The organism is Flavisolibacter tropicus (assembly GCF_001644645.1).
Classification (GTDB): domain Bacteria; phylum Bacteroidota; class Bacteroidia; order Chitinophagales; family Chitinophagaceae; genus Flavisolibacter; species Flavisolibacter tropicus.
Window position 1 is genome coordinate 115,343 of record NZ_CP011390.1, and the last position, 57,671, is coordinate 173,013.

Annotated in this window: 53 protein-coding genes (1 of these 53 cut by a window edge); 39 read left to right on the forward strand and 14 right to left on the reverse strand. The window is 40.2% G+C overall.

From position 1 onward, the window contains the following. Nucleotides 1–196: 196 nt before the first annotated feature. Together SY85_RS00395 and SY85_RS00400 are read left to right on the forward strand one after the other, a co-directional pair. Nucleotides 197–1,201, forward strand: coding sequence for a T9SS type A sorting domain-containing protein (locus SY85_RS00395; RefSeq protein WP_158512917.1), 1,005 nt, complete (start codon nucleotides 197–199; stop codon nucleotides 1,199–1,201). A gap of 24 nt (nucleotides 1,202–1,225) precedes the next feature. Beyond that, nucleotides 1,226–3,544: a tail fiber domain-containing protein gene (locus tag SY85_RS00400; RefSeq protein WP_158512918.1), complete on the forward strand. Its 2,319-nt coding sequence runs from the start codon at nucleotides 1,226–1,228 to the stop codon at nucleotides 3,542–3,544. Nucleotides 3,545–4,027: 483 nt separating this feature from the next. Here SY85_RS00400 and SY85_RS00405 read toward each other — a convergent pair whose 3' ends face one another. Beyond that, nucleotides 4,028–4,747: a hypothetical protein gene (locus tag SY85_RS00405; RefSeq protein ID WP_066401256.1), complete on the reverse strand. Its 720-nt coding sequence runs from the start codon at nucleotides 4,745–4,747 to the stop codon at nucleotides 4,028–4,030. A 315-nt stretch (nucleotides 4,748–5,062) separates the two neighbouring features. Here SY85_RS00405 and SY85_RS00410 point away from each other — a divergent pair, with 315 nt between their 5' ends. Then, nucleotides 5,063–6,544, forward strand: coding sequence for a pyridoxal phosphate-dependent decarboxylase family protein (locus SY85_RS00410; protein ID WP_066401258.1), 1,482 nt, complete (start codon nucleotides 5,063–5,065; stop codon nucleotides 6,542–6,544). A gap of 51 nt (nucleotides 6,545–6,595) precedes the next feature. Here SY85_RS00410 and SY85_RS00415 read toward each other — a convergent pair whose 3' ends face one another. Beyond that, on the reverse strand, nucleotides 6,596–7,897 hold the full coding sequence (locus SY85_RS00415; RefSeq protein WP_066401260.1) for an NCS2 family permease: 1,302 nt from the start codon (nucleotides 7,895–7,897) through the stop codon (nucleotides 6,596–6,598). 376 nt (nucleotides 7,898–8,273) lie between these two features. On the opposite strand from SY85_RS00415, the gene SY85_RS00420 reads away from it, so the two are divergent. The 5 genes from SY85_RS00420 (at nucleotide 8,274) to SY85_RS00445 (ending at nucleotide 15,460) form a co-directional block, all read left to right on the forward strand. Then, nucleotides 8,274–8,969, forward strand: coding sequence for a LytR/AlgR family response regulator transcription factor (locus tag SY85_RS00420; protein WP_066401262.1), 696 nt, complete (start codon nucleotides 8,274–8,276; stop codon nucleotides 8,967–8,969). A 452-nt stretch (nucleotides 8,970–9,421) separates the two neighbouring features. Beyond that, the gene (locus SY85_RS00430) at nucleotides 9,422–11,614 is read left to right on the forward strand and encodes an ATP-binding protein (RefSeq protein WP_066401266.1); all 2,193 of its coding nucleotides are present in this window, start codon (nucleotides 9,422–9,424) and stop codon (nucleotides 11,612–11,614) included. 183 nt (nucleotides 11,615–11,797) lie between these two features. Continuing rightward, on the forward strand, nucleotides 11,798–12,151 hold the full coding sequence (locus tag SY85_RS00435) for a hypothetical protein (RefSeq protein ID WP_066401267.1): 354 nt from the start codon (nucleotides 11,798–11,800) through the stop codon (nucleotides 12,149–12,151). 85 nt (nucleotides 12,152–12,236) lie between these two features. After that, nucleotides 12,237–14,825, forward strand: a complete 2,589-nt coding sequence (locus tag SY85_RS00440; protein ID WP_066401268.1) for a phosphatidylglycerol lysyltransferase domain-containing protein — start codon at nucleotides 12,237–12,239, stop codon at nucleotides 14,823–14,825. Then, entirely contained in the window at nucleotides 14,822–15,460 is a 639-nt protein-coding gene (locus SY85_RS00445) for an AcvB/VirJ family lysyl-phosphatidylglycerol hydrolase (RefSeq protein ID WP_082886241.1), read from the forward strand. The genes SY85_RS00440 and SY85_RS00445 overlap by 4 nt, the downstream gene beginning before the upstream one ends. Nucleotides 15,461–15,529: 69 nt before the next feature. On the opposite strand, the gene SY85_RS00450 is transcribed toward SY85_RS00445, so the two are convergent. From SY85_RS00450 to SY85_RS00470, 5 genes are all read right to left on the reverse strand, one after another. Next, on the reverse strand, nucleotides 15,530–15,877 hold the full coding sequence (locus SY85_RS00450; protein ID WP_066401269.1) for a hypothetical protein: 348 nt from the start codon (nucleotides 15,875–15,877) through the stop codon (nucleotides 15,530–15,532). Nucleotides 15,878–15,988: 111 nt separating this feature from the next. After that, nucleotides 15,989–16,870 (reverse strand): 4,5-DOPA-extradiol-dioxygenase, encoded by an 882-nt coding sequence (ygiD, locus tag SY85_RS00455; protein ID WP_226998957.1) that lies wholly within the window; start codon nucleotides 16,868–16,870, stop codon nucleotides 15,989–15,991. A 57-nt stretch (nucleotides 16,871–16,927) separates the two neighbouring features. Then, nucleotides 16,928–17,365 (reverse strand): DoxX family protein, encoded by a 438-nt coding sequence (locus SY85_RS00460; RefSeq protein WP_066401270.1) that lies wholly within the window; start codon nucleotides 17,363–17,365, stop codon nucleotides 16,928–16,930. A 120-nt stretch (nucleotides 17,366–17,485) separates the two neighbouring features. Next, the gene (locus tag SY85_RS00465; protein ID WP_226998958.1) at nucleotides 17,486–18,061 is read right to left on the reverse strand and encodes a YceI family protein; all 576 of its coding nucleotides are present in this window, start codon (nucleotides 18,059–18,061) and stop codon (nucleotides 17,486–17,488) included. A gap of 40 nt (nucleotides 18,062–18,101) precedes the next feature. Beyond that, entirely contained in the window at nucleotides 18,102–18,764 is a 663-nt protein-coding gene (locus tag SY85_RS00470) for an NADPH-dependent F420 reductase (RefSeq protein ID WP_066401272.1), read from the reverse strand. An 858-nt stretch (nucleotides 18,765–19,622) separates the two neighbouring features. On the opposite strand from SY85_RS00470, the gene SY85_RS00475 reads away from it, so the two are divergent. From SY85_RS00475 to SY85_RS00485, 3 genes are all read left to right on the forward strand, one after another. Further along, nucleotides 19,623–21,290 (forward strand): GNAT family N-acetyltransferase, encoded by a 1,668-nt coding sequence (locus tag SY85_RS00475; protein WP_066401273.1) that lies wholly within the window; start codon nucleotides 19,623–19,625, stop codon nucleotides 21,288–21,290. A 119-nt stretch (nucleotides 21,291–21,409) separates the two neighbouring features. Continuing rightward, nucleotides 21,410–22,339 carry a polysaccharide deacetylase family protein gene (locus SY85_RS00480; protein WP_066401274.1) on the forward strand — a complete coding sequence of 310 codons (930 nt, stop codon included), beginning with the start codon at nucleotides 21,410–21,412 and terminating at the stop codon, nucleotides 22,337–22,339. Between the two features lie 163 nt (nucleotides 22,340–22,502). Continuing rightward, nucleotides 22,503–24,200, forward strand: a complete 1,698-nt coding sequence (locus SY85_RS00485; RefSeq protein WP_066401275.1) for a GNAT family N-acetyltransferase — start codon at nucleotides 22,503–22,505, stop codon at nucleotides 24,198–24,200. 117 nt (nucleotides 24,201–24,317) lie between these two features. Here SY85_RS00485 and SY85_RS00490 read toward each other — a convergent pair whose 3' ends face one another. The 5 genes from SY85_RS00490 to SY85_RS00510 form a co-directional block, all read right to left on the reverse strand. Beyond that, the gene (locus tag SY85_RS00490) at nucleotides 24,318–24,842 is read right to left on the reverse strand and encodes an O-acetyl-ADP-ribose deacetylase (RefSeq protein WP_066401276.1); all 525 of its coding nucleotides are present in this window, start codon (nucleotides 24,840–24,842) and stop codon (nucleotides 24,318–24,320) included. 323 nt (nucleotides 24,843–25,165) lie between these two features. Then, complete coding sequence (locus tag SY85_RS26195; protein ID WP_099459411.1) at nucleotides 25,166–25,324, reverse strand: LytTR family transcriptional regulator DNA-binding domain-containing protein; 159 nt, start codon at nucleotides 25,322–25,324, stop codon at nucleotides 25,166–25,168. Nucleotides 25,325–25,745: 421 nt separating this feature from the next. Continuing rightward, nucleotides 25,746–26,342 (reverse strand): hypothetical protein, encoded by a 597-nt coding sequence (locus SY85_RS00500; protein WP_066401278.1) that lies wholly within the window; start codon nucleotides 26,340–26,342, stop codon nucleotides 25,746–25,748. Between the two features lie 11 nt (nucleotides 26,343–26,353). Next, on the reverse strand, nucleotides 26,354–26,998 hold the full coding sequence (locus SY85_RS00505; RefSeq protein WP_066401279.1) for a DUF4136 domain-containing protein: 645 nt from the start codon (nucleotides 26,996–26,998) through the stop codon (nucleotides 26,354–26,356). Nucleotides 26,999–27,368: 370 nt separating this feature from the next. After that, on the reverse strand, nucleotides 27,369–28,400 hold the full coding sequence (locus SY85_RS00510; RefSeq protein WP_066401280.1) for a DUF481 domain-containing protein: 1,032 nt from the start codon (nucleotides 28,398–28,400) through the stop codon (nucleotides 27,369–27,371). A 273-nt stretch (nucleotides 28,401–28,673) separates the two neighbouring features. Here SY85_RS00510 and SY85_RS00515 point away from each other — a divergent pair, with 273 nt between their 5' ends. The 27 genes from SY85_RS00515 to SY85_RS00645 all read left to right on the forward strand — a co-directional run bounded on the left by SY85_RS00515 (nucleotide 28,674) and on the right by SY85_RS00645 (nucleotide 55,213). After that, nucleotides 28,674–29,243 carry an RNA polymerase sigma factor gene (locus SY85_RS00515; protein WP_066401281.1) on the forward strand — a complete coding sequence of 190 codons (570 nt, stop codon included), beginning with the start codon at nucleotides 28,674–28,676 and terminating at the stop codon, nucleotides 29,241–29,243. Between the two features lie 177 nt (nucleotides 29,244–29,420). Continuing rightward, entirely contained in the window at nucleotides 29,421–29,972 is a 552-nt protein-coding gene (locus SY85_RS00520; RefSeq protein WP_066401282.1) for a DUF4136 domain-containing protein, read from the forward strand. Nucleotides 29,973–30,010: 38 nt separating this feature from the next. Next, nucleotides 30,011–30,328 carry a transposase gene (locus tag SY85_RS00525; RefSeq protein ID WP_066401283.1) on the forward strand — a complete coding sequence of 106 codons (318 nt, stop codon included), beginning with the start codon at nucleotides 30,011–30,013 and terminating at the stop codon, nucleotides 30,326–30,328. A gap of 28 nt (nucleotides 30,329–30,356) precedes the next feature. Beyond that, the gene (locus tag SY85_RS00530) at nucleotides 30,357–30,911 is read left to right on the forward strand and encodes a hypothetical protein (protein WP_066401284.1); all 555 of its coding nucleotides are present in this window, start codon (nucleotides 30,357–30,359) and stop codon (nucleotides 30,909–30,911) included. Between the two features lie 8 nt (nucleotides 30,912–30,919). Further along, nucleotides 30,920–32,014, forward strand: a complete 1,095-nt coding sequence (locus SY85_RS00535) for a hypothetical protein (RefSeq protein ID WP_066401285.1) — start codon at nucleotides 30,920–30,922, stop codon at nucleotides 32,012–32,014. 33 nt (nucleotides 32,015–32,047) lie between these two features. Continuing rightward, nucleotides 32,048–32,803 (forward strand): OmpA family protein, encoded by a 756-nt coding sequence (locus SY85_RS00540; protein ID WP_066401286.1) that lies wholly within the window; start codon nucleotides 32,048–32,050, stop codon nucleotides 32,801–32,803. Between the two features lie 364 nt (nucleotides 32,804–33,167). Further along, nucleotides 33,168–34,172 carry an HAD family hydrolase gene (locus SY85_RS00545; protein WP_082886242.1) on the forward strand — a complete coding sequence of 335 codons (1,005 nt, stop codon included), beginning with the start codon at nucleotides 33,168–33,170 and terminating at the stop codon, nucleotides 34,170–34,172. A 94-nt stretch (nucleotides 34,173–34,266) separates the two neighbouring features. Beyond that, a complete protein-coding gene (locus SY85_RS00550; protein ID WP_226998959.1) occupies nucleotides 34,267–35,097 on the forward strand; it encodes a hypothetical protein in 831 nt (276 codons plus the stop codon). A 180-nt stretch (nucleotides 35,098–35,277) separates the two neighbouring features. Further along, nucleotides 35,278–35,634: a hypothetical protein gene (locus SY85_RS00555; protein ID WP_148661089.1), complete on the forward strand. Its 357-nt coding sequence runs from the start codon at nucleotides 35,278–35,280 to the stop codon at nucleotides 35,632–35,634. 64 nt (nucleotides 35,635–35,698) lie between these two features. Further along, nucleotides 35,699–37,255: an arylsulfatase gene (locus SY85_RS00560; RefSeq protein ID WP_066401288.1), complete on the forward strand. Its 1,557-nt coding sequence runs from the start codon at nucleotides 35,699–35,701 to the stop codon at nucleotides 37,253–37,255. 69 nt (nucleotides 37,256–37,324) lie between these two features. Beyond that, a complete protein-coding gene (locus SY85_RS00565) occupies nucleotides 37,325–38,236 on the forward strand; it encodes an HAD family hydrolase (protein ID WP_066401289.1) in 912 nt (303 codons plus the stop codon). A gap of 16 nt (nucleotides 38,237–38,252) precedes the next feature. Continuing rightward, entirely contained in the window at nucleotides 38,253–39,242 is a 990-nt protein-coding gene (locus tag SY85_RS00570) for a formylglycine-generating enzyme family protein (RefSeq protein ID WP_066401290.1), read from the forward strand. Between the two features lie 71 nt (nucleotides 39,243–39,313). Beyond that, complete coding sequence (locus tag SY85_RS00575; protein WP_082886243.1) at nucleotides 39,314–40,864, forward strand: DUF1254 domain-containing protein; 1,551 nt, start codon at nucleotides 39,314–39,316, stop codon at nucleotides 40,862–40,864. A gap of 28 nt (nucleotides 40,865–40,892) precedes the next feature. Beyond that, nucleotides 40,893–42,158 (forward strand): DUF1214 domain-containing protein, encoded by a 1,266-nt coding sequence (locus tag SY85_RS00580; RefSeq protein WP_066401291.1) that lies wholly within the window; start codon nucleotides 40,893–40,895, stop codon nucleotides 42,156–42,158. 101 nt (nucleotides 42,159–42,259) lie between these two features. Beyond that, on the forward strand, nucleotides 42,260–44,626 hold the full coding sequence (locus tag SY85_RS00585; RefSeq protein ID WP_066401292.1) for an arylsulfatase: 2,367 nt from the start codon (nucleotides 42,260–42,262) through the stop codon (nucleotides 44,624–44,626). 219 nt (nucleotides 44,627–44,845) lie between these two features. Further along, complete coding sequence (locus SY85_RS00590) at nucleotides 44,846–45,322, forward strand: hypothetical protein (protein WP_066401293.1); 477 nt, start codon at nucleotides 44,846–44,848, stop codon at nucleotides 45,320–45,322. 317 nt (nucleotides 45,323–45,639) lie between these two features. After that, a complete protein-coding gene (locus tag SY85_RS00595; RefSeq protein WP_066401294.1) occupies nucleotides 45,640–46,824 on the forward strand; it encodes an MFS transporter in 1,185 nt (394 codons plus the stop codon). Continuing rightward, nucleotides 46,811–47,341 carry a carboxymuconolactone decarboxylase family protein gene (locus tag SY85_RS00600; RefSeq protein WP_066401295.1) on the forward strand — a complete coding sequence of 177 codons (531 nt, stop codon included), beginning with the start codon at nucleotides 46,811–46,813 and terminating at the stop codon, nucleotides 47,339–47,341. Before SY85_RS00595 ends, SY85_RS00600 begins: the two co-directional genes overlap by 14 nt. A 12-nt stretch (nucleotides 47,342–47,353) precedes the next feature. After that, complete coding sequence (locus tag SY85_RS00605) at nucleotides 47,354–47,905, forward strand: carboxymuconolactone decarboxylase family protein (RefSeq protein ID WP_066401296.1); 552 nt, start codon at nucleotides 47,354–47,356, stop codon at nucleotides 47,903–47,905. A gap of 713 nt (nucleotides 47,906–48,618) precedes the next feature. Further along, entirely contained in the window at nucleotides 48,619–49,023 is a 405-nt protein-coding gene (locus SY85_RS00610) for a YidH family protein (RefSeq protein ID WP_082886244.1), read from the forward strand. Nucleotides 49,024–49,164: 141 nt separating this feature from the next. Beyond that, the gene (locus SY85_RS00615) at nucleotides 49,165–50,166 is read left to right on the forward strand and encodes a DUF1254 domain-containing protein (RefSeq protein WP_066401298.1); all 1,002 of its coding nucleotides are present in this window, start codon (nucleotides 49,165–49,167) and stop codon (nucleotides 50,164–50,166) included. 127 nt (nucleotides 50,167–50,293) lie between these two features. Next, entirely contained in the window at nucleotides 50,294–50,680 is a 387-nt protein-coding gene (locus tag SY85_RS00620; RefSeq protein ID WP_066401299.1) for a DUF1622 domain-containing protein, read from the forward strand. Nucleotides 50,681–50,742: 62 nt separating this feature from the next. After that, nucleotides 50,743–51,627, forward strand: coding sequence for a pentapeptide repeat-containing protein (locus SY85_RS00625; RefSeq protein ID WP_066401300.1), 885 nt, complete (start codon nucleotides 50,743–50,745; stop codon nucleotides 51,625–51,627). Continuing rightward, nucleotides 51,620–52,228: a YidH family protein gene (locus SY85_RS00630; protein WP_066401301.1), complete on the forward strand. Its 609-nt coding sequence runs from the start codon at nucleotides 51,620–51,622 to the stop codon at nucleotides 52,226–52,228. Before SY85_RS00625 ends, SY85_RS00630 begins: the two co-directional genes overlap by 8 nt. Before the next feature lie 52 nt (nucleotides 52,229–52,280). Further along, nucleotides 52,281–53,204 (forward strand): DUF3575 domain-containing protein, encoded by a 924-nt coding sequence (locus tag SY85_RS00635; RefSeq protein WP_158512919.1) that lies wholly within the window; start codon nucleotides 52,281–52,283, stop codon nucleotides 53,202–53,204. Between the two features lie 233 nt (nucleotides 53,205–53,437). Continuing rightward, nucleotides 53,438–54,088, forward strand: coding sequence for an outer membrane beta-barrel protein (locus tag SY85_RS00640; RefSeq protein ID WP_066401303.1), 651 nt, complete (start codon nucleotides 53,438–53,440; stop codon nucleotides 54,086–54,088). A 387-nt stretch (nucleotides 54,089–54,475) separates the two neighbouring features. Then, nucleotides 54,476–55,213: a porin family protein gene (locus SY85_RS00645; protein WP_148661090.1), complete on the forward strand. Its 738-nt coding sequence runs from the start codon at nucleotides 54,476–54,478 to the stop codon at nucleotides 55,211–55,213. A gap of 92 nt (nucleotides 55,214–55,305) precedes the next feature. Here SY85_RS00645 and SY85_RS00650 read toward each other — a convergent pair whose 3' ends face one another. Both SY85_RS00650 and SY85_RS00655 read right to left on the reverse strand, forming a co-directional pair. Continuing rightward, complete coding sequence (locus SY85_RS00650) at nucleotides 55,306–55,734, reverse strand: helix-turn-helix domain-containing protein (protein ID WP_066401305.1); 429 nt, start codon at nucleotides 55,732–55,734, stop codon at nucleotides 55,306–55,308. Nucleotides 55,735–55,950: 216 nt separating this feature from the next. Beyond that, nucleotides 55,951–56,406, reverse strand: coding sequence for a helix-turn-helix domain-containing protein (locus tag SY85_RS00655; RefSeq protein ID WP_066401306.1), 456 nt, complete (start codon nucleotides 56,404–56,406; stop codon nucleotides 55,951–55,953). A 773-nt stretch (nucleotides 56,407–57,179) separates the two neighbouring features. On the opposite strand from SY85_RS00655, the gene SY85_RS00660 reads away from it, so the two are divergent. Further along, on the forward strand, nucleotides 57,180–57,671 hold the 5' end (the start) of the coding sequence (locus SY85_RS00660; RefSeq protein ID WP_066401307.1) for a helix-turn-helix domain-containing protein. It continues 672 nt past the right edge of the window; the window shows 492 of its 1,164 coding nt (coding positions 1–492); it begins with the start codon at nucleotides 57,180–57,182; the stop codon falls past the right edge of the window.

Here is a 57,671-nt window from a genome sequence, read left to right on the forward strand (position 1 = left end):
GTGTTTACCATGGCCTATTTCTACTAGGGCGTTTATAGTTTTGTCTCTTATGATATTAAGATATTATTAGGTGTTAATCACTACAACCTTACGACCTACCGTAGATACAATACATTACCCTAATTGAAGCATACTATTTAAATAATTACCAGTTCCATCAATTGGTAAAAGAAACTATATCTGTAATGCTATGAAAATGAAATGGCTGCTAATTGCTGCTTTTTGTATGACCTGTTGTATTCAGGTTGCTTTGGCCCAAGCCGGAATAAAGGTTGCGGCAGGTACGTCATTTTCGATCATTTCAAATACAACTGTTTCCATTGATGGTCTGGTGTTAGTGCCTTCAACTAATTATTCAATAGATGGAGATAATTATGATTTGAGGAAAGATGTTGAAACACATACTCCCGTACCTATGCAGCATATAAAGCGCTTTTTCCCTTGGACAGCCGATTTGGCTCCGTTCACGGGAACGGTTACTATTTATTACGACGACACAGAATTGAATGGACTTTCTGAAAACGAGTTGATTCTTTATACTCATGATAATATCTGGAACCCCTTCGCTACTGGAACAATTCGAGATGGGTTAGCGAATTATGTTACCACGCTAGGGTTAAGTAATATTATTTTCAATGAACTAACGCTAGGAAAGGTGATTGTTCCTTTGCCACTTCAGTGGGGGACGGTTACTGCTTACCGCAAGAATCAATTAGTGTTAGTAGAGTGGCAGACACGAGCTGAAACGAATACTTCGCATTTTATAGTAGAATCGAGCCTGAATACTTCCGACTGGAAACCAGTTGGGGAAAAGGTTAATGCTAAAGGAATAGCAGAATTAAATCATTACAGTCAGGTTGATCTGCACGCTTCTAATCAAAAAACATTTTACCGGATAATGCAGGTGGATATTAATGGAAAATATTCCTATTCAACTGTTGTAACAGTACTGCCAATAAATAGTAATAATGCTGTGCTACTTTACCCCAATCCGGCCAATAATACCCTTCACATCAGAGCGGGAGAGAGCATTCAATATCTTTTAGTGCGTGATGCTGCTGGTAAGCTGGTAATGCACAAACCACTTTCTCAGTTGTCTTCATACGAGCTGAATATTCAATCCCTACCAGCAGGTATGTATTATTTGGAGATCATTAAACAAAGCGGAAGCACATCCACTCATTCCTTTATTAAGAAATAACCCTGGTTAATCCACAATATGATTATGAAAACTACATTTTTATCCTTACTAACTGTTTTTTGTGTAATAGGTGGTTTCGCGCAGGTGGGTATTGGTGTTGCGGTACCTCACAGCAGCGCCCAGCTGGAAATTGTGTCTCCAAACAAAGGTTTGCTTATTCCTCGGGTGAGTTCAGTTAATCGTCCCACTCCTTCGCCAGCTGTTGCTGCCAAAGGCCTGTTGATCTATCAAACGGATGGTCAAGAGGGGTTTTATTATTGGGATGGCGCAGCGTGGCAGCCTTTGGGCAGCGGTTGGCGGTTGAACGGCAATGGAGGGACAACAAGCACTAACTTTCTAGGTACTTTAGATAATCAGCCCTTGCGTTTTAGAACATCAAATACACACTCAGGTTTTATTTCAAATACAAATATTGGCTTGGGTCTCGAATCTCTTAGCGAAGCAAGTTCGGGGGGCGGAAATACAGCTCTTGGTGCTTATGCCATGCAAAACAATACTACAGGAGGGTTTAATTCAGCCCTTGGAAACCAGGCCTTAGTAAAAAATACTACTGGAAATTTTAATACCGCAGTTGGTCTTGGGTCTTTAGGTAACAATCAAACAGGCAGCAGAAATGTATCCCTTGGAGGTTTACAACAGAATATAGATGGGAATGATAATACAGCTGTTGGCTTATCCGCTCTCAATGTTAATGCCTCCGGAAGCTTTAATACAGCACTAGGTAATGGTGCAGGTCCTGATATTGGCTTTAACGCATTATCTAAAACTACTGCTATTGGATATAATGCAAAGGTAACTAGGTCTAACAGTTTAATTTTGGGAGGAACAGGATTAGATGCTGTTCAAGTGGGTATAGGTGTCACCGCTCCCCACACCAATGCATTGGTGGATATGACATCTCTGGATAAGGGCTTGTTGATTCCGCGCGTGAGTGCTTTTATACGCCCTACACCTTCTCCAGCTGCACCTGCCGATGGACTTCTAATTTATCAAACCAATGGAGCCGAACGAGGCTTTAACTACTGGGACGGAAATACTGCTACTTGGAAACAACTGAGTGGTTGGGGCTTGGAAGGTAGTAGTGCTCCTGCCACCAGCTTTATTGGCACCACTAATGCGCAGGACCTGAATTTTAAAGTCAGCAACCAGGCGTCGGGTAAGATCGGTGCGAATGGAGATATAGGTTTGGGGTTAGGTTCCTTAGCCGCTAATACAGGCACTCAAGTAACAGCATTCGGTTATAATACTTTGTCAAAAAATTCAGCTTCGGCAAACACTGCTTTGGGCTATAGCGCATTAGCTAATAATACCAGCGCCAGTTCGAATACAGCCGTGGGATATTTAGCTTTAAATGCTAATAATGCTCCTTCAGCTTCTGGCAACACAGCAATTGGAACCTATAGTCTGTCAACTAATACTGCAGGCTCCAATAATACTGCTTTAGGGGGAGAGACATTACTGAACTCAAAAACTGGTAGCCGAAATACGGCGCTAGGATACAGGGCATTGAATGCAAGTGATAATGGTTCAGATAACACCGCCGTTGGTAACAATGCTTTATTAACAGCTGCGGCAACCTCATTCAATACAGCCCTTGGATCCAATGCACTGAGACTACATGCCACAGGTTCTAGTAATACGGCAGTAGGCTATAATGCAATGCGTAATTTTGACAACAATAACTTTAATACCGCTATAGGTTATAATGCAGATGTAAATCAAGCTGGTTTAACTAATGCTACAGCTATTGGAAATGGCGCCATCGTAACGGCATCCAACACGATCCAGTTGGGTAATTCCTCTGTAAGTCAGGTGGTCACAGCTGGGGATGTTGTATCTAAAGGAAGCACACTTATTTCCGACAGGCGCTTCAAAAGCCAAATTCGCACAGATGTAAAGGGCCTGAACTTTATCATGGCTCTTCAGCCGGTGACCTATTTGTTTGACAATCAAAAACTGGCCGACTATCGCGATGGCAAGATCAAGACCAGTGAATTAAACAGTTATGTATCGCAAACCAGTTACAAAGAGGAGGATTTGGAGAGAAGAACTGGTTTCATTGCCCAGCAGGTAGAGCAAGCTGCCAAACAAGTAGGTTACGCCTTTGATGGGGTTAGAGTACCTAAGAATGAAAACGACATCTATACCTTGAGTTACTCCACTTTTGTCGTACCGTTAGTAAAAGCAGTGCAGGAACAGCAAACCGAAATTGAATCACTGCAGGAAAAACTAAAGAAAAGCGAAGAGGATAAGAAGGAGCAATTACAAAAGATAACAGCGTTGCAAAATAACGAACAACAACTATTTGAACGCTTAAAGAAACTCGAAGCCAAAATAAGATGAACAGCAAGTAAAATCCATATCCAATAGAAAAAGGGAAAGAGCGATTCATTTCGCTCTTTTCTCATTTATTTTTAAACATAATTAAAGAGGCTTATCAATACTTGCCGGTGTTTAAATTATGAAAGGCTAAATTTAAAATCCAGGTTATTCTAAATTATAGTATTGTTATAATTGAGGAAATGAGAATAAGTGGTAACCTAATTAAAATAAGAAAGCCCTATAGAAATAGGGCTCGATACCAAAACTAACTGCTTAAAGTTAAGACTGCAAACATACATATTACCTTTCGTAAATTCGAAATCTCTTTTTCATTTATATGTCTAAAAGTCTATTTACTATATATAGTAAATAACCAAGCTTCATTGTTATTGTTAATATTTTGTGCTCTTCCTACTGGCATTAATAGGGAAAATTTAGTAGTACCTTAAATGTTGATATAATTAGTACTTAGCTTGTCTTTAACTGAAGAATTCAGCAGTATTATTATTTTGAACTTAGTTTGGCGTTATAGAATAGCATTTCAGACCAACTGTGATCGGTTATATTGGCAATGGTAGCCAAGTATTTTTCGTAAGAACCAGCGCCATTGATGGCTTCATAACGTTCCTTCATGGGTTTTCTAAAATCCCGCTCTCTTTCTTTCAATCCTTGTTTGTAGCGGGTAACAAATGCCATTTGGGGTTCGCCAGATGCGCTGGCTTCATAAACAGCAATTGTTTGATTGCTGGCGTCCCACACCTTTTTTAGCTGTTTGACAAGTTCTTCTACAGCTGGAAATTGGCCCGGTTTGGGGTATACGTGGTTGATCGTGATTTTATCAGAATAGTCAGTTATTCCAATAGAACTTAAATCTTCACGAAAAACGGAGTAGGAATTAGCTGATTTTTCAGTGGTTAGCGGCATTACATTTTTCAGCCAATCATTCATATGTTCTGCTCCCAGATCGCCCCTTTTATCAACTTCATCCCACGTTGTAGGGCCTTCTACAATATGATAGCCACCTGCATCGGGACCCGACTCAATGGTGTAAACTCTCCATTTCCAAAGACCTGTATGGTATTTCTGAGCATGGTTAGTGAGTGCTTTTTCAAACTCCATTACCTTGTCAGGTTTCGGAAATATACGATTGGTTGATACTACTGTTCTGTTCTGACATAATACCATAAGTGGCAGGAGTACGCCAATGAAAAGAAGCTTTTTCATGTTTCTGTGTTTTAATTGAAGGATGCCAGCTTAGATAAGGAGTAGTGGTAATGGTTAGTTGTAGGAGGAGGAAGAATTATAAAATTACAATTCTTTTAATGATAATGAAAGAGTCGTTTTCAATTGGTGAAAACTTCAAGGTTAACTATTGACAACTACTGGTAGTTTAAGGCAAAGAGGTATGCCCCCATGGTAATAATTCAACTTTTTAGTCCTGTTAAAACACAATAACTTTAAACTGATTCCACGCCAAAAGACTCTTATTTGTTGGCAGAGTTATCTATTCCCTTGTAAGCAACTAAAATATGTTTTAAGATGACAGATAGCCGAAGATCTCCCATAGAAATTGATGAAGTATTATTTAGAACAGTTGGGCATCAGCTGGTAGATACTATTGCTCAATTTTTTGATTCTATCAAGGAGAGACCAGTTACTTCCGGTGAACTTCCAAAACAATTACAGGAAATATTAGGGCATTCGCCACTACCAGAACATGGTATCCCTATAGAAAAATTGCTTACCAAGGTTTCTACAATATTATTAAACCACTCCTTATTCAATGGACATCCTAAGTTCCTTGGGTATATAACATCGTCACCGGCTCCTATAGGGGCTTTGGCTGATATGCTAGCTGCTACAGTGAATGCTAATGTTGGTGCACAGATTTTAAGTCCAATGGCTACTGAGATCGAGAAGCAAACCGTAAGCTGGCTGGCCGAATTTATAGGTGTTTCGCCTAACTATGGTGGTTTGTTGGTGAGTGGCGGTAATATGGCCAACTTTACCGGTTTCTTAGCTGGCCGCACTGCCAAAGCTCCCAAACGTATCAAAGAGGAAGGGCTTACTGGCCTTTCAGCCCCCTTGGTATTTTATTGTTCAAAAGCTACACATACCTGGGCTGAAAAAGCGGCTATTTTATTTGGATTGGGTGCAAATGCCATACATTGGATTGAAACCACTGCAGATCGGAAGATCAATACGCTTGTATTGGAGCAAACGATAAAAGCGGATAAGGAAAAAGGCTATCAGCCATTTCTGGTAGTTGGTAATGCCGGCGATGTAAGTACCGGCGTAGTAGATGATTTTAGAGCTATAGCCGACATTTGCAAAACATATAATCTGTGGTTTCATATAGATGGTGCCTATGGCATACCTGCTGCTGCTGTGCCCAGTCAGCAAGGCTTGTTTGCAGGTATTGAAGAAGCAGATTCTCTAGCACTTGATCCTCACAAATGGTTGTATAGTCCGTTAGAGGCAGGATGTACGTTAGTTAAAGATCCCAATCACCTGCTGGAGACATTCAGCTCTCATCCCGTATATTATAATTTCGATAATACAGAAGAGGAAATACCCTTTCAAAACTTTTATGAATATGGACTGCAAAACTCCCGAGGTTTTCGTGCTTTGAAAGTTTGGTTGGCCTTACAGCAAGTAGGAAAGAGCGGTTATGTGCAAATGATAGAAGAGGATATTAGCGTTTCAAATTATTTATTTGAATTGGCAAGCCGTCACCCTGAGCTGGAGGCTGTAACTCAAAATTTAAGCATAACTGCTTTACGCTACATTCCACAGGGTTATAATCCATCAGATGACTATTTAAACAATTTGAACGAGGCCTTGCTAAATGAATTACAAAAAGGGGGGCAAGTGTTCTTATCAAATGCTTTGATAAATGATCAATACTGTTTGCGGAGCTGTGTAGTGAACTTTAGGACATCCAAAAAAGATATGGAGGAAATCATTGATATAGTTGTAAACGAAGGGCGGCGGGTACATGCTGCACTCCGGCAAAAGTAATTAGAGGGGTATTTTTTTAGCCTTGTTATTATTCCAAACAACTACGTTTCATTACTCAATAATCAAGGCAAGAACACAAAAAGCATCTATTGCCAAGAGGGCTGGTGATAGTTCTTTCCACTTGCCAGAGGCTGCTTTGATGACAGTCCAGCTTAGAAAACCCCAAATGATTCCTTGTGAAATGGAGTAGGAGAAAGGAATAATCACCATTGCCAGGAAAGCTGGGATCGCGTCGTCAAGCTGCATCCAATTGATCTTTATTACTGGTCGCAGCATAAATGTACCAACAAGCACCAGTGCCGGAGCAGTAGCAATAGAAGGAACCATACTTAAAAGTGGAGCTAGAAAAAGAAAGGGTAAGAAGAGCAGGGCTGCTACAATGGCGGTTAGGCCGGTGCGCCCCCCTTCTTCAATTCCAACGGCAGATTCGATATAAGCCGTGCCGGGACTGCTACCTACCAGGCCTCCAACGGTAGTAGAGATGGCGTCTACAATTAAGGCTCGTTTAATGTTGCGCGGATCGCCATTTTCGTCAATCAAGTTAGCTGCTTCGGCTAGACCTACTAAGGTAGAGAGGCTATCAAAGAGGTCGGTAAATACAAAGGCAAATATTACAGGTAGTACAGCAAATTTTAAAGAACCGATCCAGTCTAGCTTTCCTAATAAGCTAAAATCAGGGGCAGCAAATACACCACTATATTTTACTAGTTGCGAGTCGCCTCCCCATCCTCTGCCAATAGTCAGTGCTAACAAGGTCGTAACAATAATTCCAAGAAGAATGGCTCCTTTCACATGACGTACAATCAGTATAGCTGTTAAAAACAAGCCTGCAATAAAAATGAGAAGTGTAGGATTTAAACGTGCATGACTAAGAATCGTTGCTGGACTTTTTACAACAAAGCCTGCATTGGCCAAACCTATGAGGGTAATGAATAAGCCAATGCCTGCTGCTATTGCATAACGCAAGGGCCTTGGTATGGCCTTTACAATATAGGTGCGAATATTAAAAACGGATAAGACCAGAAAGAAAATGCCTGACCAGAAAACAGCGCCTAAAGCTGTTTGCCAAGGTATTCCTAACCCTAACACAGCAGAATAAGTAAAAAAGGCGTTTAGTCCCATACCAGGTGCCACCACTATTGGGTTGTGTGCATATATGCCCATCATGAAGGAGCTTAAGAAACAAACAACAACAGTGGCCGTTAGTACGGCATTGAAGGGGAGACCAGCCTGACTTAAGATGCCAGGGTTAACAACAATAATATAGGAAGTAGCCAAGAAACTGGATATGCCTGCTATAACCTCAGTTTGCACTGAAGTATTGTTTTGCTTCAACTGGAAATAGGAGTGCATATGTAAAAGTAAACAGATACCTAAAGAAATGCTTGTATTAAACTGACAAAAAGAAAGCACCGGTATAACGAATGAAATCTTTACGTATTCATATAAAATTCAGGTTAACCTAGCCAACTAGCATATTAGAATCAAACGAAAAGGTGGGAGAGCTGCTGGTAATATTTCTGAAAGAGCTGAAGCGATCTCTGGTTTAGTTAGGATAGGAGAAAGGAGTTAAGCTTGTTTTTAGGCACAGCTGAGTGATGACAGTATTCGGTCAATTCCAACCATTTGTATTTGAAATCTTACTGTTTACTAAATTTTGGAGGGAACATTTGTATTCTATTTTAATAATTCCGTTCGTTTAGATCGGGTGGTTGTTTAATTTTAAGTTATGAACTGCCTTATTGTTGATGATAATAAAATAGCCCGAACTACTTTAAAGCAATTAGCTAGTCAGGTTAAAAATATTACCATTGTTGGGGAATGTGCGAATGCTATGGAGGCTTATAATATGTTGCAGGAGCAGCCTGTAGATGTCCTTTTGCTCGATATTGAAATGCCGGGCATGACAGGTTTAGAGTTAACAAGAAATCTGGGAAATAAGAGTCCCATTATTATTTTTACCACCTCCAAGAAAGATTATGCAGCAGAAGCATATGATTTAAACGTTGTGGATTATGTAGTTAAACCTATAACGCCAGCTCGCTTTGTACAGGCCATAGATAAGGCGCGGGAGGCCTTTCAAAGTTTAAGTGAGGAAGTAAAGATGAGCGATGATGCGTTTATTTTTATTAGAGATTCGAACATTGTAAAGCGCCTTAGCATTGATGAGATTTTGTATATCGAAGCAATGGGTGATTATGTAAAGATTTATACAGCTAAGCGTTTTTACGCTATTCATACCACTATGAAATTGGTGGAACAACGATTGCCCGCCATGCGTTTCCTTAGAGTACACCGTTCCTATATTGTAGCCATTGAAAAGATTGATACTATTCAGGAGGGAGCGTTGATTGTAGGCGGTAAACCCGTGCCTGTTGCCGATGCTTATCGTTCAGCTTTGAACAAGCGGATGAATATTCTCTAAAAACTACCGACTCATTTTTCTTATTTGGCGATTCATTTTCCTCAATGGTCTCTTTTCGTTATTTCTCCCTTTTAAGACCATTTAGCTTTATATCACAAGATTTTCGGAAACGAGTAACCCTTCAGAGAAGGGGGTTATTTAGATTCTCTTAGGTTTATTTCTTCTCATCTGCATTTGGTCTTGGTTTAAGCCCCGGTTGAGGCCGGGGCTTTATTTAACTTATGAAGCTGCTGTACACCATATTGTTTTTTCTTGATACACTGGCATTGATCTTATTCAGTTATCTTTTTTTGAAGCTGTCCGGAAGTGGTATGAGTGAGGTGACTTTTGCAGTATTGCTTCTTGCCATTGTTATTTGTATTATTTCTCTGATTTTTATACTGGTACATTATATAGAACTTCCCTCTTCGAATAGCCTTAAGTAACTTGGCAGTGTAAATGACTACTACCACATGATAGCCAAACGGTTTATCTATTTTATAATAGCTGCTTTTATAACCGGTAATCTTATTCTGATTTTTATTCAATACAATTCAGAAAAGAATATTAATAATCTTATTGAGGGTAACCAGAAATTACTAAACGAGTTTAAGATCAGCAATGAACTAAAGACCCTTGAAAGTGATGTGGTGTCTGTTGAAAATAAAATCCGCGGTACAGTTACCACAAATGACACCTCTTATATTGAAGGGATCAATACGCAGATGGCAAAAATTGAAGTCGATCTGGATAAGCTGCAGCGGATTTCTGATGATGATAGCTCTGAGATCTATATACTGCAGTTAAGTCAGCTCATTCAAAAGAAGTTGCAGTCAAGTAATGAGATCCTGGATGCCTTTACGGCCGGTGGTAAATCGGCAGCTGAAGAAGTTATTCTTACGCAACGTGGCAAACGTTTAACTGATTCCATTTTAGTTCTAACCCAAAAAACAATAAACGCCAGGCAAAACCTGTTGGCTCAGGTTACAGAAACTATTGATAATAGCGTTAAAAAGGTTCAACGATGGGGCTCCTTGTTAATCATTTTTATACTCATCAGTGCAGCGATATTGTTTTGGTATATTATTAATACTATACGGACACAAATACGGCTTATTCATCAAATTAGTTACTCTGAGAAGACCGCCCGTGATGCAGCGCGGGTGAAGGAAAACTTCCTGGCAAATATGAGCCATGAGATTCGAACGCCTATAAATGCCATTTTAGGATTTACCAATCTACTGCTAAGAAAGGATTTAGAGAATGACGCAAAGAAGCACGTACAAACGATTCAACGGTCAAGTGAAAGTTTACTGTCTATAGTAAACGATATCCTAGATCTTTCTAAAATTGAAGCCGGAATGATGCGCATAGAAAAAGCGCCGTTTAGCTTACGTGGACTTTTACATTCAGTAGAGGCCATGTTTAAGTCAAAGGCAAATGAAGAAGGATTGGAGCTGTTAGTGAAGGTTGAAGATGATGTACCTGATATATTAGAAGGTGATGCTACCCGTTTGACGCAGATACTGGTAAATCTATTGAGCAATGCCATAAAATTTACAGAACAGGGAAGTATTCAGGTAGCTGTGTCAGGGACTGTAGACTCAGCCCCATTGGTTCATATCCATTTCCTGGTAAAAGATACCGGTATTGGTATTGAACCGGAAAAGCTGCAAGCTGTATTTGATCGTTTCCAACAGGCAGATGAGGCTATTACGCGCCAGTTTGGTGGAACAGGTCTGGGCCTATCTATTGTTAAAGAATTAATTGCGCTACAAAATGGCGAGATCAACGTGCAAAGTGAACTAGGTAAAGGGACGTCTTTTCAATTTGTTATTCCATATAATAAATCAACTGAACTTATTGGTTCAACCTTAGTGCCGGGTGTAAGAGTTGAAGAAGCCACCTATTCAGGAAATGTCAGGATACTGATCGTAGAAGATAATGAGGTAAATCAGTCACTATTACAGCATTTGTTTTTGGAATGGCACATACTGTTCGAAATAGCAAACAATGGAGTAGAAGCATTGGAAAAATTGAAGAGGAGCCGGTATGACTTAATTCTAATGGATATACAAATGCCCTTTATGGATGGTTATCGGACAACGCAGGAAATTCGATCTTCATTAAAACTCACTACTCCCATAATTGCTATGACCGCCCATGCTATGGCTGGAGAGAAAGAGCGCTGTATGGGATATGGCATGGATGAATATATAGCAAAGCCTGTACGATCAAATGAATTGTATGCCCTCATTGGTCAGTTTGTCAAATTGCAATTGGACCAAGGTGAAAGTACTTTTATTCCTGCAGGCAACAATGCTTATGAATTTATAGACCTCACCTATATGAGAGAAGTTAGTGTAGGAAACGTTGAATATGAACGTTTGGTAACTTCTCAATTTCTTGAAGCGGTTCCAGAAGAAATGGCAGCGATGGAGAAAGCCTGGGTACAAGGGGATACTGAACAGTTGCGTAAGTTGGCTCATAACCTTAGAACAACGGTGTCGGTTATGGGGCTTAACGCCATACTCCAACCTTATCTGGATACTATTGAACATAACCCTTGGGACGCAACGGTGATGAAGGCAAGCTTAGAAGCTATAAAATCAATCTGTATTTCTGCCCAACAAGAAGCTGAAGCATTTTTAAAAACAATTGAATAGTAACTCTGCACTATAATCCTAAACAAGAGTTCACATTGGCGTAATCATATTCCTTTCCTGACGACCGCTTTTGCCTATTTAACGACAAGAAGTTGAAATGCGTTTTAAGCTATTGTAGGTTTATATCAGCAAAGAAAAATTGCTAAATAATCAAATAGTTTATCACTCTTAAAACAATGAACGATGAAAAAATTAATTTTATTAGCAGCAGTTATTATGGGCTTTAGTGTTGCTAGTTTCGCCCAATCAACTGCTGGCAATACGCATCATCCTAAAACAACTTCAACGACCTCCACACAAAAGGTAGAACATAAAAGTGGTCAGGCAGGTAGTATGAGTTCAACGAGCTCCAGTTCACAACATGCTGCAATGCCAAGTGGTCAAGCAGAAGTTAAAACTAAATCCAAGACCACTACTACAACAGCACCTGCTAAGAATGAAAGTGCTAATAAACCCAAGCACAAACATTCAGGTCACAAAAACACAAGCGGAAAACAAAAAACAGAAAAGCATACAACTACACCTACTAGTAAATAGTAGCGTTATTACAAGCCACATCTCTCCACAAAGCCCCGTACAGTTCTGGTCGGGGCTTAATTGTTGATACAATCATCATTATATAATGGGTTCCGCAACAACATTTATTAAATCATTCCCGGTGCAGCGTTACTGGAAGCAAATGTTGGCTATATTAATGCTGTTATTGGCTGTTATATTCTTCCGCAGCGAACGGAATGAGTTGTTAGCTATTGGCCCTCATATATTAAGAGCAGATCCTAAATGGTTAGCTATCGCCTTTGTAATTACACTGATCTTTTTCCTGTTTGAGGGAGGTATCTATAAACAAAGCTTTGCTTCCGTTGGGTTAAGGCTGCCATTAGTGGATGCTGTAAACCTATTCTTAAAACGAAATTTCATTAGTGTTTTTTTACCGGCCGGAGGCGTTAGTTCATTGGCCTATTCTCCTTCTCAAATACGAAAGGCGGGATTCACAAAAACACAAGTCCACCAGGCTAGTGGTTTATTTAGCTTTATTGGTTTGCTAACCGTAGTTTTAGTTGGTATTCCCATTATCATAACAGCGGCTTTTTATTCGAATACATTTTCGTATGCCTGGCTAGGTTTATTATTGTTGTTAAGCAGCCTGATGCTTCTATTTCTACTTGTCAAAACAATAAGGAATAGAGGAAGTCTATTCTCCTGGGTTAATAATAAGTGGCCTGCAATTTCTGCTGTTACCTATCAGTTATTTGATACCGAAATCAATAGATGGGCCTTCTGGAAAGCTGTCGTCTTTTCCGTAGGAGTAGAGTTGTGTGGTATTCTTCATATTTATATTGTTATGAAGGCCTTAGGGCTTTCCAATACCACTTTGCTAGAAGCATCAGTTGCTTATATCATGTCTGTATTAATGATGATCGTTTCACCCTTCCTCAGAGGCTTAGGTGCAGTAGAGCTATCAATGGTTTTAGTGCTGGAAAAGTTTGGTTGCACGCCTGCTCAAGCCTTGTCCATAACCATTTTGTATCGCGTTTTTGAATTTTGGTTACCCCTGTTATTCGGTTTGTTAGCCTTCGCCTGGAAAGGCAAGAATCTGTTTTTAAGAATTGCGCCCGTTATGCTAATCGTATCCTTAGGACTGGTGAATATTATCTCTGCTATTACACCTCCTATACATAGCCGCCTTCGTTTACTTCATGAATATTTGCCCTTAACAACCATACATGCTTCTAATTTATTGGTGTTGCTAGTTGGTGTTTCCTTGTTGCTAACGGCAGCTTTCTTATTAAAGGGATTACGATCGGCATGGATAATGGCATTAGGATTTACTCTTTTTTCTTTGGTTGGGCATTTAACCAAGGCTTTGGATTATGAAGAAACCATTCTAGCGGCCTTTACTGCATTGTCTCTATTGCTAACGACCTCTCAATATCGGGTACGTTCCAGTACACAATGGATGCGTAGGGGACTTACCATTGCGTTGATCAACTTTTTCACCATCAGTATCCTAACATTTGTTAGCTTTTATTTTATTGACAAAAGACATTTTGGTATTGATTTTACCTGGCAGCAGTCAATTGTACATACCATTAAATGTTTCCTTTTAGTAGAAGACCAAACCCTTCATCCGGTTACTAGATTTGGTCATGAGTTTATCTGGTTAATACGGGCACTCGGATTTTTAACCTGGAGCTTTTTCATTATTTCCCTTTTTTATACCAGTATTTCAAAAAAAGAATTATCCAAGGCGCAGAATAAACAAAAAGCTACGTTTCTATTAAACCAGTTTGGTCATTCTCCCATTGATTATTTTAAGTTATATAAGGATAAACTTTATTTTTTTTCTGATTTACATGACGCTTTCCTTGCTTATCGTATAGCCAGAGGGTTTGCTATTGTGTTAGAAGAACCTGTTTGCTCGGACGAGAACAAAGTGGATGTGTTACATGAGTTTGACCTGCATTGTCGAAAAATGGGTTTGAAGACAGCTTTTTATCGTGTTGATGAGGATAGTATTAGATGGTTTAAGCAATTGAATAAGCAAATGCTAATGATTGGACAGGAAGCTATATTGGATATCAACAACTTTACGTTAGAGGGGAGCGACAAAAAATCATTGCGGAATGGGTTAAATGGCTTACAGAAAAAGGGATATTCTACTCATATCTATCAAGCGCCTCATAGTTCAGCATTCATTAAAAAACTAAGAGAGGTGTCTGATGAATGGCTGAGTAAATTCCAAAAACAAGAGTTGGTTTTCTCACAAGGTATGTTTGATGAAAAAGAATTGCTCCAGCAGGATATACTAGCATTAGAAAATAATGAACATCAGCTAATTGCTTTTTTGAATGTTATTCCTGATTATGTAGAAGGCGAGTGTACATATGATCTGATAAGGAAAACAGGCGATGCCCCAGGCGCTGCAATGGACGCGTTGATCATAAAGCTAATTGAATATGCTAAGGCAAGGGACATGTCCTATTTGAATTTAGGTTTAGTGCCTTTAGCCGGTATTGCCCAGCCTCAAAATACGGCAGAGAGAATTATTAAATTAGCTGCTGATAAATTGAAAAGATACCAGCACTATAAAGGATTGCGTGAGTTTAAAGAAAAATATGCCAACCTTTGGGAAAACAAGTATCTGGTCTATGATAATGATTTTGATCTTTTGCAACTTCCTATTGCTATAAATGCTGTAATGAAACCATGATACAAAAGATTACTTCCGTTTTGTGTGCTTTGCCGTTATTATTGGCAGGTAATATTCAGGAAACAAAGTTGCCTGTTAAAGTATGGACCTCAACTAGCTATAGTACGGTAGTTCTATTTATCAGTGGCGATGGTGGGCTGGGTGGGTTCTCTTCCAGTTTATGCCAATCCTTAAATCAACAGGGGTATTATGTAACAGCATTGGATGCCAAAAAATATTTCTGGGAGAAAAAGACGCCTGATCAAACTACAAAGGATATCACCGGGTTACTTTCAGAAAAGGAAATCCTTTCTAAAGAACAACTTGTACTTGTTGGCTATTCTTTTGGGGCAGATATTGTTCCTTTTGTAGTAAATAAGTTGCCCTTGACTATAAAAAGAAAAATTAAGACTGTTGTTTTACTATCTCCATCAACAACCACTGACTTTGAGATACATGTTGCTGATTGGTTTGGCATTAAAGTCAACAGGAGTATGAATGTCGTTTCCGAGATCAATCGGATGAACGGACAGAAAGTGGTTACTGTTTTTGGTAGTAAAGAAAAAGACTTCCCTTTAAAAGATATCACGCTCAGGAATTTCAGCAATGAAGTATTGCCGGGGGACATCATTTTGATGATAATGTTGAAGCCGTAGCAAGAACATTGTCGGGCTATTTTTAAAAGGAAAATGATGCGTAGCCCTTGATTTATAATCCAGGAACAGTTACTCTTCCTCGTCTACATGGAGTTTATGTAAAAAGCGGTGTATGATCGGTGCAAAAAACACCGCAGAGATCGTTAAGAAAGCTATACCACTATACAGTGCATAGAATGACGAAAATAGTTTGGCTGCATTGTTATTCATATCAACAATGGGGCCCATTCCTGTAAGGATCATTGATGCCATATAAAAACTATCAATCCAGCCTAAATCAGCCAAATAATGATAGCCCGCAGTTCCAATGCCAACAGAAAATACAATTAAGATGAAGGCAAATAAGCTAAAACGGGTTAATCGAATTAAAAAAAAATGAAAGGGCAGCAAGTCTTGCTTGCGATTTTCAAATGGCATTCGGAAACTACTTTTATAATGTAGAAGTTTAAATGTATAAAACTGTGTGGAACCCAGCAAGTTTCGTATGAGGGACAAGACTTGAAATCTTGTTTGTAGATATAGAACGCTTTATCCGATTTTTACTGAGGTCATTGTAAGGGAACCCCCTACAGCTTTATCATTAAAAAACGAAATAGCATCTTTACCGCCCTTTAAACCCAGTGTGTATAGTAGGGGCCAGTAATGCTCGGGGGTGGGGATGGCCAGTAAAGCCTCTTTCCCCAGCGATTCGTAACGGATCAACGAGTCGTGGTGACCGTTGCCAATCAATTCTTTGAACTTATTATTTATTTGCAGTGCCCAGTCGTAACCATATTCCGATTCATTCAGCTTATCCCATGCTACCATACGGAGATTATGAACCATGTTTCCACTGCCTATAATGAGCACTCCTTTTTTTCTTAAGCTATATAGCTCCTTAGCCAAATCGTAGTGATATTGAGGGCCTTTTGTATAGTCAATGCTTAACTGTAATACTGGGATGTTTGCTTCAGGGTACATATGGCGAACAACGGTCCAGGCACCATGATCCAATCCCCAGTCATGATCCATTTCTACAAGAGCAGAAGTAAGTAATAGGCTGGTTTCTTTGGCCAGCGCGGGATTACCTGGTGCTTTGTACTGTACCTCATAAAGCTCTTTGGGAAAGCCGCCAAAATCATGGATGGTCTGTGGAAAATCCATGGCGGTGATGCGTGTGCCTTGGCTTAGCCAATGGGCAGATATTACAAGAACGGCGGCAGGAGTGGGGATCTGTTTTCCCATTGCTTTCCAGGTACGGCTAAACTCATTATCCTCAATGCCATTCATTGGAGAACCATGACCAACAAACAAAACAGGCATAAGGGTTTCCTGCTCTTTTAATTCAGATGTAAATTGATTAAACGCTGCTAAGGTTGTCATACTTGCTACTCCTGTTACTAATGTTCTTAAAAATGCTTTTCTTTCCATACCTTAAATATTGCCGATAGAATCATCTCCATTCAAATAAGTCGGGAAGGGCTTCAGTTAAATAAGAGAAGCCCTGATTGATAGTTTACGTTGAAGTAAATAATCAATTGAATACTTACCGCTACCTGCTATGAATAAAACAATATAGGCTACTAAGTAATGAAGCGCCATTTCTTTTTGTGCAAAGGCATCTGCTGAATGGATAACCAGTACGGCAACAAGCATCGTTATCATTAAGGGGATTGCTGCTAATCTGGTAGTAAAACCTACTAAAAGTAAAATAGAACAGATTACTTCAGCAAATACGGTAAGTCCTAATGAAACTTCTGGACTCATACCCATCACCGCTGGAAATTGAATAGGATCGCCAGAAAAAAGATGGACCATTTTAGGAAGGCCATGAGTTAACATCATAATGGCTATTGCTACACGGGCTAATAATAGGGCTACATCAATCTTGTTTGACGTTTGGCCAACGTTTATAATTCTTTTCATGGTTTTTTTAGTGTTTTAGGTGTCGTTTCAGGATACGTAAAATGAGGAAATTGAGTTAGGAAGAATACCAATTGCTATTAAGGCAATTGGTATTCTAATAAGATATGGTAATAATGATCCTTATTGAACAAACTCGCCATCTGCTTTTATTCTTACATCATCGCTGATCATAGGAGCAGGGAAGCCATTACCCAGGTTGAAGTCGGAACGCTTAATAACGCCTGTTACCTGGAAACCGGCCGTTTGTTTTTTGCTCATAGGGTTTTCTACAGTGCCTTTGTATTCAAGATCCATAGTTACAGGCTTGGTTATGCCATGTAAAGTAAGATTGCCCAAAAGCTTGTATTTATTTTTTCCTGCTTTTTTAAGCGATGTGCTCTTGAATGTCAAGGTCGGGTATTTAGCAGCATCAAAAAAATCAGCACTTTTTAAGTGGTTATTTCTTGCTTCTACTCTTGTATCAATAGAGTTTGTTTTTGCTGTCAGTTCAATTACAGCATCACTGAAATCGGATTTTGCAGAGTTTACAGTTACTTCAAAGTCATTAAATGTACCAGATACATCAGAAATACCCAGGTGCTTTACTGTGAAACCCAGTTGTGAATGGGGGGCATCGTTTTTCCAAACATTATTCAATACAGTAAATGCGGATAATAGAATAAATGCGGAAAGAACTACGGTTAACTTTTTCATCATGATTTGTTTGCTATTTACGATTGGTTACTAAAAAGGTTTATTAATTATGTAAGATTTTCCAGCCTGCCTGCCAGTTATAATTATATCTTTTAACTAGTTGAATTAAAAGGAGCTGCATATTCTCCAGTGTTCTGCTAACAGATAGATTACCAGCTATAATAGGGTTGAAGCCAATAGTGCTTATTAGTTCAGAAACTGTTCCTAAGGCTTCTTCATCGTCTCCAGCCAAGAAGGCATCTACTTGCTTTCCATTGATAACAGGAGTAAAGAAATCGGCAGCAAATGTTGTATTAAATGCTTTTACCACTTTGGCGTGGGGTAGCAGCATTTGCAGCTCTTCAGCTGCACTGGTTGAGGGAGGGGTTACTAGGCTATCATACGTCTCATTCAATGGATTGGCAATACTGATCACAATCTTTTGATTAGCGTAGTCTCTGATTTTTTCAGCCACTTCTTTTTCCGCCCGAAAGGGAATGGCTGCAATTATAATATCAGCTTCCCAACTGGCATCTTTGGGGCAAAGAGCCGCTTCTACATCGGCACCCGGTGTTTCCTCTTTTATTTGGTTAACTATTTCTACTAGCTTTTCCTGCTGATTGGCTTTTAAAAGCAAACGATAGTTTCCCTTTGCCAAGGTCCTTGCCAGTGAAGAACCCATATTGCCTGTAGCACCTATAATGGCTATGGTTTGTTTTGTTTGCATAATTTAATTGTTATGCAAAGCTACCATTACCCAAAGCCTCGCTCCATTGCGCTATCGCAAGAAATACCATTGACATTTGTCAATGAAATACATTGAGATAAGTCAATTGGCTTATTGGAATTCCAACTTTGAAACAATCATTAGCTATCAGATAAATGGGAATCTTTTTATGAAAAGGATACCAACCTTAAATATGATTTGCTACTAAAATCACAATGTCTGTAGAATGATAACAGTTTATTGCTCAGCTTAGCTACAAAAGAAAACAGGATTATTTATGAGTTTAAATAAAGAAAACTATTCTTTTTGTTGAAAAGGCAATAATTGATTGGCAAGCCAAAGTGCAACTAATTATTACAGCCATCTAAAAGATTGAATCATCAATTGTATGAATCTGTTTCGCTAATTAGGCTGGTTATAAGTAGTTTGGGTAGGTTTCCTTTGCATACAGGCTTATTCGTTATAATAACATTGAAAATGAGGTGGTTAGATAAGATGTTTAAATAGGGGATTTTGAGGCAATGAATTTTATAATTAGAAGCAACCATTTTTTTCAACAAGCAGTATTATACTACATGATAACATCGTAAAAATGATTGTTTATGTAATGCAATAGTCTTGCAACAAAGTCCCAATTAGGACAATATTTTGACTGGAGAACTCTTGCATATAACAATTATAGCTATTATTTTCACTAACGAATTTCTCCCTTTGAATGCCCCCAAGACTGCTTTTCTTAAGTTTCTACTCTAGTAATTAGCAGCAAAAAAAACAATCATTTTTCATTATTGTGACGATTGTAAACCATTAAGTCCTATACTCATTTCAACGGGCTGCATATGCCTGATTAGAAGATTTATGTTAACTATTTCAACTAGAGCCATAAATGTGCTAAACAAAAATGGAATTGAGCTCTTTGAAGGCAAAGCAGCATGGCTGCAACTTTCAAATGATTCATTTTTATCAGGTTGGGATAAGCTGTATGAAGACTGTCCTTGGGGCACCGTTTTTCAAAGTCGCGCGTTTATTACTACCTGGTATAGCAATTATCAAGAAACGTACATTCCACTTTTCATTGTAAGTTTTGAAGGTCGCAGGCTTACGGGTTTATTGTTATTAGCCAAAACAAAGGATGGCCTTATTATAGGCGCCGGTGATGCTCAGGCTGAATACCAGGTATGGCTGGCTACAGAGAATAATGGAAATGATTTTATTAGTAAAGCATTAAAAATCGTTGATAGTTACTTACCAAATACAAAAGTTCAACTAAAATATATTCCGGATAATGCTCCTATGCATTGGGTCAATGAGAGTACCTACTTTAAAGCGCGTTGTTTAGTAAAGGTTTACAAACAGCCGTTGTTGAAAATAAAAGAAGACCACTTTATAAATGAGCTACAGAAAAAGAACCGCCGGGAAAAGCTAAACCGCCTTAAACGGATTGGAAACCTGCAATTTGTACATATTACTTCTTATTCTGAATTTGAAGCTATACTTGATAAGCTGGCTCTGCAATTTGACTTTCGAAAGAAAGCCGTATTCAACACAGCCGTTTTTCTACAGGATCCAAAGCGTAAGAACTTCTTATTGTCCTTATTTAAACAGGGACTTTTACATACTACAGTACTAAAGGTAAATGAGGATATTATTGCCGCTAATGTTAGTGTTTTTGGAAAGGGTTGGGTGCATTTGCAAGGTGTTAATACCCATGCGCCATCTTTTGCTAAATATTCACCGGGCATTTTGCATTTGTTGATGCTGGGAAAACAATTGGCAAGCGAGGGTATTTCAGTATTTGACCTTACTCCTGGTGATGATCCATACAAGGGGCAGTTAGCAACTAACTATAAAGAGGCTTTTCATCTCATTGTAAGTAGCCCATATCAACTACAGGTAAGCAAACTCAAATTAGCATCTGCAGAAGGCTTTAAAAAGCTGCTATTACTTATTGGATATACACCAAGTAAGTTTAAATGGTATACATGGAAATTAAAAGATCAGTATAAACATGTTTTTAAAAAAGGCCTTCCATTTTCTATAAAGTATTTCGTTTCCAGAATCATTACTCCCAATAAAGAAAACGTTTATGTTTTTCAGCATGGTCAAATACTACCATCATTTAATGGAGTAACGATTAACATAAACTCGCTAAGTGACATGCTTTGTTTTGATCCAAAAGGATCATCTCTGAACTCGTGGGCATTTTTTGAAGATGCCATGCGTCGATTTGAAGATGGTGAAACGTGCTTTTCTTATTGTGAGAAAGGCCAATTGCAGGCTTGTGTATGGCTTGCAAGTGCAAAATCTTCAAAAACCGCTAATGAACCTAAGTTAACAGGTTTCTATTACCATTCAATACTGCATAATAAAAAGAATTTGTTGTTGTCGGTTATTAGTACTGTGGTAGCAATGGATCAAACGCACAATGTGATTTACGCCCATGTAAGAAAGGGTGACAAATTCATTTGTCAAACACTGAAGGATTTAGGGTTTAAGCGAGCCAACAGTGCTGATAGTGATAATTAAGAGTTTTGAAAATTTAGAGCGATAGCTTATGATGATCAGAGAAGAAATATTTCAAGACAAATGTTTAAGCTAAACTCCCTTTGTAGGGCGAGATTAAAACATTTTCTAAACTAACTTCTATGAATGTAAAAGCAAGAGTACTTGGCGGATGGCTTGTTGCTAGTATGTTGCTGTTATCGGGTGCTTTAAAAAGAAGAATGAAAAAGATTCTTAATGAGGAATGTATTTTATCCATTTTCTTTCATAACCCAAGTAGGGAGGAGTTTGAACAATGCATTCGATGGTTAAAGAAATATAATCTTAAGTTTTTAAGCGTTCAGGATATTGAACGTATCATTCAAAATAATCAGCATTTTCCCAAAGGTGGAGTATTAATAACAGTAGATGATGGTTGGCAGTCGAATGAGGCTAATGTTATTGAAGTGGCCAATAATTATCAAGTGCCTGTAACCATCTTTGTAGCCACCAACCCGGTTGAAGAAGGATCTTATTGGTGGGTACATGTAGCAAAAGCAAAGGAAAAAGGCATAGAATGTGTCCCCGTGCAAACCTTAAAGAATTGGAGTAATGAAGAGAGGCTGCTAAAGGTAGACGAGATTAAAAGAAGTTTCCCTATTGAACGATCAGCTTTAACTATTGATCAGGTGAAGAGAGCCGCCGATTCTAATTGTGTTACCATAGGCGCACATACAGATACGCATCCCATTTTAACAACTTGTAATGATCATCATGTAGTAGAAGAAATACAAGTTTCAAAACAAAAACTGGAAAACTGGACCGGCAAAGAGATGCGCTATTTTGCTTACCCAAATGGAACCTATGGTGCTCGTGAAATAGAGGTGCTAAAGAAATTGCGATACCGGTTGGCTTTCTCTACTCAACCTGACTACCTGCTACCAGGCTCTCTGAAAAATAAATATGAGTTACCAAGAATTATGTTTCTGGAGGGCATGTCTTTTGAAGAGAATATTTGTCGGATTGCTGGACTTTGGGCTCCCCTAGGGGCCAGGCTAAAAAAGATTTTTCCAATATTCAGAAAGTTTAACTGACAGATTTTTAACTGGGGTACAGTGCGTTTGACAATACTTTTCAAGTAATTGTGCTAATGCTCTTTGTCTCCAGCCAAAATAGTGTACTATCTACGAATAGTATTTATGAAAAACAATGTGTTATTGGCGTGAAGCCAAGATCGACGAACTAAAATGATTTGAAATGAAAACTCAAGCCACAAGTAAAATAGCGTTACAGTCGCTAAAGGGTAATAATATTGCTATTCATGTAGGTGAGGATGCCTGGCAGTTACTCTCCAATTCCACGTTTCTAGCAAATTGGGACAAGTTATTTGAAAGCTGTCCTTGGGCTACTATTTTCCAGCACCAATCATTTGCTCTTACATGGTATAAGATCTACCGCACTAAGTTTCTTCCAGTTTTAGTAATTGCTGAATGCGAAGATCAACTTAATGGCTTGCTTACATTAGCAGCACCTGTTTCTGGTAATAAAGGACAGATCGTTGGTGCGGGACATTACGATGCCGAATATCATACGTGGCTAACGGATGGTACTGATAATGGATCGTTTATTCAAGTAGCTTTCACAAAATTACTTCAGTTATTTCCTCAATACCCTATTTACTTACGCTATATTCCACCTCATACACCCATTCAATGGATGCGGGAGCCCAAATGGAAAAAACGCTGCGTATGGCTTGCCGGTAGCCGTCCATTAATGAACCTCAACGATCCAAACATAAATATGGTCTTTCGTAAAGATGATCTAAAACTAAAATTGAATCGACTGAAAAGACTAGGTGAAGTTAGTTTTGAGCGTATTACAGATAAGGGTCAATTTGCGGCTATTTTAAATGAACTAGCTACTCTATATGATTTTCGCCAGGGAGCGATGTTCAATAAAAATCAATTTCTTGATGACCTCTTTAAAAAAGATTTCATTCTGGCCTTGTTTGATCAAAACTTATTACATGTAACGGTACTCAAGGTAAGTGGAAAAATATTTGCCTCAATATCTGCTGTAACTGACCAGGAGTGGGTGTATTTAAGTGGTGGTTTCAATGTACATGCCCCATTTTATGCAAAGCGTATTTCGCCAGGGTATTTAAGTTTTATGCTACTGGGGCAACAATTAGTAAACGAAGGAAAAGCTGTTCTTGATCTTACACCGGGTGGTGATTTTTATAAAGAAAGAATGGCTACAAGCCATGAGCCTGTTTGTGAATTAATAGTTACAGATAGTGTTATTTATCGTGCAAAACGGCAAATACGCAGGAAAACATATGAATATTTGGCTAAAGCTGGTAAATGGCCCATGGGGGCTGAACTGGCCCTACGTAAACGGCTTTACCTTTTAAAAAATAGGGTTCGCCAGGTTAAACGGGAAGGTGTATTGAAAACAGCAGTTGAAAAACTCAAAAAAGTGGTGCAGCCACCTGCTGTAAAAGTGTATATATCACCTACAACTGTTATTGCATTTAATGATTCCATGGCTATTAATAAAAATGAACTTAGTGACCTTTTGTTATTTGTAGCAAATGGAACATTGCAAACCCGTTGGGAATTTTTAGAAGACGCTATGCGTCGATATGGGCATGGAGAGAGCTCCTATACTTACTGTAAAGATGGTCGTTTGTTATATTGTATATGGCGTACTAATAATGTTGAGCCGATAGCCGCTGGTAATAAGCTTGCTACTGAAAAGCGTAAAGAAGAAAACTTTCAGTTAGAAAATATGTATTGCCATTCTGAAGGAAGGGAAAAACAAAACGAATTTTTGAAAGCTGTCGCTCATGCTATTACAGAAGAGAACCAAAACGCAACTATTAGGGTTGTCACATCCACAAAAAATAAAAGCTTGTGCCAAACACTTTACTCAATGGGATTTACTATCTCTTAATAGGAGATTGGTGATAGATTTAATCTTATCTTCAACATGAAATCTGTTGATTTTGGGCCCTTTTAACTTTATTTGCTATTTTGCTATGCTTGTGAATTTATTTTAATAGACCTTGGTTTACGCAGAAAGAAGGTCTTTATATAATTGGTAATTCTCTTCGTCAAAACACACAAACAGTACACTTTTAATAGAATCTGTCCCTGCCAGGAATTGCTTTACAGTATTAGTGGCAATAGAGGCCGCCTCTTTTTTAGGAAAACGGTAAACACCCGTACTAATGTTAGGGAAAGCAATGGTATGGCAATTATGCTCTAATGCCAGTGCTAATGAATTTCTATAACAATTAGCCAATTTCTCCTGCTCTCCACTATTGCCGCCATTCCAAATAGGGCCCACTGTGTGTATCACATATTTCGCTGGTAAGTTGCCGGCAGTCGTAATAACAGCATCGCCAGTTTTACAACCTCCCTGGCGTGCTACAATCTTTCTGCAATCTTCCAATATGGCCGGGCCGCCAACCCTATGTATAGCGCCATCTACACCGCCACCGCCCATTAAAGAAGTATTGGCTGCATTTACTATAGCATCTACTACCATCTTGGTGATATCCCCCTTTATTACTTCTATTTTATCAGTAACCATATTCTAATTTAAAACTATAAATCGTATTGTTTTGTAAAAGCATTTCTTTTCCCTATCTATAGCAGTCCATTTCCAGTCTGTCTCTGTTCTTAGTGGCCATTTGTATCCAGCTGGTGTTGGACTCACGGCCGAGTCGTGAGCGGTTAGTTTACGGGTTGGTATCCGCTCATTCTTGCTCTATATTTTCAGCCGATCAATAATGGTTGGGCTACCAGGCATCTACAAGAAGGTGTAGCCAGGCTCTATGCTAAGTAATAAGTTGGCATTGGAAATAGGAATGCAATAGAATTCACCTGAAAGTGGAACCGCTTAAAGGATGTTAACTACCTTTTAGTCCAATCTTGTATTGCTGATATATAACTATCGCCAAAAGGTAGCTCAATATGGGTAAGCCGAACTTTACGATTCACAATCGCTTTTATCTTTTGTAACGGTATAATATAGCTTCTGTGAATGCGCTTAAACTGATCGGAGAAGTACATTTTTTCCCAATTGATATTTCGAACGTACGAATAAGGCTTCAGTTTCTTTCTTTTCAATGGTAGGCTTGTATTTGTAATAAAATTGAATGACTAACCTTGCTCTTTTAGCAATGAAAAAAATAAAAGCCATGTATAGACATACATGGCCTGCTTTCATCGCCATATGTGCATCTGCTAGTATTACCTGCAGTATGTTAAGTAATGTTGTGTTTCTTGTTGAAAACGTTGCTTAAACGCTGCTTTGAAAAATTACATCCTGCTATATGGCTATGTTTCAGATTAGGATTTAAAAAGCTTTGGTGGATTTATTAAGAAACACATTTACATTAATAATTGTTTAATTAAAAATGGTTTTGAATTTATATAATTTTTTTACGCCTTTATTAATTGTTAGCAATTGATAATATTTAGGCATGGTCTGCTACTTGTTGCCAAATATGAGCCCTAAGCTGACAGAAACGAAATTCTGTGCATCCAGGTCGTCCGTTTCAAATCCTGCATAATACTTTCCATTTAGTGTAATCGCTGACCCATTGCCTAGTCCATAAGCAATCCCCAATTCAGGCCGAAGACAAAATTGCCATGTGTCATTTACAATACGATATAATCCAAAGTCTGTGTATCGGTCTATATACAACGTACCCAAGCCAAATCCAATATAAGGTCTTAAATTCTTGTTGTCGGTTTGTTTGTAATATTTGGCGCCTGCCAATATAGGCACTGCATTCGTATACCGGTACTGAACACCTGAAATAGAAGCGGTCTTGTCTGTATACACTTTATCATCAACTCTTTCATAAAACACATTCCAGCCTGTTTCAATTCCTACATTCAAATAGGGCGTTCTAAAATGGTTGAATTCCATATTGATTCCCCTAAAGCTGGTTTTACTTATATAATCACTCATGTTGCCTACCGGAAAAGAAACTGGGTAAGCAATTGTAAAGTTAAAGCCTTGCTGCGCATGAACAACTGCTGCGCAGGTAATGGCAAATAGCAGGGTTATTATCGATTTCATGGTAGTTGACTTTAATTGATTTTTAGATAAGGAGATTGCGCAAAGGCCTTGTCTACACTAGTCTGTATGCGTGCAGTTATATCTGCTGTACCGCCTTCGGCCAAGCCGTTGATAATACAGTTCCATGCCACTGTCGCATTGTCTCCTGTTCGCAGCCCCTTCAATTGAGCCATTTGAATGAAGATCGACCCTGATCGATAACCTGTTACATAAGGAGGATAATACCATCCAGGATAGTACCAGCCATACCAGCCGCCATACCACCAGTCCCAATACCACCAATCATAGTAGTAATAAATATTAGTAGTGGTCATTGCTGAAACCAATAAAACCACATCTGGGTTGTTATTTTTGTTGACCAAGGTCCATCCATTGGCAGCCATATTTTCTTTTAACTTATTCAATACTGCAGCGCTGTAAGTTGGGTTGGCAAACTGGGGCTTCCCATCACCATCCGGGTCAGTGAAGGCGTCACCTGTAATTTTTACTACACTATCCGGAATCGCGAAGGTTTTTTGGCTCTTAAAGTCGAATTGATTGTAATAGTTGGTATAAACCAAGTCTAACTCTTCAGTATATTGAGCGCCTTCCGGGTAGCAGCCTGCCAGTAGCACTATTACAATTAAAGCCAGGCACTTGTAAAGTTTTGCAGTCATATGGAATGATTTTAGTCAGTATAAAGGTTTTTCAGAGCTGTAGTTTGGTAGTGGTGTTTAATAAGGTAGGAGTGGGTTAGAAATGGTGGAAGAGAAACTGTAACTATAACCGGATTTCGATCAGAAAGTGAAGGTACAATGCTGTATATAGATGTTATAATTATGTAAGTTACTTATTGCTAATATTTATAAATATTGGCACTGCTTAAAACAGTTTATTCTAAGGGCGTTTTTTGCTTTGTTGCAGTACTTTTTGTAACTGAATAGAAAAGTTCAAATTCTATTCATTTTCTGTAAAGAATGTAATGATTTATTTTTTTGGGTACATCTTGTTAAAGATTTGATAGCTTATTTTCATTTTGTGCAAAACCTAAAACTGGAAGGAAATACTAATGGCAGAACCATAGTCAAAATTACTGTCGCCTTCCGGTGGTTTACTGTCATAGTTAGCATAAGGGCTAAGGGTCAAATAGAAGCGCCTGGCCAGTTCCCACGAGAAATAGATATTGGCATCAAAGCGTACACGGTCTTTTTGACTTAAGCTAAAAAAAGCAGAATTGGTAGAACTAATCTGAATATTAGGTTGGTGATATTTGAAGTAGTTTAATTTAAGAATGACAGGTACTTCTAATAATAGGTCGTTTATGATACCTGTCGTACTTTTTTCCTGGTTAAAAGATATTCCACTTGTAAATAGCACCTGCATATCTGTTTTTGATACAAGTTTATTACCACCGCCAATTAGTTCCTGATACCTTCTGGCTAACGAAAGCTCCAGGTTACGTTGATAGACAAAACTACCAGCCAAATACCAGGATGGTGTTACACTATAAATCGAAAACAAACTGCCATCTTCCTTATCCCTAGAATATTTTGATGAGTCGATTGAACCAATAGTTGATAAAGACAGTTGGTGCCCAAAGCGTTTCATTGGGTAGTACAAATTGGTGCTAAAGTTTACTTGTCCTTCTTCATTGGCTTTTGTGAAGCTAAAGCCAGCCGAAAGGCTACCGTTCAGTCTCGTCAGGAACTTATTTTCTAAAGCTAGTATGACCCCCAAATCAGTAATCTTCATTTCTATGGTGTCTTTTTCATCACTTACAATTTTTACCCAATTTTCCTGTGAAGATGGTTTTAGATATCCATAATAAAAATGCTTGTCAAGTGTTTCTATTTTAAAACGGCGGGCAGTATTGATCCTTTTAATCTTGTACATCCTGATCTTTATGTACTTAAGATCCATTTCGTCAAATGTAAGGACTCCTAAATTTGCACCTTTAACATAACCAATAAAAATCTGTCCGTTAAATAAATAGAGCGTATCTCTTCTGGATTGAGCATGAATATCTACTTGCCAACTTAAAATAATTAATACAAAAATGACTTGCAATTGCCTGAACATATCTCTAGCTTTATCATCTCTTTTTTTAGTTAAGTTTATATAGAGGTATATAATAGACACGTGCCAATAGTTCAACCATGAATAAATGAGATGCGAACAAAAAAAAGTATTAGATAGCTTTCAAGTATCTCTCTTATATTTTGAATCAAAGTCTGAACTAATCTGAGCCTTGCGATTGATCTATTGCGCTTTTTTTATCATCACCAATCTGCATTTTGTTGCCGTAGCATTTGAAAACATAGCAAGCATTTATCTTTTACATAATGGGCTACTATGAAAAATGACGGTCATCCTACTTGTATAAATACTGATGTTGAGCTGCTTGATTTAATGATGAATCAGAATGCTATTGCGTTTGAGATCTTGTATAAAAGGTATTGGAATCCCTTATTGCATTTTGCTTCACAATTCCTTGACGATGAGGATAGTTGTGAAGAAATGGTCCAGGGCCTGTTTGTGCATTTGCATAACCGGCAACAAGCACTCAAAATAACTACCGCCATCCGGCCATATTTATACACTTCGTTGCGAAACAGAATCTTTAATTATGTGAGAAGCCGGTCGGTTTACAAAAGACATATAGCCCAAGCGTCGAGTGAGATAGTGTATGTTAATAACGATGTAGATCAATTCATAGACTTTGTTGAGTTGAAGCAAAGAGTAGCGCAATGCCTGAAAGGGATGCCCGCTAAAAATAGAGAAGTGTATCTGTTGCATTTTTACGAGCACTTTCCTCTAAAAAAAGTAGCCATTATTCTAAACAGGCCTGTTGATACGGTAGAAAAACAACTGCGTAGGGCCAAAGCAATACTGCGTAATTATTTAATTGCCAATAAAAAATAGCAGTGAGCATTCAAATTGAAAGGGATTCAATAAAAGATATCTCAATTTACTAAAGGTAAATGGCGGCTTATTTTCTTTGGTAGTGTCTATTCTATGTAAGAAGTTCTTCAGTCCCTCTGATGGCATTTTCGCTCTCCTGTTACCCTTTATCTGTTTTTAATTATAAAAAATAAGTACATGAAAAAGTTCTTGCTGCAGCTGTGTTGGTTACTCCCTTTAATTGTAACCTATTCTTGCAGCCCACCGTTGAAAGTAAATTCGGATTATGATAAAAACGTTGATTTTGCCAAGTACAAAACCTTTGCTCTTTTCAAGAGTGATAGTAGTCAAACAATTAGTCAGTTAAATCAAAGTCGCATTGCTGATGCTATACGTGGCGAAATGGTGAAGAAAGGCTTCCAGGAGGCTACATCTAATCCCGATGTGCTAATCAATTCGGTAGCCATATTTAAAGATAGAACATCGGTAAGCGCTACCAATTATGGCTATGGCGGCGTGTATAGGCCTTACTATTGGGGAGGAGGCGTTGGTTATACGAACTACGATGTGCAGCATTATAAAGATGGCTCCTTGATTATAGATATAATTGATGCAAATACACAAAAGCTTATTTGGCAAGGGATAGGGAATAAGGAGATTGATGGACCGATTAAGGATCCGGATACCAAAATCCCAAAAGCCATTTCTATGATTATGGAAGGATTTCCTCCAAAGGCTAAAAAATCATAAACAGGTTTTTAGCTTACTATTTAACTACAGCTTTTACAATGGCTATCCAAAGAAGAAAGTTTTCTGATGATCAGAAAATAAGCATATTAAAGGAGGCTGAAGCATCAGGTGTAACGGCTGTATTACGAACATATAATCTCTCTTATAGTGTATTTGCAAGATGGAAGCAAAAGTTTATGAAACCTGATACTCACATACAAGGACATGCATTGACTGGCAGAAGCAAGTCTGAAATTAAATTGCTGTTACAAGAAAATGCACGTCTGAAAAAGATCATTGCCGATATGGCTTTAGAGCTGGAGCGAAAAGATGAAGAACTAAGAAAGACACATGCTTTATTAGGAAAAAGAAATTAACCATTTAACCTCTTTTCAAACTTAAATTATGAAAAAGTACTTGTTCACTGCAATTCTGTTTGTGCTATCTCTTTCTTTCTTCGCAAATGCACAGGATGAAATGGTTATTAAAGGCTCTAAAAAGCTTGATAAGCAATACACCCCCCAGCAGGTTGTAGATTCATTAAATAAACGATTCCCTAATGCTAAATCCGTTCAATATTTTGAAACAAAGGCAGATGCTGCTAATAAAGGATGGGCCGTGTCTGAAGAAGACAATCTTTCTTCCGATGCTGATGTTAATTATTATACGATAAGCTTCAAAAATGAGGGTCTGAAGTATTATGGGCTGTATGATAAAGATGGTAAACTATTACAAAGTAAAGTAGAAGAAAAGATCACGAGCCTGCCAAATCCTGTAGTAATGGCGCTAAAAGATGTGGCCCATAAATATCCCGGATATAAGGTGGTTTCGAAAACCTACTTCAAAGATCAAAATTATTCCAAGAGCAAAGAATATTATGAAGTGGTAGCCAAAAAAGGTAATGATACAAAACGCCTTTATTATTCACCCGATGGTACACTCATAAAAACTAAAGGATAAAATTAGTTATGAAATGGAGTGCCCGATTGGTTTTTTTCTTCATGTTGATAATAACACAGGTAGTTGTAGTAAAAGCTCTTGCGCAGCAAGCCACGCAAAAGTATTACAATGCCAAAAATCAACATTATTATAGTAAAAAGCATCAGGCATACTATGATAGCCTGATGAAAATGAACTACGATCGGGTGTTTCCCATTCTCGGTGATAAGGTCTATAAAAAAGGTTTTGATATTCCTTTCCCCATTGGTGTAATGATCAACAATTTCTGGGGCAACCAGGATATGGCACTCTCTAATTTGAAGATAGGCGTGAGAACGCCTGACACAACCTTAGGGCCTGCCGATATGAGCGAAGTAATTGTATTTAGCAAGGTGAATGCTAAAGTATACAACATCAACACGCGTGTTGATGTTTGGGTGCTGCCTTTCTTAAATGTTTATGGTTTGCTGGCTTATTTGCCCTATGCCAGCACTGAAGTGAATTTAGCCGAACCCGTAGAGCTTTCTTCAAAGCCAGAGCAAAGTGGATGGACTTGGGGGCTTGGTTTAATGGGGGCCGGTGGTTTAGGGCCCGTATGGATTCAAGCTGATTACAATTTCACCTGGTCAGATATGCAGTTGCTTACCAACAAGGTCTTTACACAGATATTAGGTTTTCGGGTAGGCCATGTCATTAAATCAAAAGTAGATCCGCAAAAAAACTTTTCCATTTGGGTAGGTGCCATGGGTATTTTCTTAAACAACGAAACAAAGGGTGAAGTATCACTGAGTGAAGCCCTGCCAGATGTGCCACAGGAAAAGATAGATGAGATAAAGCAAAGCTATTCAAGCTGGTATGAAAAGCTAAGTCCTACAGGGAAAAAAGTGGCAGATGAAATTGTTCAGCGTTTACAAGATAGATTAGATGGCCGCCCTAAAGGGGAGACCTATATCCTTTATGAAATGGATAAAGCGCCAAAATCTAAATGGGCAGGGGTAATAGGTGCACAATACCAATTCAATAAACGTTGGCAGCTACGCGCAGAGTCCAATTGTATTGGCAAAGACCGCTTCTCGGTATTGCTTTCTATTAACTATCGTTTTCTTGGCTTTAAGAAAAGATAAAACCACTATTTCTAAAACTAAAAACAACATTCTATGTTACGAATAGCAATCTTACCTATTGCAGTTCTGGTAGTATCATTGACTTCTTCCTGCGGTAAGAAAAAGATAGAGGCTGCACAAAGCCAGGTCAGCCAATTACAGGCACGCAATAGTGAATTGGAAAGTAATGTTGCCACACTACAAAAACAGGCTACTGACTACCAGTCGCAATATAATTCCGTAAAAGATGAATATGATAAGTACAAGGCAAGCTGTCAGCAAAAGGAAGCGCAGTTAGAAGAGATACGTGCCGTTCTAACTGATGAAGCCAATAGCCTAATGAAACTGCAAGAACTTTTGGAGAATGCCTTAGCTGAATTTAAAGACAAAGGTGTGGATGTGTATTATCGGGAAGGATTGGTACATGTAAGTATGGCCGACCAGCTCCTGTATAAAAGTGGTAGTTCCGCCTTGGGTGAAGAGGGTAAAAGGGCATTGGGTACTTTAGCAAATGTATTGAACGAGTATCCCAAGTTGAAAGTAATTGTGCTGGGTAATACAGATAATGTGAAGTATAAAAAAGGTGGAGACAACTGGACATTAAGCACTGAGCGTGCTAATGGAGTAGTGCGCTTTTTGCGGGAGAAATATAATGTAGAGCCAACACGGTTAACGTCTGCTGGAAAGGCTATGTTTAATCCAATTGCCGATAATTCAACAGCTGAGGGCCGTGCCAAGAACCGACGCACCGATATTATTTTGAATCCGGATATTGATCGGTTGTGGGAAATGGCAAGGCAAAATAAGTAGTGATATCTGTTTTAAAAATTAGGCAAGAACCCTGTGTTTTAATAGTAATAAAAAAACAATTGGTTAAGAATTTGCTATGAGCATTTATTTCAAATAACTGAAAGAACAGTAAACCACTTACGCGTTGGTTTTAACCAGCATCCAGGCAATTGAGTGTAAAATCCTTTACCTGACGTGCTGGTTACTTTATAGTTGATACGTTTCTCTTACTTGACCTGCCTCATGCTGTGCTATAGCAAAGCCAATCATCAATTGATAGGCGCTTGGGTGAAAAGTAAAGTAAGAGGAAAAAAATGATCTGTAGACAGCGTGAAATACTAATGATCCGTAACTGATGATTGCTTACTAAAAAGAATGCGCCATCATGAGGAAAGTATACCTGTTACGCCTGATTATTTTGTTATACTGGGCCATGAGCCTTGGTAAGGCTAGCATGGCCCAGTACACGGCGGAAAGTTATACTGACAATGATCCACTTCCTGCTTGGAATAATGGCAAAATAAAACAAGCCATTATCAGTTATATACAGCAAATTACAGATAGTACAAGCACTCATTTTATCCCTGTTATCGATCGCATTGCCACTTTTGATAACGATGGTACGCTATGGGCTGAGCAGCCCCTGGTACAGGAACTCTTTATTCTATACCAGGTAAAAAAAATGGTCGAGAAAAAGCCGGCTTTGAAAAATCAACAACCGTTCAAGGCAATTATAGAAAATGACACAGCCTATTTTAAAAATGGTGGACAAAATGCAATACTTGAATTAGTAGCAGCCACGCATACAGGCATGACAGAAGATGAATTTGAAGCAGCCGTCAAAGATTTCTTTTCAATGGCCATATATCCTGGCCGAAATGTACCAGTAAAACAGATAACCTATCAACCACAAATCGAATTGCTTAATTACCTGCGTGCTAATGGCTTTAAGACATTTATTTGTTCAGGAGGTACGGTAGAATTTGTTAGGAGTATTTCAGAAGAGCTCTACGGTATACCTAAGTACCAGGTAATTGGTACCACTTTCAAATATAAGTTCAATGATAGTACGGTTACCATTATGCGCGAGCCTGCCTCAAAATTGAGCAATGATAAAGAAGGAAAGCCTGTAGGCATACAGATGCATATAGGCCAGCGACCGGTATTTGCTTGCGGCAACGAACGCAGCGGTGGCGATATTGCTATGCTAAAATATTCGCAAAGCAGCAAGTATCCCACATTCCAGTTGTTGATCAATCATGATGATGCAGCCAGAGAGTATGCCTACCAGGAAAAAGACAATGCTTCTTTAAAGGCAGCAGCAAAGTACAATTGGTATGTAGTGAGTATGAAAATGGATTGGAAAACGGTATTTGTAAAAGAACCATGATTTAGGGGGTAATGATTAATATGAAAAACATTTACAAGAATTGAACAGTGAAGTTGTATCAAAACAAGAATCATTAATAGTTAAAAAGGTTTGAATGATGTGTCTTGTCAAGTGGAAATGGTTTAAAAGGTATTTTGTAATAGGCTTTTTCCTTATAAGCTTTATGGATCTGTTATGGGCGCAGCAAAAAACAGCTGGCGATGCACAGGCCCTTGCTGATAAACTATCTAACCCTGTAGCCAGTTTGATCAGTGTGCCGTTTCAAAACAATGTGGATTATGGCATAGGCTCCTATAATGGGTCTAAGTATACTCTCAACTTTCAACCAGTTATTCCTATTTCCTTGACGCCCAATCTGAATCTCATTACACGTTATATTATTCCCATAGTTGATCAACGGGATATAAGCGGCTCTGGCAATAGTGAATTTGGTTTAAGCGATGCAACTGTTAGTGGCTTCTTTTCACCAGTGCATAGTGAGAATGGTATCCTGTGGGGTGCCGGCCCTGCTTTTTTGATCCCAATAGGCACGAGTGATTATCTAAGCACACGAAAATGGGGAGTAGGGCCCACTGCGCTTGTGTTGAGGCAAACACCCGGATTAACCTATGGTTTCCTGGTTAATCAGCTTTGGTCTTTTGCTGGTGATGAGGACCGAAGCGATGTGAACCAAATGTTCCTGCAACCCTTCTTTTCGCATAACTGGAAAAGCGGTGCGGGAGTCACTATCAATTCAGAAATAACTATCAACTGGAAGGATAATACTACAACTGCCTTTCTGAATCCTATTGCCACCGCTATAACACGAATGGGTAAACAAGCTGTTTCGCTGGGCGTAGGGCCACGCATACCAATTGGAGGTCCGACCTATAATAAACCAGATTTTGGATTGAGAGCGGTGTTGACGTTTGTGTTTCCGCAATAGTGAGAACTAGGATTGTCTGAACCGGGATTTGGGGAGATTAGTGGATTAGGAAGAGAATTAGCTGATTAGCTGATGTGAAGATTAGCAGATGGAGAGGGAATTAATAAGAAACAAACCTCTTTTAAAACAGCGCGGGAAAGTTAGAGTTGAAGTAATAACAAGATGAAAATAAAGAATGTAATGAAAGACGCTCAAATGATGATGAATCTTTTATTAAGTATGATAGGACTAACCCTCGTTAGTGCTATTGCCAATTTTGGCGTTGAAGATATCCTGTTTACGGAAAGAGTACGTGCTATTAAGCAAGGAGTTATTTCTTGTGGTTATGGTCAATCAACCTATAGACATACTGCTTATTATATGGTGAACAGGAATGAGTGTTCTCGTTTGGGTCGTTTAAGCCTTTCAATGTTGCCTGTAGAAGATCATTCAAAATCTAGTGGGAATGGTTGTTCTCATCAGCCAAATGTTGGCGCGATGCTATGTGGTAGTGTTGGAACCAACCGGAAACTACTAAAGATTTGTACCGTTTCATGAAAGCTAGTTAAATAAAGCCCGTATTCATTGTTAACACCATTTAGAAACCTTAAACAATGAAGCAATGGCAAAAGCAACCAGTCAGAAACAAAACGGCAAACCCAATATTCTTGTTATCTGGGGCGATGATATTGGTATTTCCAACCTCAGTTGTTATTCGCATGGGCTTATGGGTTACCAGACCCCCAATATTGACCGCATTGCCAAAGAAGGCATGATGTTCACCGATTCCTATGGCGAGCAAAGTTGCACGGCAGGTCGATCATCATTCATCACTGGGCAGAGTGTGCTGCGCACCGGTTTGTCAAAAGTAGGCTTTCCGGGAGCCCCAATTGGTATGACAGACAAAGCACTGACCATAGCAGGCGCACTTAAAAATCAGGGCTATGCCACCGGCCAGTTTGGTAAAAATCATCTCGGGGATCTCAACCACATGCTGCCAACCAATCATGGCTTTGATGAATTTTTCGGCAATTTGTATCACCTCAACGCAGAAGAAGAACCTGAAATGTATGATTACCCACCAGAAAAAGACTTCCCTGATTTCCGCAAAAAGCTCGGACCCCGTGGTGTCATTCATTCCTGGGCAACAGACAAAGATGATACAACGGATGAGCCACGCTGGGGAAAAGTAGGTAAACAAAAAATAGAAGATACAGGACCGCTTAATCGCAAAAGAATGGAATCCTGCGATGATGAATTTGTAGCAGCCGCTAAAAAATTCATTAAAACACAGCACGACGCCGGAACACCTTTTTTTGCCTGGGTGAATACAACGCACATGCACCTGTACACGCATACAAAAAAAGAAAGCCTCAAGCAATCAGGTCGCTGGCAATCGCCTTATCACGATACCATGATCGATCACGATAAGAATGTGGGAGAGCTGTTAGATTACCTCGATGAATTAGGCATTGCTGAAAATACGTTCGTAATGTATTCTACCGACAATGGTCCGCATCGGAATACCTGGCCCGATGGTGGTATGACACCATTCCGCAGCGAAAAGAACACCAACTGGGAAGGCGCTTTCCGCATACCGCTATTGGTACGTTGGCCGAATAAAATAAAAGCCGGTAGTATCTCCAATGAGATCGTACAACATCACGACTGGTTTCCCACCTTTATGGCAATGGCGGGTGAGACTGACATTGTAGAAAAAGCAAAGAAAGGCTACAAGGCTTGCGGTCGTACATATAAAAATCATATTGACGGCTTTAACCTGTTGCCATACCTCTCCGGAGATACGAAAGAAGGCCCGCGCAAACTCTTTGTTTATATCAGTGATGACGGAGACATACTTGCCATACGCTTCGACAACTGGAAGGTAGTATTTATGGAGCAGCGCAGTAAGGGAACACTGGGGGTGTGGGCAGAGCCTTTTACGCGGCTACGTGTGCCTAAACTCTATAATCTTCGCACCGATCCTTATGAGTTTGCCGATACCACGTCAAACACTTATTGGGAATGGTTCCTTCGCCGTGATTACATAGCGCTTACAGCCAACTTCGTTGTTGCCAAATGGGCTGAAACTTTCAAAGATTTCCCCCCAATACAGAAACCAAACACTTTTACCATTGGTGATGCTATTGGCAAAATGAGTGAAGCTTCAGGGGATTAATACCAGGCAAAACAACCGGCCGGGCATTTTACGGCCGGTTGTTCTAAAACATTCTAGAAACGTATTCATATGCTTCCCTCCTGGAACGATACCGAAAGTAAAAAAGCGATCATTGAATTTGTTGAACGAATAGCAACAGAAGATAGTACTGACTTTGTACCTGTTCCAGAGCGTATTGCCGTTTTTGATAACGATGGCACGCTTTGGGCCGAGCAGCCTACCATGGTAGAAGGGTTCTTTACTTTTGACCGGATACATGAAATGGTGGCTAATGATCCTGCCATGAAAGAGACTCAACCCTTCAAAGCCTTTTTAGAAAAAGATGTAGCAGCCATCCATGCTTTAGGAAAACGCGGCATCGTAGAGTTTGTAATGAAGGCACATGAAGCCGAAACACAAGAAGCGTTTAAAGAACTCGTTACTGATTGGTTTGCCAATGCCATACATCCTCATTTTAAACAACCTTATACCCAATGTATTTATCAGCCACAGCTAGAGCTTCTGGATTACCTGAGAGCCAATGGCTTTAAAACCTTTATTGTTACAGGTGGTGGTATCGAGTTTGTACGTACAGTAGCGGAATCTATTTATAGTATTCCACCTGAGCAGGTGGTAGGCTCAAGTACTAAAACACAGTTTGATCTAAAAGATAAAAAAGTGCAAGTGGCCAGGCTGGGTGAGTTAAGAAGTTTTGACGACCGCGAAGAGAAAGTAGTGAACATTAACCTGCACATTGGCAGAAGACCCTTGTTTGTTTTTGGTAACTCAGATGGCGACTTGCGTATGATGCAATATACACTAAGTAGCGATGGACCATGCATGGCTATGCTGCTTCATCATGATGATGCGCAAAGAGAAGTTGCTTACGACAAGGATTTCAAACTGAGTCCATTGAATGAAGCTTTATCCGTTGCCAAAGATTGGGGGATACATATTGTGAGTATGAAAAACGATTGGAACAAAGTATTTGCTTTTCAATAGTAAAAAATAATAAACAATGACTACAGGAACATTACTACATCAAAATACAGAAGCAAAATCGATAAACACAGCTAACATGGTATTTGTCCCTGGCGGAAAGTTCCTAATGGGCTCTGACAAATTCTACCCGGAAGAAAAGCCGGTGCATGAAGTAACAGTGGATGGTTTCTGGGTCGACAAGTATGAAGTGACCAATGAAGACTTCAAAAAGTTTGTAACCGAAACCGGTTATGTAACTGTGGCTGAACGCCCGCTTAAGCCAGAAGATTACCCCGGTGCCCAACCGGAGATGCTGGTGCCGGGTGCCTTGGTATTTCAAAAAGCCAATGGACCTGTAAATCTGAATAGCTATTTCAATTGGTGGGCCTGGACGCCGGGTGCCAACTGGAAGCATCCTAAAGGGCCAGGAAGTAAGCTGAAAGGTCTTGAAAAACACCCTGTAGTGCATGTGGCCTATGAAGACGCCGAGGCCTATGCGAAATGGGCTGGTAAAGAATTGCCGACCGAAGCGGAGTGGGAGTATGCCGCAAGGGGAGGGTTGGAAGGTAAAAGCTTCACCTGGGGTGATGAAGATGTACAGCATTCCAAACCTATGGCCAATACCTGGCAGGGCGCCTTTCCTTTTGAGAATCTGCTGGTTGATAAATATGAGGGTACAGCCCCTGTGGGGTCATTTGCCCCTAATGGTTATGGCCTATATGATATGGCCGGCAATGTATGGGAGTGGACCAGCGATTGGTATGTGGCGCATTTAGATGAAAGCGCTAACAAGGTAAAAACCTGTTGTACCAACCATGTAAACCCAAGAGTGGTTTCACCAGAGCAAAGCTTTGACCCTTGTCAGCCGCAAGTAAAGATTCCCCGGAAAGTTGTAAAAGGTGGCTCTCATCTCTGTGCACCCAACTATTGTTTACGCTACCGCCCTGCTGCTCGCCAGCCACAGATGATAGATACCGGCATGAGTCATATCGGGTTCCGTTGTATCATGAGAGCGAGTAATAAATAAATGCTTTAAAGAAGCTGCTGTTTTAAACAGGGTAGTATGTAATCCAATTTTTAACTGTCAAAATCAGTGACATGAAAAAAACAGTAAGTCCCTCTATTGCAGAACCAACGATAACAAAATCCTCAAAAAATAAGACCACTTCAGCAATGCCATACCCAGTACGGGCATTCAATCCAGCACACCCCCAACTCAAAAATGCAGCAGGCATTCCGGCAAGTTTAGCTAATGAATCGTATGTAGAAGCGCTCGGACATATTATTTACTACTGGGGCTATCCGGCAGTTGATGCATTCGGACGCACCAGTGGATGGGAATTGATGAAGAAGTCTGGTCCTGGCGCCACGATGGGGCTCTTTCCTGGAGCGCCGAAAAATAAAATGGGTTATCTCGACGACTACATGCCTTCAGGGCAGCGTAAAGTCGTTACGCCTAACAATGACACGATATATGGGGTCGGATTTGCAGATACCCGTGAAGAACCTGCTGTTATTCAAACGCCTTCGGTTGTTCCGCAGGGCCATTACTGGACGATCCAGATCTGCGATGCGTTTACCACAGTGATCCGACAGCTTGGATCCGCCTCGGGTACGCCCGGCGGCAAGTTTCTGCTTGTCGGTCCTGATTGGGACGGCGAACCTCCAAAAGGTTTTATTGAGGTGATCAAATCGCCGACGCATGTCGTCGGAGTATTTGGCCGCAGTTACACGGCGCATACACCGGAGTCAAAAGCACAGGCACGTGCCGTGCTTAACCAGATCGGCATGATTCCGCAGAGCGAAGATAAATCCGGGCCATTGACTTTCGACTGCGAAGCCAGTGCTCGCAACAAAGTGTATCCGCCGGGATTGACGGCGGATATTCTGGCGGCGGACCCTGACCTGCTTCGTATCCGTCCAGTGAATCCCGCAACGTTTTGGGACGATCTGAAAAAAGCGCTGGATGCGAATCCTATTGTCGGCCCCAATGATGCTGCTATGGCCGAACAGGCACGTACATTGATAGCCCTTCGTGAATCTGGAGATACCTGGCGTTCTCTTCTTGATCGTGTTGCTTTGGCCGCAGATGCCGAATTGCATGAGGGAGCGAAATATCACCAAACGGGTGTTGATGCGGGCAACGGTTGGCAGCGACAGGAGAATGGCGGTATTTGGGGCACCGACTGGTTCGGCAGGGCACAGGCTGCGATTATTTATATCTATGTAAACGATTTTCATGAAGCGATCTACTTTATTCGCGGCACTGACAGCAAAGACGAGTTTCTTCATGGACGCTATACGTACACAATTACATTTCCGGAAAACGCATTGCCTCCTGTTGATAGGCAAAAGGGTGGCTTTTGGTCGTTGACAATGTATGATAAAGACTATTATATGTTGCCCGATAGTCCCAACCGCCGCACTAATATAGGCACTGTAAATCTCGATGCCAATGAACTCATATTCGCCAAGGATGGATCACTGACTTTGACACTTTCAAGCAAGCAACCGGCCGATGGTGAAGCCCGGGTCAATTGGTTGCCTGCTCCTAATGACCAGTTCGCTTTGATCGTTCGTACATACGTTCCTACAACACCAATTCTCAATGGCACTTACCAATTGCCAAACGTTGAGAAAGCGAAATAGATAAAAACATCAACCCCAAAAAAGTATCATGAAAAAAATATTAAGTCCATCTGTTGAAGAGTCAAAATCTTCTGCATTAACCGACCAGGATATTACTGATGCATATGTTTATTTACTGGGCAGAGAATTGGTATTAAAGCAACAAAGGCTCGATTTTGAAAAAGAAGGTTTCAAATGGAACCAAATCATCCATCGTGAGCTTGGTGGCGTGGCATGGGCCAATCCTAATTTGGATGTAGCCTACAGTGAAGCATGGGTAGCTGTGGATGAAAACACCTGTGTGGTATTGGAAATACCCGAAATAAAAGGTCGCTATTACACCTGGCAAATGCTAAATGGCTGGGGCGAAACACTTCTTAACATCAATGAGAGAACTTTTCCGGATCATCCTTTTGGAAAGTTTGCATTGTGTCTTAAAGGAAGCAATCCAGAAATACCGCAAGGATGCCTGCGAGTTGATCTTCCGACAAAGACTTCCCGTGTGCTATGCCGTGTGGAACTGGGCAATGATACGAAGGAGGCAGTTCGCCTGCAGCATTTATTTAAACTCACTCCACAAGGAGAACCAAAAGTTGAAAAGCCTTTATCCGTTCCTTTATTTGAAGGAACGAATTTGCCCGGTGCGGAGATATTCCAAAATGCGTCTGGAAAAATACAAAGCGAACCGGATATCAATGAAGGCATGAATGCTTTACAGGAAAAAACAAAAGCAGCAGAAGCGTTGGTGAATTCCGGGGCAGAAGGAAAAGCAAGAGTTGACAACGTTGTAAAGAAAACGGGCATCCCAAAAGTTTTTGAAACAATACATAATCTGGGTGTAGCAAGAAATAGATGGACAAGGCCTAAATCAATAGGCAATTATAAAGATGACTATGTTGTCCGCACCGCTGTTAATTATGGTGGTATCTGGGCCAACAATATGGGAGAGGTGACCTATTTCACAATGGCTGGTAATGATGGCGGATCTACATATACACTGACTTTTCCTAAAGATGCATTGCCTGCAGGTAAGGCAAGCTATTTCTGGTCCATCATTGCGGTGGATGCAGAGAAATTCCAGGTATTGCCTAATCCACTGAATAGATTTTTGCTAAATAAGCAATCAGGATTAAAAAACAACCCGGATGGTTCCTTAACCTTGGTGTTCGGTCCGAAACCTTTGACTGAATATCCCGAATCGAATTGGCTGCCTACGATCGAAGGGCAAAAATATAACCTAACGTTTCGCATGTACGGACCAGCAAAAGAGGTGACAGATGGAACATACTTTCCACCAGCATTGGTCAAGAAGTAACAAATAGTGTATGAATAAAAGCTCATGATAAATAGTCTTTGGCATTACCAAAACAGTTCTTTTTAATAAACCTATTTGCCCCCCCCTTTAAATAATTTAATATGGCAAAATCAAACGGTCAACCAAAAGCAAGAAGTAATGGTACATCTAAAAAGTTTAGTGGCACTATAAAGCTTGATGTTCGGGATTCAAAAGCCGACTGGTCCGCCTTTTTAGATAACAAAGCTCCTGAAGGAGCACCCAATGTGCTGGTGATTCTGTATGATGATACCGGCTGCGCTGCCTGGTCGCCCTATGGCGGCCGTATTAACATGCCCACTATGGACCGGTTAGCTAAAGAAGGATTAACGTATACCCAATGGCACACTACGGCAGTTTGTTCACCAACAAGATCTTGTTTCTTGACTGGGCGTAATCATCACCAGAATGGATTTGGTTCTATAGCCGAAGCGGCCACTGGATTTCCCGGTTACAATGGCCATATACCAATGGAAAACGGTACCGTGGCTACCATTTTGCGCGATGCCGGATGGAGCACTTTCTGGATCGGTAAAAATCACAATGTACCCGTAGATGCGTTTGGAATGGGATCGTCAAAAAAACGCTGGCCATTGGGGTTAGGTTATGATCGCTTTTATGGTTTTATTGGAGGTGAAACCAACCAGTGGTATCCCGAACTGATCGAGGATAATCACTTTATTGATCAACCTTACCTGCCTGAAGAAGGCTATCATTTATCAAAAGACCTTGCCGACAAGGCTATCAGCTTTATCCGTAACTCCAAACAATCCGACCCACAAAAACCATGGTACATGTGGTATTGCCCTGGCGCCAACCATGCCCCCCACCATGCACCGCAAGAGTATATTGAAAAATACAAAGGCAAATTTGACGACGGTTACGAAGCTTATCGCGAATGGGTGCTGAAACGAATGATTGAGAAAGGCATTGTTCCGAAAGATACGCAGCTAACACCCCTCAATCCATTACCTGAAGGCATCCTGCCAGAAGGCGATAAAGTAAGGCCTTGGAATACCTTGTCGGCAGACGAAAAGAAATTATTCTGCCGCATGGCGGAAGTATATGCAGCTTTTTCTGAATACACTGATGTGCAAATAGGTCGCGTCATTGATTACCTTGAAGAATCAGGGCAGTTGGAGAACACCCTCATTTTTTATTGTGCCGACAACGGCGCTTCTGGGGAAGGTAGCCCAAACGGATCGGTTAACGAAAACCGTTTCTTCAACGGCTTTCCAGACGATATCAATCAAAACATGGCGATGATTGACAAACTAGGCAGCCCCGATACCTACAACCATTATCCTACCGGTTGGGCAGTGGCATTCTCTACGCCGTATAAAATGTTTAAACGCTACGGTTCATATGCTGGTGGTACCTGCGATCCCTTGGTGATCTATTGGCCGAAAGGTATAAGGGCAAAAGGCGAACTGCGGCACCAATATCATCATTGCACCGATATTGTTCCGACCATCCTGGAATGTTGCGGTGTACTTATGCCCGACACCATTGACGGCTTAAAGCAAACACCCCTGGCCGGCGTATCTATGCGCTACAGCTTTGATGATGCAGCAGCAGCTACCCAAAAAGAAACACAGTATTACGAAATGGCGGGCACACGTGGCATTTGGCATAAAGGCTGGAAAGCCGCTGCCATACATGGTCCTATGCCATCGGACCAAGGCAATTTTGATAAAGACCAATGGCAACTTTTTAATACGGATGAAGATCGCTCGGAGGCCAAAGACCTGGCGGAACAGTATCCCGAAAAGCTTCAAGAGCTGATCGACCTCTGGATGGAAGAAGCAAAGAAAAACAATGTACTGCCACTGAACGATTTGAATATTCACCAGCAACATGAAATGGAGTTTCACAAAGAACCACTTGCTGGTGGACAGTATACTTATTATCCTGGCACCACTGAAGTGCCGGAGGCAACAGCAGCCCGCACCTTAGGTGTATCCTTTAAAATACTTGCCGAAGTGGAGTTCACGGAAAAGTCAAAAGGTGTGATTGTTGCCCAAGGTTCGCGTTTTGGCGGTTATACGTTGTTTGTAAAAGACAGTAAGTTGGTATTTGTGTACAACTTCCTGGGAATTCCACCTGAACAGCGGCTTTTTACAGATGCGCCGAAATCAGGCAAACACATTGTGGGGATTGAGTTCAACAAAGAATTTGTTAGCGAAAACCTGGAGGCCTGGGGGCATATGAAGTTGTATGTAGATGATAGAGTAGTGGACGAAGGCAGATTCCGTACCGAGACAGGGCATTATGCCTTGTGTGGTGAAGGCATGTGCGTAGGCTATGATGGTGGTGATGCTGTAAGCAGTGAATATGGTTCAGGCTTTGCCTTTAGCGAAGGTAATGTGGTCAAGGTCGTTTTTGACGTTGCCGACGATGTTTATATGGATGTTGAGAAAAAGATGGCTGCAGTCTTTGCTAGAGATTAAGGAAGGATTGCGCACAGAGCCACAGAGGAAAGGAGAAGAATAACGAACAAGGAATGATGAATGAAGAAGTAGGGAAAAATCAATAATCAATTTTCAAGGTACAAGGAAGTAAGAATAATGAGGAATGAAAGAGAATTTGTGTCTAAGCGGGGTCTTTACTGTCTAGCCTTTGAGCGAGGCGAGACTTATCTACAATTAAAACTAAAATAGGAGGGTAAAATGAAGAAGATTTTGTTAGTTACAATCATTAGCCTCTTGGCAGCACCCTTATCAATGCTTCACGCACAGGATGATATTCAGAAAGTACAAGAAGCATGGGGGAAAGATAAGAAAGAACTGGTGCGAATTGGGATGGATCTATCAAGTGCCGATTCAGCAAAGTTTTGGCCGTTGTATGACAAATATGAAACGGAAAGGCGAAAGATCAGCAGGGAATGGATATTGGCCCTTGGCGATTACGCAGATAATTATACCAGCATGACAAATGCAAAAGCTGATGAATTGATAAATAAGCTTTTTAAAGTTGATGCAGGTATTTCAAAATTACTGCAGCAGTACTATGGCAAGGTCAAATCAGCACTCAATGCCATGCAGGCTGCCAAGTTTGTTCATATAGAAAGTTATATAAACACGACGATCCGGTCAAAGATGCAGGAGTCGCTGCCATTAATTGGGGAAAAGATGAAAACACTTTAAATATTTTGGTGTCTAAGCGGGGTCTTCTCTGTTAAGCCTTTGGGAAACTCCGCTTGTGCTTCTAATCTGCCCTGCCGAGGTATGTCAGATAGACATCTTTATTGCCTTCCCTATTTCCAACCTTTGCCTAACGCTATACCTTATACGCTATTGCCTACCTCAATAAATATAAAAGCGTTAGAATCGCATTCGCATTTCGATATTCCTATTTCGGATTTGTACTTTGGAATTTGTGCTTTGGAATTTGGATTTTGAAATTTGGCCCTTTAACTTTTACATTCCATTGTTGCATCCAAGAAGAGTATAATCGTTCATGCATGCGTAGTGCCTTACTTATTTTCATTATCAGTTTTTTCGCCGTGGCCCTGGGTGCCATGGATTCTGTAATGTCCGCAGCTTATTTGCCCGAAATTCTCCAATCAATGAATTACAGTGCCAGTAATCCTGAATCATCGATGGCGGCCTCCTGGATCAATTTTTCTTTTTTGGCGGGCGGAACTATTGGAGGTATCGTGATGGGATTTTTGGCAGACCGTATTGGGCGACGAATCACATTAACATTGGCATTGTTATTTTATGGAGCCGGCAGTGGGTTGGGAGTGCTGGTTACCGAGTGGCCAATGATGGCACTCACCCGCTTTTTGGTTGGCATTGGCGTTGGAACGGCACTGGTGTTGTCGGCCGTGGTCGTTTCTGAAACCTGGCCCTCGCGAACAAAGGCCGTAGCGCTTGGGATCCTTGCGGTAGCCTATCCTGTAGGTATCATCGCCTCGGGTGCTATCACTTCATCAATTGCTGATTGGCAAACCGCATTTCTTATTGGGGCTATTCCCGTCATCCTCGCCATTCCCGTTTTTATACTGGTAAAAGAAACATACAAAGCCCCGGAAAAGAGATCTTCTATTGATAAACGTGCGCGTCGGAATATTGCATTTGGTATTGTAGTATACGGTACGATGTTGATTGGTTTATGGTCCACTTTTCTTTGGTTACCAACGTGGGTACAAACGCTGATCGGAGACAACGCCCAGGCCGGCATAGCCAAACGCGGCATGGCAGTAGCCCTGTTAGGTATGGGCGGACTGATAGGCAGCATTATTTCGGGATGGATGGCAAACCGCTGGGGGCCGAAGACCATGCAAGGCATATGCTTCATTCTCTGCTTCATTTTATCGGTTGCCATGTTCCTTTTGATCAAAAAGTTCTCCGACTTGGTACTGGTTGGTAGTGCTTTGTTAGGGTTGCTGTTCGGCATCAGCCAGGGTGTATTGAATTCTTTTATACCTCAGTTATTCACTGAGAATATACGGTCAGGCGCTACGGGACTTTGTTTTCATGTCGGCCGCGGCTTTACGGCAATCGCCGTATTTTTTGTAGGAGTGCTGGCTATGAAGTTAGGAGGTTATGGTCGTGCCATTTCTATTTTTTCAGTAGTTTACATTATCGGCTTCATCGCATTAAGCCTGATGAAAAAGACAGGAGGAAAATATGCCTCACATTAATCTTCGCACAGACCTATTTGGCATCACAAGTTTGCTCGACTATCGAAAGGAGGTAGCTAAGCCGCTTTGCGAATTGACGCAACTATTGTTGAGAGGCGAGTCTACGTTGTCTGAAGCCGAAAGGGAAATGATCGCCGCTCATGTATCCTACCTGAATGAATGTAAATTCTGCAGCTCGGCACATCATGCAGCCGCATGTGTTTTGCCGGGAGGTGACAAACCTGCCACCGGAAAGATGAAGAGCTTACTGGCAATAGCTGAAAAAGTTCAGCTTGGCGGTAATCATGTTCACCAGGAGCAGGTGGATGAAGCCAGGCAACAGGGGGCTACCGATAGAGAGATCCACGACACGGTTTTGATTGCGGCCCTTTTCTGTTTGTATAACCGGTATGTTGATGGTTTAGCAACCGTGGCGCCGGCCGATCCCAATTTTTACGCTGCATTGGCAAAACGGATCACTACAAGAGGCTATCGAATGCCCGAAGATGGATATCATGCTTTAACGGTCAATAAATAATAATGATAGATTATGCCATACATAACTACTCCTGATGATGTTCCCGGCATCCGGGGATTAATGAATTTCAGGCCCGATGCCGCACTGGCCTTGAATCAGCTGGTTCAGGCATTATTGGTTGATGATGCTTCAATGACAAGAGGCGAACGCGAACTGATCGCCACTTTTGTATCAAGCAGGAACGAATGTACATTCTGTATGCGTTCACACGGCGCCATAGCGGCACACTTACCAGGTTGTAATGAACAAACGGTGAAAGCTGTTTGGGCCGACTATAACACGGCCCCCGTAAGCGACAAAATGAAGGCCTTGTTAAGGGTTGCCGACAAAGTGCGCATCAATGGCAACCAGGTTACATTGGATGACATCAACAATGCACGCGCTCAAGGAGCCAATGATATGGATATTCATGATACGGTGCTGATTGCTGGTGCTTTCTGTATGTTCAACCGCTATGTGGATGGACTTGGTGCTACTACTCCTGATGATCCGGCCTTTTACAATCTTGTGGCGGAGCAAAGAGCGAAGGAAGGCTATCTAACCAAATCGGTATTGATGAAGTAATGTCACAGGCGACTTCGTTGTCCGGGCAAGCCTTTGAGAGCAGTGAGGCCTCGCTTAGACCTAAAAGAATATCGAACAAGGAACAAGGAATAATGAATGAAGAAGGAAAAGAGGATTAGCTGAAGGAAACTAAGAGAATGAAAGAGGAGAAGGAGGAAAGGAGAATATTGAACAAGGAACAAGGGAGGAAAGGCTGCGAGCAAGGAAAGGGAATCAGGAGGTATTGGAATAGATGTTTAAACGCGATAAGGCCTGACAAGGTAGACCGCGCTTAAAACTAGTCTTTGCCTAACGCTGAACTTTATACGCAGATGCCTGATTTAATAAGTAAAGTTGGATTAGGATCTCATTCTTATTTCCTTATTCGCATTTCCATTTTCCTATTTCAGATTTGTACTTTGTATTTTGGAATTTGTTTTTCCTTTTCGTATTTCCAATCATTCCACTGCCAACACCTTTGACGCTACAGCTTTAGGCGTAGGTTCAATCTCTCCTGTAAAACCCAGTTTTCCGTACTCTACTGTCTCAGAAAGTAACAGACCGTATGGAGCTAGAGAGAGCTCTTCCTTTTCCGGTTTTCTGCTTTATGCAGGAATGCTCGTTTTTATGACCATAAGGAGAAAATACGGCTTCAGAAGTGTCTTTCTATATGAAGTATTTAGTAAGCTGAACACTTATTCCGCATCATTCTGGCCTACAGGGAACATGATAAAATGAACCGGGTAATGATTGAAGAAAGAGATACAGCTCCTGTAACCTTAAGTAATACTGACCTTGCTTTTGAGCGAACGGTAATGGCAGAGAACCGCACCTTAATGGCCTGGATCCGGACAGCTATCTCAATGATCTCATTTGGATTTACCATTTATAAGTTTTTCCATGAGATCAGTCAATCGGCAGTTATAACAAACCGACTCTTTACGCCAAGAAAAGTAGGGATGATCATGATTGCGCTTGGCCTTCTGGCGCTATTGTGGGGATTATTAGAACACAGAGCAACGATCAGTAAACTGAAGAAAAGTTACCCGGGTATCGAACGATCCAGAACAGGCTGGCTGGCCATTTTGGTTTTATTATTTGGCTTTGCCTTGTTTTTGGGTGCTTTTTTCAGGCAGTAGGCATGGTGAGTGGTGAGAATGAGTAATGAGTGATGAGTGATGAGTGATGAGTGGTGAGTAATGAGTATAGGGTGATGAGTAATGAGAGATGAGTGATGAGTACAAATGAAAACTGAATGTCTACTAACAAACAATAAAAACATGGAGACACCAACAAAATCCATAATAAAACCTGGTTTATCAAAAGACTCGATTCGGGTTACGCCAGATAATTTTATAAGGGCTGAATCGGATATGTATTTTGCTACTTCGGCTATCAATGAAAATGCTCTTGGTAAGTTTAACCATCGCCGTGAGTTGTTTTCAGTCGATAATCAAACTGTTGTTCGTGGCAATCGGGATACACTGTATTCTTCTGGCGTATTTGATCTGGATGCAGGGCCTGTAACTATTACACTGCCAGATGCTGGCAAACGATTTATGTCGTTAATGGTGCTCAATGAAGATCACTATGTGATTGATGTAAAATATGGCGCAGGTAGTTACACCTTCTCAAAGGAACAGGCTGGTACCCGATATATATTAATTGCAGTCCGCACATTGGTAGATCCAAACAATGCTTCTGATATCAAAGAAGTGTATGGCTTACAGGATGCGATCAAGGTCAGTCAGCCCGGAGGACCGGGAAAGTTTGAAGTGCCTACGTGGGACATGGAAAGCCAGAAGGAAGTAAGGGATGCATTAACAAAGTTGGGTGAGACGATGCCTGACTTTACAAAGGCATTTGGCAAAAAAGAGGAGGTGGACCCGGTTAAGCACCTGATAGGTACAGCAACAGGGTGGGGTGGTAATCCCGACAAAGACGCCCGGTATTTAAACGTGACACCAGATGCAAATGATGGAAAAACCATTTACAAACTCACTGTTAAGGATGTTCCTGTAGATGCCTTCTGGTCTGTTACTGTTTACAATGCCCAAGGTTATTTTGAAAAGAATAAGCAGAACGCTTATTCTATAAACAATATCACGGCAAAAAAAGAGACCGACGGGTCTGTGATCATTCAATTTGGCGGTTGCGATGGAAGAGTGGCTAATTGTTTACCCATTACACCCGGTTGGAATTATACGGTGCGTTTGTACAGGCCACGCAAGGAGATATTGGAAGGAAAATGGACGTTTCCAGAACCTCAGATCCTGACCTAAAGATGATGAACTGCTGGGTAAATGGAATGTTATGTTATCCAATAAGACTTTGTTGAACAACCAGGAAGAAAGTCGAATATACATAGGGAGTTAAATAAACTTAACCTGGAGAAATTGACCATGCAAGATGAATGAAATGATTGAACAATTCAGAGCAGGCCTGGACCTGTGGGGCGAATTAATTGAAGTGTTGCTTAATGCCATTTCATTGTTCTGTATTGTTGCCGGTGTTGTCATTGCATTGGTAAGAAGTATCCAGGAAAGACTGCGTTCGCCAGGTTTGCACCCTATGCATACCAACTTCAGGATGTTATTTGGCGGATGGTTGGTTGTAGCTTTGGAGTTTCAATTGGCTGCCGATATCGTAGGGACTATTATTTCGCCAACTACACAGCACTTGGTTGAGCTTGGGGCCATTGCTTTAATTCGAACCTTTTTAAATTATTTCCTGAATAAAGAACTTTTGGAAGAAAGAGAATTGTCTAGAAGCCGTATGGAGAAGAAGCTTGTTTAAGGTTTCCCATTTATTGTCGTACCCTGAATTATTGAGAATGCGTAACTGACAATAAATTGATTATGCCTAGAGATTATTCCTATAAAAATCTGCAAAAGGCAATCTTCAAAAATGAGGACTTATCAAATGCGCGCTTCATTGATAGCGACTTGCGAGGTGCTGATTTCAATGGTGCCGACCTTACCGGAGCCAATTTTACCCATGTGAAAACCGGTATTACGCCTGTCAATAAAACCATCATTTTCTTTAGTGCCTTAATCATTTCGCTGCTCTCGGGATATGTTGCCATGCTAGCTGGGCATACCATTCAGGTCATGTTGGCTTCTACTGACAACAAAATCAGAATTGCTGGAATTTTTACTACGGTTTTAATCCTTCTCTTTATCGGTTTTTCTTTATGGAAGGGGGTAGGACGTGCTATTAGGCAATTGGTAGTTCCAGTTATAGTAGTGGCCTTTGTGATAGGCATAATCGCTTATGTATCTGGTTTAGGAACAGGCAAAGGTATGCTGTACCTAATCCTTTCGCTTTTGCTGGTAGTTGTCATGTTTATTGTCGGTACCATTGCACGGGCAACTGCAGGAACGTTATCTTCTACTATTCTTTTCATCATTGTTGCAATGGGGGGTGCCACGTTTGGTAAGAGTGTAGGCGGTGGTATAGGTACTGTGATCATGGCATTGAGTTGCGTACAAATTAGCAAGCGGGCACTTAGCGGTGCAGCCGGTTTTGAATCATTAAGAAAAGTAGCTCATTTTATTACTACCCGTTATGGTACCTCTTTCCAGAATGCTCGCTTGAGAGAAGCTCTTTTCTCAAGATCCGTTCTGCATAATGCTGATTTTTCAAATGCTGATGTTTCACTGGTAGACTGGGGTGATTCCAAAACTCAAAACTGTTTCTTAGGAGACAACTTGTTTAACATAAAAACACAAAGGCATGGTTGAAGAAGAAAATAGTAATACACTTTCTAACGGGAAGAACCTGGAAAATGAGAAAACAACTGATGTTCAAAAGAAGATAGAAGATAAGGTTGCTGGTGATGAACGCAGTTTGAAGGGAGAGGTGCTGTCTGGGGAGCTTTCCAAAGACCGTACGCATATGTCGGAACACCGCACTCGTATGTCTGAGCACAGAACAGGCCTTTCAGAGCATCGTACACAATTGTCAGAGAGAAGGACAGGAATGTCGACTACAAGAACGGGAATGTCTTATCAGCGAACAGCCTTATCCTATGAACGAACTCTTATGTCTTGGGTGCGTACAGCTACATCGATGATCACATTTGGCTTTACCATTTATAAGTTCTTTGAAGAAGTGCAAAAAGAAAGTACTGAACCCAGGTTCTTTACACCCCGGTTAGTGGGCTTGCTGATGATCTCGTTTGGAATGTTGAGCTTGTTATTAGCCCAGGTACAACACCAGATCGCCTATAAAAAACTGAAGAAAGATTATCCGCAGATCCAGCGTTCACTTAGTTCCTTATTGGGCGCATTGATCCTTTTGTTTGGGTTGCTTTTATTTTTTGTAGCCCTGTTTCGACAATGATCTATGAACTGCAATTACTGACTACTAAAACGATTAATAAATGGAGGTGGTTATGAAAAAAACAAATAATGATAACAAGCCTGACCCATCGTTTGTATGGGGGCATGCAGCTTCAACCCGTCAAAATTTTAATCTGTGCTACAAACAAACCGTTTCTATCATTCCTAAACCAGTGCGTAGCTATTTGCAAGCGTCTTTCTGGATGCCCAAACATGCGGTACACATTTTAGCCACCTTGCTATTGCTACTTGTTGCTGGCTATGGAATGGCGCAACAAGTGTCATCAACGGATAGTACAAATGAAGAACGTGTTCGTAAAAACATTGTTCGCTACAACCTTTCCGGTGCTATTCTTTTTGGATTTGATAAGTATATTATTTTGGGTTATGAGCGTGTCATTGCCCCCAATCGAAGTATATCGATAAACTTAGGTCAGGCTTCCTTGCCCAAGCTCGTGTCAATATCTACTGATAGTTTTGATACGGAAAGAAGCCGGGAAAGAAAAGGCTATAATGTATCCATCGATTATCGCTTCTACTTAAAAAAGGAAAATAAGTACCAGGCACCCCGCGGTGTATATATCGGACCCTATTATTCCTTTAATAAGTTTACCAACAAAACAGAATGGAAATATAAAAACAGGACCGCCAATAGCTTTGTCAATACAAACAGTGATTTTAAAATACATACGGTTGGATTTGAACTTGGCTACCAGTTCATTTTATGGAAAAGATTTGCTCTTGACTTGGTAATGATTGGGCCCGGTTTAGGTTTTTATGATTATAAAGCCACTTTTGAAGGCAATATCGATGCGGCTACAAAAGAACAATTGTTGCAAGGACTGGAAGACTTGCTGACACAGAAGTTTCCAGGTATGAATTACGTGTTTAGTGATGAAAAAATTGATGGGAACGGTGTTATGCGAACTAACACTATTGGTTATCGCTATCTTATACATATAGGGTATAACTTCTGATGAGCTAACCCTATAGCCGGTAATATGCTCTATTTTGAAAATTGATGCATCCTATGCAAAAGGAATGCTGCCTAATAAATACATCTGCTGTACGTTAGCCACTGGCTTTTCCGCTATTGTGCTATTTCTTCTTACCCTTTTTAACTAAAAGTCTAGGTGAGCACTTGCTACCTATCCCTAAAGGAAACGTGGTGAACCTTATCTATTCATTTAAAACAAATAAATACAATAAGATGAAAAAGATCCTATTTATTGTAGTACTTGTGATTACAGGAGCTACTGCTTTAGCACAACATAAAGTAAGGCTAAATTTATACAGCGCCTATGTGTTTGATGACAGCTTTGATGAGTTTTACGATGCTAATACCTACTTCAGTGGCAAAATCAAAGGTGGTTACCAATGGGGTGGCGGCTTTGAGTTCCTGCCGCATCCTTACACCAGCGTAGAGATCATGTATCTGCATAAAAGCTCCGATGGCCCAATATCCTACCGGGGAGGAGCAACGCAGCCAAAACATGATGTGACGCTGGATATAAAACATGATTACATATTGTTGGCTGGCAATGGTATTAAGCCCACTGAATCAAAAAAAGTTGAACCATATGGTGGTTTAATGGCCGGTATTGTAATTACCAACGTTGATAATAAGGAAACCGGTGCCAGTGATTCGAATACCAACTTTGCCTGGGGCGGCCGCTTAGGTACCAATATTTGGTTTTCTGATAAGGTTGGCTTGAAACTGCAAGCTCAAATATTAGCCGCTTCAAGAGCTACTGGCGGCGATACCTATTATGGATACTGGGGCCCTGTTTATTATACTTCTTATACTACGCTATGGCAATTTGGACTAGGTGGCGGTTTGACTTTCAAGCTCGGACATTAATATAGGTTATCGTGCATTTTCGGCAATGATTCAATGCGAAGGCGAATATGCTGAATGATAGTTCATCATTAACCTATGCAAATGAAATAAGGTTACACAAAGTGGTAATGATATGCGGTTGTATAGACACCAGTAGGAGAGATGGTTGCTTCCTACTGTCTTTTAATCAGCCTATAGTTGTGCGCCGTTTTTTTCAAATAATTGCTATGGCAACAATGCCTATTATGAAAAAAGGGAAATGGTGGCATAGGATAGCATATGTTGCATAGCTATACTATGCCACCAGCTTGGAGGGAAAATAGGAGAAACCTTTTTTTGGTCTGTGCTTATTGATTGATGACAATGCAAAAATGAAGTTGTACAGTAGAACCGGAAGAAAACTAGTATTTGAAAAAAGGAATAATCATACTCTTTTTATGCTGTTTGCACTCGGCTGCAACGGCACAAGTAATTATTGCTTTATTATTTGGCGATAAGTTAAATACTGGCAAGACGGATTTTGGGATAGTGGTTAGTCCTGCATTGACGAATATTTCCCATTTGGATAGTAAATCGAAATCCGGATTAAACCTTAGCTTGTTTTTAGATTTCCGACCTGATAGGCCTTTTTATCTTCATATTGAAGGTATTGCCAAAGGAAGCTTTGGTGCAAAAGATATTCGGCCTTATTCTACTGAAAACGATTCGCTGGACCACTTGTTTGCAAACGGCTCTGTTGAGCGCAAAATCAAAACCTTTGGCTTGCCTGTTTTGGTCCGGTACAAGATCTCTAGTTTGTTTTCTGCGGAAGCTGGCATACAAGCCAATATGCGGTTGAAGGCGCAAGACATTTTTAAAACAGAGGTACAAGGAAATGACCTGGAATATACAGTAACGGTTACTAAGGAGCTCACTTGGCTGGACTTTGGTGTGGCTGGTGGTTTATATTACAAGTTTAGTAAAAAGAAAAGCAGTATGGGAGTGGGCGTGCGGTATTTTCAAGGCTTAACGGATACCTATAAAACGATGACTGGTAACCAGGTCAATACAGCTTGGCAGTTAAATATTACCATACCCATTGGAGCAGGAAAGAATGCAAATGCCAATCAGGCTAAAGGTTCAAATACAGAAAATTCGAAAAAATAAAATACTGAAATCCGAATGTGATGAGTAAAATCACAAATTCCAAAATCCAAATGCGATAATTGTTCTGCAGTTCACGCTAATGGAGACAGGTATTACATGTGCTTTACATAATCCGAAAAAGTATGTCCTGTAAACTTTTTAAATGCGGTTGTAAAGGTATTTCTGTTCCTAAAGCCGCACCGGTTGATCAATTCTTTTACATGAGGCTTATCCAATGCTTTGTTTCTAAGCAAATCTATACAATGGGCTATTCGGTATTGATTGAGTAATTCAGTAAAATGAATATGCATTACCTGGTTTAGAAAAGCGGAGAGCTGATATTCATGTATATAAAGCTCTGCAGCCATATCCTTCAGTCGATAACCTTGTTGCAGAAAAGGTTTCTTTTGTTCCAGAAGGTTAATAAGTCTATAGTGAAGCTCTTCAATGGTTTCTTCATCAATCGTTAGCTGCCATTTTTTTTTCGGCTTTCTCCCCCACAGAATAGAACGTATGTAACCTATTAGGCCATGCTTCTTCATATAGAACACTTTCTGAAAGCTCAGTTAGGAGTGTTACATATATGGCAAAAAGGGTTGGGAAAAGTGAAGGTGCTTTCCTTATATACCTCCATTAGGATAGGCCGGTATAACAAAAAAAGGAAGCCACTTTAAAATTACTATAATAATATAAAGCGGCAATGCCTCTTTCGTTTTTTTGGCCTATTTCAGCAACTCAAACAGTTATAAGTTAGATGCTTAAGCTACTTCGTTTAACTGGCTGCTTTTATGCAGTTTGCTGTAAATAGAGGGTGTGTAGCCCGTGTGTTTTTTAAAGGCAGCTGTAAAGCTGTTTCGATTGTTAAAACCACATTTCTGGGCCAGCCCCTTGAGGTTTAGATTAATAATATCTCCTCTATGTATCAACTCTTTACCATATTCAACACGATACTTATTGAGATAGTTATTGAAGTTTTTGCCCATGTGCTGATTTAAAATGCCAGAGAGCTGATAAGAGTGAATGTGAAGGTCGTCAGCTAAATTCTTAATACTATAACCTGAGTTTAAGAAAGGTTGCTGATGCCCCATGATCGAATCCATTTCATGGATGAGGAGGTTGATCTTGTCTGAGCTTAAATGAATACCGCTGTTTTTAGATGCGTTTACTTTAGAAAAGCCTAAATGGCGGAATAAGGTAGTGATAGGCAGTTTCATACAAGTTAGCGTTTAGGTGTGTAATAAAAGATTTACTAGGTGTGTAAAAAAACCAAAAGGTGAAATTGGTTTTTAATAAATCACGTAACTAAATTAGTTTTTAAGAAATCTGCTGTCAATAAAATGAAAGTACAGTTTGTTGAATCTTATAATACTATTCGAAGTGAAGACATTGTTTGATTTTATTATTTAAAGCAGGCTTCGAATATTTTTTAAAGGGCATGTAAACACCTCGTTTTTTAAAAATTGGTTTTACTTGATTTTAAGAGGAAAGATTATTGGTTTTACATGTTTGATTTTAAAAACAGGGCGTTTTTATTTAGAATTTGGTGCAATTGAAAGAATTATAAATGTTGGCATAGCAAACATTTATTTACTTACCTGATTACGCCTTTAAATCATTTTTTGTTGGGCCAAATTTTTAAATAGGCCAACAAAGTTTTTAATTGATGAAATGCAATGAATAAGGGTAATAGGTGAGTATGAACGGTAGAGGAACTAGATGGCGTTCATTAAAAATTAATACTAAAAAGTTTGGTTTTGTAAAATTGGGCGCATAATTTGTAATATTATTCGTTGTGAAAATTACACTCCCTTTTAACCATCAACCATTTTCATAATCTGTCTCCTATAATTCTTGCCTATTTAACTATTCCTACTCCCTACGTATTACTTCATAATTGCAAATGGTAAAATCCAAATTAGCATTTTAGCGCATTGGTTATAAAGTGCCAAGGGAATTGATTTGTCAGACCAAAACTGGTTATCTAAAGATGAATGTACTGTTTAGCTTTACAGCCTTTGTTTTAGGGGTATTATTAATTATTATCATTCTGTATAATAATCGGCAGCCTACTGCAAAGCTATTAGCGTTTTTTATTTTTACAATTGCTTACAATAGTCTACTAAATTTTCTATGGGCAAGTGATACTATTCGATTTGTTCCTTTTCTTCTAAGTACAGGGCCATTGGTGGCTTATTTGAGAGCACCTTGTTTATTCTTTTACGTACTTTTTTTATTTAATGATAAACAAAAAATCCAATTCAGGGATGCCTGGCAACTTATTCCTGCATCCATCTATATCATTAGTTACTTACCGCTTTTCTTTAGCGACACCTCTTACAAGCTAAATGTCATAGATGAGTTGTATCAAAACAACAAGCAAATGCTATTGTATGTAGAAGGATGGGTTTCGCTTTCTCGAGTGCATATCATTCTCAAATCTATTGTTACGGTACTTTACATTATTTTATTGTTCCGCTTA

What these genes read in the sequence shown, in the direction of transcription:
- SY85_RS00610 (WP_082886244.1), top strand. Translation starts at nt 48,619, where the DNA reads ATGAACCGGGTAATGATTGAAGAAAGAGATACAGCTCCTGTAACCTTA.
- SY85_RS00630 (WP_066401301.1), top strand. Translation starts at nt 51,620, where the DNA reads ATGGTTGAAGAAGAAAATAGTAATACACTTTCTAACGGGAAGAACCTG.
- SY85_RS00420 (WP_066401262.1), top strand. Translation starts at nt 8,274, where the DNA reads ATGAACTGCCTTATTGTTGATGATAATAAAATAGCCCGAACTACTTTA.
- SY85_RS00555 (WP_148661089.1), top strand. Translation starts at nt 35,278, where the DNA reads ATGAAAGACGCTCAAATGATGATGAATCTTTTATTAAGTATGATAGGA.
- SY85_RS00560 (WP_066401288.1), top strand. Translation starts at nt 35,699, where the DNA reads ATGGCAAAAGCAACCAGTCAGAAACAAAACGGCAAACCCAATATTCTT.
- SY85_RS00470 (WP_066401272.1), bottom strand. Translation starts at nt 18,764, where the DNA reads ATGCAAACAAAACAAACCATAGCCATTATAGGTGCTACAGGCAATATG.
- SY85_RS00580 (WP_066401291.1), top strand. Translation starts at nt 40,893, where the DNA reads ATGAAAAAAATATTAAGTCCATCTGTTGAAGAGTCAAAATCTTCTGCA.
- SY85_RS00525 (WP_066401283.1), top strand. Translation starts at nt 30,011, where the DNA reads ATGGCTATCCAAAGAAGAAAGTTTTCTGATGATCAGAAAATAAGCATA.
- SY85_RS26195 (WP_099459411.1), bottom strand. Translation starts at nt 25,324, where the DNA reads ATGTACTTCTCCGATCAGTTTAAGCGCATTCACAGAAGCTATATTATA.
- SY85_RS00405 (WP_066401256.1), bottom strand. Translation starts at nt 4,747, where the DNA reads ATGAAAAAGCTTCTTTTCATTGGCGTACTCCTGCCACTTATGGTATTA.
- SY85_RS00520 (WP_066401282.1), top strand. Translation starts at nt 29,421, where the DNA reads ATGAAAAAGTTCTTGCTGCAGCTGTGTTGGTTACTCCCTTTAATTGTA.
- SY85_RS00395 (WP_158512917.1), top strand. Translation starts at nt 197, where the DNA reads ATGAAATGGCTGCTAATTGCTGCTTTTTGTATGACCTGTTGTATTCAG.
- SY85_RS00450 (WP_066401269.1), bottom strand. Translation starts at nt 15,877, where the DNA reads ATGCCATTTGAAAATCGCAAGCAAGACTTGCTGCCCTTTCATTTTTTT.
- SY85_RS00625 (WP_066401300.1), top strand. Translation starts at nt 50,743, where the DNA reads ATGCCTAGAGATTATTCCTATAAAAATCTGCAAAAGGCAATCTTCAAA.
- SY85_RS00590 (WP_066401293.1), top strand. Translation starts at nt 44,846, where the DNA reads ATGAAGAAGATTTTGTTAGTTACAATCATTAGCCTCTTGGCAGCACCC.
- SY85_RS00460 (WP_066401270.1), bottom strand. Translation starts at nt 17,365, where the DNA reads ATGAAAAGAATTATAAACGTTGGCCAAACGTCAAACAAGATTGATGTA.
- SY85_RS00550 (WP_226998959.1), top strand. Translation starts at nt 34,267, where the DNA reads ATGATGTGTCTTGTCAAGTGGAAATGGTTTAAAAGGTATTTTGTAATA.
- SY85_RS00480 (WP_066401274.1), top strand. Translation starts at nt 21,410, where the DNA reads ATGAATGTAAAAGCAAGAGTACTTGGCGGATGGCTTGTTGCTAGTATG.
- SY85_RS00515 (WP_066401281.1), top strand. Translation starts at nt 28,674, where the DNA reads ATGAAAAATGACGGTCATCCTACTTGTATAAATACTGATGTTGAGCTG.
- SY85_RS00570 (WP_066401290.1), top strand. Translation starts at nt 38,253, where the DNA reads ATGACTACAGGAACATTACTACATCAAAATACAGAAGCAAAATCGATA.
- SY85_RS00585 (WP_066401292.1), top strand. Translation starts at nt 42,260, where the DNA reads ATGGCAAAATCAAACGGTCAACCAAAAGCAAGAAGTAATGGTACATCT.
- SY85_RS00485 (WP_066401275.1), top strand. Translation starts at nt 22,503, where the DNA reads ATGAAAACTCAAGCCACAAGTAAAATAGCGTTACAGTCGCTAAAGGGT.
- SY85_RS00655 (WP_066401306.1), bottom strand. Translation starts at nt 56,406, where the DNA reads ATGAAACTGCCTATCACTACCTTATTCCGCCATTTAGGCTTTTCTAAA.
- SY85_RS00540 (WP_066401286.1), top strand. Translation starts at nt 32,048, where the DNA reads ATGTTACGAATAGCAATCTTACCTATTGCAGTTCTGGTAGTATCATTG.
- SY85_RS00465 (WP_226998958.1), bottom strand. Translation starts at nt 18,061, where the DNA reads ATGATGAAAAAGTTAACCGTAGTTCTTTCCGCATTTATTCTATTATCC.
- SY85_RS00530 (WP_066401284.1), top strand. Translation starts at nt 30,357, where the DNA reads ATGAAAAAGTACTTGTTCACTGCAATTCTGTTTGTGCTATCTCTTTCT.
- SY85_RS00435 (WP_066401267.1), top strand. Translation starts at nt 11,798, where the DNA reads ATGAAAAAATTAATTTTATTAGCAGCAGTTATTATGGGCTTTAGTGTT.
- SY85_RS00510 (WP_066401280.1), bottom strand. Translation starts at nt 28,400, where the DNA reads ATGTTCAGGCAATTGCAAGTCATTTTTGTATTAATTATTTTAAGTTGG.
- SY85_RS00505 (WP_066401279.1), bottom strand. Translation starts at nt 26,998, where the DNA reads ATGACTGCAAAACTTTACAAGTGCCTGGCTTTAATTGTAATAGTGCTA.
- SY85_RS00605 (WP_066401296.1), top strand. Translation starts at nt 47,354, where the DNA reads ATGCCATACATAACTACTCCTGATGATGTTCCCGGCATCCGGGGATTA.
- SY85_RS00600 (WP_066401295.1), top strand. Translation starts at nt 46,811, where the DNA reads ATGCCTCACATTAATCTTCGCACAGACCTATTTGGCATCACAAGTTTG.
- SY85_RS00410 (WP_066401258.1), top strand. Translation starts at nt 5,063, where the DNA reads ATGACAGATAGCCGAAGATCTCCCATAGAAATTGATGAAGTATTATTT.
- SY85_RS00475 (WP_066401273.1), top strand. Translation starts at nt 19,623, where the DNA reads ATGTTAACTATTTCAACTAGAGCCATAAATGTGCTAAACAAAAATGGA.
- SY85_RS00535 (WP_066401285.1), top strand. Translation starts at nt 30,920, where the DNA reads ATGAAATGGAGTGCCCGATTGGTTTTTTTCTTCATGTTGATAATAACA.
- SY85_RS00565 (WP_066401289.1), top strand. Translation starts at nt 37,325, where the DNA reads ATGCTTCCCTCCTGGAACGATACCGAAAGTAAAAAAGCGATCATTGAA.
- SY85_RS00430 (WP_066401266.1), top strand. Translation starts at nt 9,422, where the DNA reads ATGATAGCCAAACGGTTTATCTATTTTATAATAGCTGCTTTTATAACC.
- SY85_RS00635 (WP_158512919.1), top strand. Translation starts at nt 52,281, where the DNA reads ATGAAAAAAACAAATAATGATAACAAGCCTGACCCATCGTTTGTATGG.
- SY85_RS00615 (WP_066401298.1), top strand. Translation starts at nt 49,165, where the DNA reads ATGGAGACACCAACAAAATCCATAATAAAACCTGGTTTATCAAAAGAC.
- SY85_RS00575 (WP_082886243.1), top strand. Translation starts at nt 39,314, where the DNA reads ATGAAAAAAACAGTAAGTCCCTCTATTGCAGAACCAACGATAACAAAA.
- SY85_RS00440 (WP_066401268.1), top strand. Translation starts at nt 12,237, where the DNA reads ATGGGTTCCGCAACAACATTTATTAAATCATTCCCGGTGCAGCGTTAC.
- SY85_RS00415 (WP_066401260.1), bottom strand. Translation starts at nt 7,897, where the DNA reads ATGCACTCCTATTTCCAGTTGAAGCAAAACAATACTTCAGTGCAAACT.
- SY85_RS00445 (WP_082886241.1), top strand. Translation starts at nt 14,822, where the DNA reads ATGATACAAAAGATTACTTCCGTTTTGTGTGCTTTGCCGTTATTATTG.
- SY85_RS00650 (WP_066401305.1), bottom strand. Translation starts at nt 55,734, where the DNA reads ATGAAGAAGCATGGCCTAATAGGTTACATACGTTCTATTCTGTGGGGG.
- SY85_RS00490 (WP_066401276.1), bottom strand. Translation starts at nt 24,842, where the DNA reads ATGGTTACTGATAAAATAGAAGTAATAAAGGGGGATATCACCAAGATG.
- SY85_RS00640 (WP_066401303.1), top strand. Translation starts at nt 53,438, where the DNA reads ATGAAAAAGATCCTATTTATTGTAGTACTTGTGATTACAGGAGCTACT.
- SY85_RS00620 (WP_066401299.1), top strand. Translation starts at nt 50,294, where the DNA reads ATGAATGAAATGATTGAACAATTCAGAGCAGGCCTGGACCTGTGGGGC.
- SY85_RS00400 (WP_158512918.1), top strand. Translation starts at nt 1,226, where the DNA reads ATGAAAACTACATTTTTATCCTTACTAACTGTTTTTTGTGTAATAGGT.
- SY85_RS00595 (WP_066401294.1), top strand. Translation starts at nt 45,640, where the DNA reads ATGCGTAGTGCCTTACTTATTTTCATTATCAGTTTTTTCGCCGTGGCC.
- SY85_RS00545 (WP_082886242.1), top strand. Translation starts at nt 33,168, where the DNA reads ATGAGGAAAGTATACCTGTTACGCCTGATTATTTTGTTATACTGGGCC.
- SY85_RS00500 (WP_066401278.1), bottom strand. Translation starts at nt 26,342, where the DNA reads ATGAAATCGATAATAACCCTGCTATTTGCCATTACCTGCGCAGCAGTT.
- ygiD (WP_226998957.1), bottom strand. Translation starts at nt 16,870, where the DNA reads ATGGAAAGAAAAGCATTTTTAAGAACATTAGTAACAGGAGTAGCAAGT.